This is a genomic window from Glutamicibacter protophormiae, from assembly GCF_016894325.1.
Lineage (GTDB): Bacteria > Actinomycetota > Actinomycetes > Actinomycetales > Micrococcaceae > Glutamicibacter > Glutamicibacter protophormiae.
Map to the genome: position 1 here is coordinate 3,763,235 of NZ_CP069806.1, position 54,312 is coordinate 3,817,546.

General features: G+C 59.0%; 43 protein-coding genes and 5 pseudogenes (1 of these 48 running past the window's edge). 25 read left to right on the forward strand and 23 right to left on the reverse strand.

Annotated elements, in window-relative coordinates; translation table 11 throughout:
• On the reverse strand, positions 1-743 hold the 5' portion of the coding sequence (locus JQN66_RS17550) for a substrate-binding domain-containing protein (protein ID WP_204676132.1). Its footprint begins 517 nt before the window's first position; 743 of the gene's 1,260 nt are visible here — the first part of the coding sequence; the start codon lies at positions 741-743; the stop codon falls past the left edge of the window.
• Positions 744-865: 122 nt separating this feature from the next.
• On the opposite strand from JQN66_RS17550, the gene JQN66_RS17555 reads away from it, so the two are divergent.
• From JQN66_RS17555 to JQN66_RS17570, 4 genes are all read left to right on the forward strand, one after another.
• Entirely contained in the window at positions 866-2,377 is a 1,512-nt protein-coding gene (locus JQN66_RS17555) for a sugar ABC transporter ATP-binding protein (protein ID WP_146956012.1), read from the forward strand.
• Positions 2,374-3,327: an ABC transporter permease gene (locus JQN66_RS17560; protein WP_204676133.1), complete on the forward strand. Its 954-nt coding sequence runs from the start codon at positions 2,374-2,376 to the stop codon at positions 3,325-3,327. The genes JQN66_RS17555 and JQN66_RS17560 overlap by 4 nt, the downstream gene beginning before the upstream one ends.
• 2 nt (positions 3,328-3,329) lie before the next feature.
• Complete coding sequence (locus JQN66_RS17565; protein WP_053799260.1) at positions 3,330-4,349, forward strand: ABC transporter permease; 1,020 nt, start codon at positions 3,330-3,332, stop codon at positions 4,347-4,349.
• Between the two features lie 797 nt (positions 4,350-5,146).
• A complete protein-coding gene (locus tag JQN66_RS17570) occupies positions 5,147-6,475 on the forward strand; it encodes an NADH:flavin oxidoreductase (protein WP_053799261.1) in 1,329 nt (442 codons plus the stop codon).
• 128 nt (positions 6,476-6,603) lie between these two features.
• On the opposite strand, the gene JQN66_RS17575 is transcribed toward JQN66_RS17570, so the two are convergent.
• From JQN66_RS17575 to JQN66_RS18745, 5 genes are all read right to left on the reverse strand, one after another.
• On the reverse strand, positions 6,604-7,029 hold the full coding sequence (locus tag JQN66_RS17575) for a hotdog fold thioesterase (RefSeq protein WP_053799262.1): 426 nt from the start codon (positions 7,027-7,029) through the stop codon (positions 6,604-6,606).
• Positions 7,026-8,264 carry an acetyl-CoA C-acyltransferase gene (locus JQN66_RS17580; protein ID WP_082344923.1) on the reverse strand — a complete coding sequence of 413 codons (1,239 nt, stop codon included), beginning with the start codon at positions 8,262-8,264 and terminating at the stop codon, positions 7,026-7,028. Before JQN66_RS17580 ends, JQN66_RS17575 begins: the two co-directional genes overlap by 4 nt.
• 247 nt (positions 8,265-8,511) lie before the next feature.
• The gene (locus JQN66_RS17585) at positions 8,512-9,045 is read right to left on the reverse strand and encodes a TetR/AcrR family transcriptional regulator (RefSeq protein WP_053799263.1); all 534 of its coding nucleotides are present in this window, start codon (positions 9,043-9,045) and stop codon (positions 8,512-8,514) included.
• 174 nt (positions 9,046-9,219) lie between these two features.
• Positions 9,220-9,570: an oxidoreductase C-terminal domain-containing protein gene (locus tag JQN66_RS17590; protein ID WP_204676134.1), complete on the reverse strand. Its 351-nt coding sequence runs from the start codon at positions 9,568-9,570 to the stop codon at positions 9,220-9,222.
• Positions 9,551-9,802, reverse strand: coding sequence for an FAD-dependent oxidoreductase (locus JQN66_RS18745; protein ID WP_204676135.1), 252 nt, complete (start codon positions 9,800-9,802; stop codon positions 9,551-9,553). Before JQN66_RS18745 ends, JQN66_RS17590 begins: the two co-directional genes overlap by 20 nt.
• A 240-nt stretch (positions 9,803-10,042) precedes the next feature.
• On the opposite strand from JQN66_RS18745, the gene JQN66_RS17600 reads away from it, so the two are divergent.
• Positions 10,043-11,272, forward strand: coding sequence for an IS110 family RNA-guided transposase (locus JQN66_RS17600; protein ID WP_183645216.1), 1,230 nt, complete (start codon positions 10,043-10,045; stop codon positions 11,270-11,272).
• A 13-nt stretch (positions 11,273-11,285) separates the two neighbouring features.
• On the opposite strand, the gene JQN66_RS17605 is transcribed toward JQN66_RS17600, so the two are convergent.
• Positions 11,286-12,017 (reverse strand): NAD(P)/FAD-dependent oxidoreductase, encoded by a 732-nt coding sequence (locus JQN66_RS17605; protein WP_338029225.1) that lies wholly within the window; start codon positions 12,015-12,017, stop codon positions 11,286-11,288.
• On the opposite strand from JQN66_RS17605, the gene JQN66_RS17610 reads away from it, so the two are divergent.
• The 4 genes and pseudogenes from JQN66_RS17610 to JQN66_RS17625 all read left to right on the forward strand — a co-directional run bounded on the left by JQN66_RS17610 (position 11,922) and on the right by JQN66_RS17625 (position 15,476).
• Positions 11,922-12,437, forward strand: a complete 516-nt coding sequence (locus tag JQN66_RS17610; protein ID WP_239464081.1) for a LysR substrate-binding domain-containing protein — start codon at positions 11,922-11,924, stop codon at positions 12,435-12,437. The two genes, JQN66_RS17605 and JQN66_RS17610, sit on opposite strands and share 96 nt — an antisense overlap.
• A gap of 74 nt (positions 12,438-12,511) precedes the next feature.
• Positions 12,512-13,546: a helix-turn-helix domain-containing protein gene (locus JQN66_RS17615; RefSeq protein WP_204676138.1), complete on the forward strand. Its 1,035-nt coding sequence runs from the start codon at positions 12,512-12,514 to the stop codon at positions 13,544-13,546.
• A 161-nt stretch (positions 13,547-13,707) separates the two neighbouring features.
• Positions 13,708-14,237: pseudogene (locus JQN66_RS17620) on the forward strand (transposase family protein); the annotation flags it as partial.
• Between the two features lie 65 nt (positions 14,238-14,302).
• Positions 14,303-15,476: pseudogene (locus JQN66_RS17625) on the forward strand (IS3 family transposase).
• Positions 15,477-15,564: 88 nt separating this feature from the next.
• Here the strand turns inward: JQN66_RS17625 and JQN66_RS17630 are convergent.
• Positions 15,565-17,178: an FAD-binding oxidoreductase gene (locus JQN66_RS17630; protein WP_204676139.1), complete on the reverse strand. Its 1,614-nt coding sequence runs from the start codon at positions 17,176-17,178 to the stop codon at positions 15,565-15,567.
• A 218-nt stretch (positions 17,179-17,396) separates the two neighbouring features.
• On the opposite strand from JQN66_RS17630, the gene JQN66_RS17635 reads away from it, so the two are divergent.
• Entirely contained in the window at positions 17,397-18,173 is a 777-nt protein-coding gene (locus JQN66_RS17635) for an SDR family NAD(P)-dependent oxidoreductase (RefSeq protein ID WP_082344926.1), read from the forward strand.
• Positions 18,174-18,197: 24 nt separating this feature from the next.
• A pseudogene (locus JQN66_RS17640) lies at positions 18,198-18,353 on the forward strand (ATP-binding protein); the annotation flags it as partial.
• 24 nt (positions 18,354-18,377) lie between these two features.
• Here JQN66_RS17640 and JQN66_RS17645 read toward each other — a convergent pair.
• Both JQN66_RS17645 and JQN66_RS17650 read right to left on the reverse strand, forming a co-directional pair.
• Entirely contained in the window at positions 18,378-19,412 is a 1,035-nt protein-coding gene (locus tag JQN66_RS17645) for an IS630 family transposase (RefSeq protein WP_053799268.1), read from the reverse strand.
• Positions 19,406-19,600, reverse strand: a pseudogene (locus JQN66_RS17650) (transposase); the annotation flags it as partial. The pseudogene JQN66_RS17650 and the gene JQN66_RS17645, both read right to left, overlap by 7 nt.
• 604 nt (positions 19,601-20,204) lie before the next feature.
• Here JQN66_RS17650 and JQN66_RS17655 point away from each other — a divergent pair.
• Together JQN66_RS17655 and JQN66_RS17660 are read left to right on the forward strand one after the other, a co-directional pair.
• Positions 20,205-21,488, forward strand: a pseudogene (locus JQN66_RS17655) (ISL3 family transposase).
• The gene (locus JQN66_RS17660) at positions 21,482-21,745 is read left to right on the forward strand and encodes a hypothetical protein (RefSeq protein WP_204676140.1); all 264 of its coding nucleotides are present in this window, start codon (positions 21,482-21,484) and stop codon (positions 21,743-21,745) included. Before JQN66_RS17655 ends, JQN66_RS17660 begins: the two are co-directional and overlap by 7 nt.
• A gap of 288 nt (positions 21,746-22,033) precedes the next feature.
• Here the strand turns inward: JQN66_RS17660 and JQN66_RS17665 are convergent, their stop codons facing one another.
• Both JQN66_RS17665 and JQN66_RS17670 read right to left on the reverse strand, forming a co-directional pair.
• Positions 22,034-23,461 carry a phytoene desaturase family protein gene (locus JQN66_RS17665; RefSeq protein WP_204676141.1) on the reverse strand — a complete coding sequence of 476 codons (1,428 nt, stop codon included), beginning with the start codon at positions 23,459-23,461 and terminating at the stop codon, positions 22,034-22,036.
• Positions 23,458-24,972 (reverse strand): glycosyltransferase family 87 protein, encoded by a 1,515-nt coding sequence (locus JQN66_RS17670; RefSeq protein WP_204676142.1) that lies wholly within the window; start codon positions 24,970-24,972, stop codon positions 23,458-23,460. Before JQN66_RS17670 ends, JQN66_RS17665 begins: the two co-directional genes overlap by 4 nt.
• Before the next feature lie 289 nt (positions 24,973-25,261).
• Here JQN66_RS17670 and JQN66_RS17675 point away from each other — a divergent pair, with 289 nt between their 5' ends.
• The 7 genes from JQN66_RS17675 (at position 25,262) to JQN66_RS17705 (ending at position 33,485) form a co-directional block, all read left to right on the forward strand.
• On the forward strand, positions 25,262-26,458 hold the full coding sequence (locus tag JQN66_RS17675) for an acylneuraminate cytidylyltransferase (RefSeq protein ID WP_204676143.1): 1,197 nt from the start codon (positions 25,262-25,264) through the stop codon (positions 26,456-26,458).
• 11 nt (positions 26,459-26,469) lie between these two features.
• Complete coding sequence (locus JQN66_RS17680; protein ID WP_053799271.1) at positions 26,470-27,363, forward strand: N-acetylneuraminate synthase family protein; 894 nt, start codon at positions 26,470-26,472, stop codon at positions 27,361-27,363.
• A 100-nt stretch (positions 27,364-27,463) separates the two neighbouring features.
• On the forward strand, positions 27,464-28,462 hold the full coding sequence (locus tag JQN66_RS17685) for a glycosyltransferase family 2 protein (protein WP_204676144.1): 999 nt from the start codon (positions 27,464-27,466) through the stop codon (positions 28,460-28,462).
• Positions 28,459-29,811 (forward strand): polysialyltransferase family glycosyltransferase, encoded by a 1,353-nt coding sequence (locus tag JQN66_RS17690; protein WP_204676145.1) that lies wholly within the window; start codon positions 28,459-28,461, stop codon positions 29,809-29,811. The genes JQN66_RS17685 and JQN66_RS17690 overlap by 4 nt, the downstream gene beginning before the upstream one ends.
• Positions 29,812-29,846: 35 nt before the next feature.
• Positions 29,847-30,863, forward strand: a complete 1,017-nt coding sequence (locus JQN66_RS17695; RefSeq protein WP_239464082.1) for a hypothetical protein — start codon at positions 29,847-29,849, stop codon at positions 30,861-30,863.
• A gap of 1 nt (position 30,864) precedes the next feature.
• The gene (locus JQN66_RS17700; RefSeq protein WP_204676146.1) at positions 30,865-32,103 is read left to right on the forward strand and encodes a DUF6716 putative glycosyltransferase; all 1,239 of its coding nucleotides are present in this window, start codon (positions 30,865-30,867) and stop codon (positions 32,101-32,103) included.
• Positions 32,104-32,399: 296 nt separating this feature from the next.
• Complete coding sequence (locus tag JQN66_RS17705; RefSeq protein ID WP_188949310.1) at positions 32,400-33,485, forward strand: inositol-3-phosphate synthase; 1,086 nt, start codon at positions 32,400-32,402, stop codon at positions 33,483-33,485.
• A gap of 241 nt (positions 33,486-33,726) precedes the next feature.
• On the opposite strand, the gene JQN66_RS18645 is transcribed toward JQN66_RS17705, so the two are convergent.
• Together JQN66_RS18645 and JQN66_RS17710 are read right to left on the reverse strand one after the other, a co-directional pair.
• Positions 33,727-33,849, reverse strand: coding sequence for a hypothetical protein (locus tag JQN66_RS18645; protein ID WP_268240079.1), 123 nt, complete (start codon positions 33,847-33,849; stop codon positions 33,727-33,729).
• A 584-nt stretch (positions 33,850-34,433) separates the two neighbouring features.
• Positions 34,434-35,882: a CCA tRNA nucleotidyltransferase gene (locus tag JQN66_RS17710; RefSeq protein WP_188949309.1), complete on the reverse strand. Its 1,449-nt coding sequence runs from the start codon at positions 35,880-35,882 to the stop codon at positions 34,434-34,436.
• Positions 35,883-36,006: 124 nt separating this feature from the next.
• On the opposite strand from JQN66_RS17710, the gene JQN66_RS17715 reads away from it, so the two are divergent.
• The 5 genes from JQN66_RS17715 (at position 36,007) to trxA (ending at position 41,510) form a co-directional block, all read left to right on the forward strand.
• Positions 36,007-36,546 carry an NUDIX domain-containing protein gene (locus JQN66_RS17715; protein WP_188949308.1) on the forward strand — a complete coding sequence of 180 codons (540 nt, stop codon included), beginning with the start codon at positions 36,007-36,009 and terminating at the stop codon, positions 36,544-36,546.
• A gap of 43 nt (positions 36,547-36,589) precedes the next feature.
• Positions 36,590-38,287, forward strand: a complete 1,698-nt coding sequence (gene murJ, locus JQN66_RS17720) for a murein biosynthesis integral membrane protein MurJ (RefSeq protein ID WP_229777428.1) — start codon at positions 36,590-36,592, stop codon at positions 38,285-38,287.
• A gap of 129 nt (positions 38,288-38,416) precedes the next feature.
• A complete protein-coding gene (locus tag JQN66_RS17725; RefSeq protein WP_204676147.1) occupies positions 38,417-40,093 on the forward strand; it encodes a hypothetical protein in 1,677 nt (558 codons plus the stop codon).
• Between the two features lie 100 nt (positions 40,094-40,193).
• Positions 40,194-41,162, forward strand: a complete 969-nt coding sequence (trxB, locus tag JQN66_RS17730; protein WP_204676148.1) for a thioredoxin-disulfide reductase — start codon at positions 40,194-40,196, stop codon at positions 41,160-41,162.
• Between the two features lie 24 nt (positions 41,163-41,186).
• Complete coding sequence (gene trxA, locus JQN66_RS17735) at positions 41,187-41,510, forward strand: thioredoxin (RefSeq protein ID WP_047120561.1); 324 nt, start codon at positions 41,187-41,189, stop codon at positions 41,508-41,510.
• Between the two features lie 6,732 nt (positions 41,511-48,242).
• On the opposite strand, the gene JQN66_RS17740 is transcribed toward trxA, so the two are convergent.
• The 9 genes from JQN66_RS17740 to JQN66_RS17780 all read right to left on the reverse strand — a co-directional run bounded on the left by JQN66_RS17740 (position 48,243) and on the right by JQN66_RS17780 (position 54,254).
• Positions 48,243-49,391 (reverse strand): ParB/RepB/Spo0J family partition protein, encoded by a 1,149-nt coding sequence (locus tag JQN66_RS17740; RefSeq protein ID WP_204676149.1) that lies wholly within the window; start codon positions 49,389-49,391, stop codon positions 48,243-48,245.
• Positions 49,392-49,578: 187 nt separating this feature from the next.
• Positions 49,579-50,508, reverse strand: a complete 930-nt coding sequence (locus JQN66_RS17745) for a ParA family protein (RefSeq protein WP_229777427.1) — start codon at positions 50,506-50,508, stop codon at positions 49,579-49,581.
• 173 nt (positions 50,509-50,681) lie between these two features.
• Complete coding sequence (gene rsmG, locus JQN66_RS17750; protein ID WP_188949304.1) at positions 50,682-51,323, reverse strand: 16S rRNA (guanine(527)-N(7))-methyltransferase RsmG; 642 nt, start codon at positions 51,321-51,323, stop codon at positions 50,682-50,684.
• A gap of 45 nt (positions 51,324-51,368) precedes the next feature.
• Positions 51,369-51,896: a Jag family protein gene (locus JQN66_RS17755; protein ID WP_188949303.1), complete on the reverse strand. Its 528-nt coding sequence runs from the start codon at positions 51,894-51,896 to the stop codon at positions 51,369-51,371.
• A 2-nt stretch (positions 51,897-51,898) separates the two neighbouring features.
• A complete protein-coding gene (gene yidC / locus JQN66_RS17760; RefSeq protein WP_188949302.1) occupies positions 51,899-52,864 on the reverse strand; it encodes a membrane protein insertase YidC in 966 nt (321 codons plus the stop codon).
• The gene (gene yidD, locus JQN66_RS17765; protein WP_188949301.1) at positions 52,864-53,241 is read right to left on the reverse strand and encodes a membrane protein insertion efficiency factor YidD; all 378 of its coding nucleotides are present in this window, start codon (positions 53,239-53,241) and stop codon (positions 52,864-52,866) included. The genes yidC and yidD overlap by 1 nt, the downstream gene beginning before the upstream one ends.
• Entirely contained in the window at positions 53,241-53,591 is a 351-nt protein-coding gene (gene rnpA, locus JQN66_RS17770) for a ribonuclease P protein component (RefSeq protein ID WP_188949300.1), read from the reverse strand. The genes yidD and rnpA overlap by 1 nt, the downstream gene beginning before the upstream one ends.
• A gap of 65 nt (positions 53,592-53,656) precedes the next feature.
• Positions 53,657-53,794 carry a 50S ribosomal protein L34 gene (gene rpmH, locus JQN66_RS17775; RefSeq protein WP_188949299.1) on the reverse strand — a complete coding sequence of 46 codons (138 nt, stop codon included), beginning with the start codon at positions 53,792-53,794 and terminating at the stop codon, positions 53,657-53,659.
• Positions 53,795-54,077: 283 nt separating this feature from the next.
• Positions 54,078-54,254, reverse strand: coding sequence for a hypothetical protein (locus JQN66_RS17780; RefSeq protein ID WP_204676150.1), 177 nt, complete (start codon positions 54,252-54,254; stop codon positions 54,078-54,080).
• Positions 54,255-54,312 lie beyond the last annotated feature (58 nt).

A 54,312-nucleotide genomic window follows, 5' to 3' on the forward strand; every position in this document is an offset into this window, starting at 1 on the left:
CCAATATCGGCCAAGGTGGAGCTTGGAATGCCTGGGATACCGGCAACTCGAAGCACGTCGCCCTTGCCGCCAATGGAACGCATAGTTCCGGCGGTGACTTCGGCAATCGCCAATGGCACATTGCGCGTTACGGTGACGGCATATTCGGAGTCGATAGGCACCTGGGCGGCAACCAACGGGATACCGGCATCAAAGGCCTGTTTTGCCAGTGCAACCGATGGTTCCGGAGCGATTGCCGTATAGATGATGACATCCGGCTTCAGGGCAAGGGCCTCATTGAACTGCTGGAGTTGCAGTGGCACGTTGGATGGATCATCCGGAGCAAATTCGCCCAGAACCTCAACGTCCGCCTTCTTCAAGCTTGCACGAATCGACTCGGACATGGAGGCAATAAAGGGGCTGGCAGGTGGCATCCCCACCACGGCGGCGGTGAAGCCCTCGGTCTTCTTTGACTTATAGTCGGCCCACGCCGACGTGCGTACCTCGTCCGGATGCAGGGAGTACCCATCAGCGATTTCTGGCGAGAAATCTTTCAACAGACCGTTGGGATCATTGGCTGCACCTTTGGGAACCGAACCACATGCGCCGTCTGCGACAGGCCCGGATTGGTTGCTTGCTGCCGCACCGTCGGCGGCAGGATCCGCACTGGTGCCTCCCGCACAACCCGTCAATGCCAGGGCACTAATTCCCAGAATCGCTGCCCCAAGCTTTGAGATTCGTGGAATTTTGGTGTTTTTCTGCATATCGAACTCCTCATCGAGTGAAACGCTTCGTAGCGTATCGCATAAGACTAGACACATGCGGTACGGTTCGTCTAGTTTCGAATGTAGCGGGCATCACAAATTTTCACAAAAGGGGACCACCAGTGACACATCAGCCAGCAGGCCTAGAGCTCAAAGGGGTGAGCAAACGCTTCGGCGCTACACAAGCACTGAGCGACGGCCAGCTCCACCTCCGACCCGGTGAGATTCACACACTCTTGGGCGAAAACGGTTCGGGCAAAAGCACCCTCGTAAAGATCATTGGCGGGGTGCACCGGCCAGATTCGGGAACCCTGACTTTTAATGGCGAACCGGTCTACAGCCGCTCACCCAAACAAGCGGCGGACTTGGGAATCGCTACGGTATTCCAAGAAGTCTTAACCGCCGGGAGCCAAACGGTACTCGACAACGTCTGGCTTGGTTCACACGGCATTTTTCGACACAAATTAAGCCGCACCAAACAGCGCATGCTTGCCCAGGAAGTACTCACCCGCATCGTCCCAAACATTGATTTGGACCAGCCGGCGGGACAACTTTCACTGTCCGAACGTCAAGCGGTGTGCATCGCCCGGGCACTGGTCCGAGGCCCGAAAGTTCTTGTGCTGGACGAATCGACGGCATCCTTGGATGTACAAACCAGGGACCGTCTCTTTGCTGAGATGCGTCGACTCACTACACTCGGCACCGCGATTCTCTTCATTTCCCACCGGATGGACGAGGTGGCAGAAATTTCGGATCGAGTCTCAGTGCTGCGCTCAGGGCACAGCGTCTTCACCGTTGAACGCGACAACCTGTCAATCGACGCCCTTATTTCCGAAATGACCGGGCGCTCCGATCACGAGGTGACGGTACGCCAACCTCATACGCCCGGAGAATTGCTCCTTCGAAGTCTTGACCTGCGGCTGACGCCCACGTCGACAGCCATCAATCTGGAACTGCGCGCCGGTGAAATCGTGGGACTGGCCGGGCTCGAAGGCCACGGCCAAGATCTATTCATCAAACGCCTCGCAGGTGTTGCCTCCGGTCCGGGAACGGTAGTGCGCACCGGGGAGAAAGATACGCAGACACCGCTGACTGCTCGTAATGGCGACCGCCTCGGCGTGGCTTATCTGCCACGTGAACGCCGCGGCGAATCGCTATTCGAGTCGATGTCCATCCAAGAGAATTTCGCTCTGCCCACGTTGCATCAAGATCGCCACCGCGGGCTGCTGAACACTAAGAGCATCTCCCAGAGATTCAACGCATTCGCCCAATCGCTGGCACTTCGCTTCGGCACCGCCAAAGACGCGATTTCCACCCTCTCCGGAGGCAACCAGCAAAAGGTCTTGCTCGCCCGATGGCTCGCCACCGACCCCAAGGTATTGCTTCTGAACGACCCGACTCGCGGAGTAGATATCGGCACCAAGCGGGAGATCTATGCAATCTTGGACCGACTCAGCGCCGAAGGGCTCAGCGTAGTGGTGCTCTCCAGTGAAGTCGACGAACTCGTTGACCTGGCGGACCGAGTTTTGGTCTTCCGCGATCAGCAAGTATTTGCCGAAATCGCCCATCCTGAGCTATCCACCGAATCAATTGTCGCGGCCTACTTCGGCCAGAAATCAGAGGTGCACTCATGAGCCGCGTCCAACAGCTCCTCCAACGCTGGCCTTTCGCCTTTGCACTGCTGCTTGCACTCGTTTTGCTGGGACTGAATCTCCTTATTTCCCCGTCCTTCTTATCCCCGCAACGGCTTCCCGCCACGCTTTCCACACTGGCCCCGTTTGTGCTCGTAGGGTTTGCCTCAACGCCGGCCATCCTCTCTGGAGGCATCGATATTTCGGTGGGCCCGCTGGCAACTTTCATCAATTGCTTCTTTGTCGCCATCCTGATTCCCGCGGGGCTGGGCAACTGGCAGGTGGCTGCGCCCCTCGTGCTATTGCTGGCCGCAGCCATCGGGGCAATCAATGGGGTACTGATCGCAGTTTTGCGCTTGCACCCCGTGGTCGCCACCACCGGAATGCTCTTCCTGCTCATCGGATTGTCGCTGACCATCGCGCAGAACCCGATTGCAGCCCCGGATAACTGGACCGAGGTCTTCGCAGGCAGCGTTGGAATCATTCCTGGCGCACTGATCTCCATCGGTGCCGCCGCTCTGATTTGGTTTGGACTACGCCGTACTGCCTTTGTCAGCAACCTGCTGGCCACGGGCGAAAGTGATATTTCGGCGTTCGGCTCTGGAGTGAATACCACCGCGGTGCGCATTCTCGCCTACTCGGTAGGCGGCTTGTTCGCCGGTATCGCCGGTATCGCGCTAACTGCCATTGTGCAGTCCTCACAGTCTTCCTTGGCCACCACCTACGCGCTGCTGGGATTGGCGGCTGCGGTGCTTGGCGGGACCAGCCTGGCCGGAGGCCGAGGCGGGTTGCTCGGCGCACTGTTCGGGGCCATCTGCATCTACCTGCTCCAACAGCTGCTGACCGCCTCCGGCGTCGCACCTAGCCTGATTCAGTTCGCCTACGGCGCTCTGCTCGTCGTAGGTGTCGTCTTGGGAGCCACGTTACTTACTCCACGGTTAAAGAAGGTTTGATCATGAGCAAGAGCACCACCATCAGAAAGCAAACGGCCTCGGCAGAACGACGCCTCGGCCCGAAGATCAAGCGGATACTTGTTGAGCTGCCAGTATTGCAAGCCTTGGTCTTGCTCGTCTTGGCGGCTTGGCTATTAATCAGCATTCCCTCCATCTTCAACCCACGTTCGGTGACCTCGTTGCTGTTGATCGCATCCTTGCTGGCACTAGCGGCGATGGGCCAAACATTGGTCGTCATTCTTGGTGGATTGGATCTTGCAACGCCTGGCTACATACTCTTTGGCGCCTTCATGGCAGCCAATGCCACGGGCAAACTGGGCCTGTCGCCAATGCTGGCAATACTGCTCACCATCCTCGTGTGTGGCGGCATCGGCGCCCTGATTGGCTGGATCTGCCATCGTTTTGCCGTCCAACCACTGGTAGTCACTCTGGGCACCGGCGCAGCTCTAACCGGCGCCACGCTGTTCTTGGCGGATGGCGATTATTCCTCGGTACCCCATGATTCGCTGCGTTCCCTGGCCAGCCTTCGCGCAACGACCTTCGGGCTTCCGTTCCCACCAATCATTCTGATCGTGTTGCTGCTCGGTGTCGCCCTGTGGGTCTTCTTGAACCGCACCACCGCAGGACGCCGGCTTTATGCGACGGGAGTTAACTTCAGAGCCGCGGGACTGACAAGAATACGAACCTCAATCGTCTGGGTTCTGGTCTTTGCCGCTTCCGGTGCCTTCGCTGGCCTTGCCGGGGTATTCATTGCCGCCTATGGTTCGGGCTGGTCACAGACCATCGGCGATCCCTACCTGTTTTCCGGACTAGCGGCGGTGCTGGTTGGTGGAACGATCTTCGGCTCAATCCACGGCAGTTATACCCGCACGCTGCTGGGCGCACTGATTCTCACCTTGCTTTCGACGATCATTGTGAGCAATGGATTATCCGAGGCGCAAAGCCGCATCGTGTTCGGCGTCATCATCCTCGCCGTGGTTTCGCTCTATGGACGCGAACGGCACGTACGCAACAGGTTCTAAGCAAAGTCTCGTTTTCGCACAATACAAAGCAGGCGGTTGCCCAGGCCATTTGGCCTGGGCAACCGCCTGCTTTGATTCGTCTGCTATAACTCCCGCGGTTTGCGGGATCCCTTAAGAGAGCCCACACCAAAGCTCATGAAGTTCAGCCCCAACGATGAGCAGCCCGAATTCCCCTGCTGAGACTTGCCCCATAGCGAGAACGGAGTATCGACCGGAGCAAGATGGATTAGGACCAGATGCTTGGCCCCGGCAATTTCCGCCACGTCGCGGCCACGGTTGTAACCGAAGCCATCAGCACATTCTGAAGTTCATCATTGAGCAGAGAAGGACGACAGTCACAGCGGTTTGGATGATCGTTGGCATGGCATCCAGTCCTACTTCCTTGAAGAAGCCTTGCACCTTGGCGACATCCACGTGTGCGGCGTCGACTGTGGTGGTGACTCACACGGCGAAAGGCACTGTTTCTGATTCGGTGGTCGAATGAGCCTGCTCCGGCAAAACATCCTTCCATCAAATGCGCCCCGGCGGTTAACGCAAAAGAGTGGGTGGAGGCTAGCGGCTTAGGGCACATTGTCAACGTCGGCCCCTTGCCCCTCCGGCGAATTGAGGCCATTACCCCAAGTCGGCGATTCGTTGGCCCATTTTCTGCCAGCTGAGCGGAAGTCTTCAGCAGGTCATAGTCTGAAAAATTCTCGAAAATGATATGCACCAGGTCACAAACGCGATACGATACGAAACGAGTCGAATTCAATTACTGATGAGCTTTCCGAACGTTTGCAGTCCTTTCAAGGAGAAAAATGTCTACCGAGACCAGCACCGTGTCCGCCTCCAAGGTTCTTTCCAGCTCCTGGAAAATCGACGGGCTGACGATCAAGAACCGCTTTGTGCTCAGCCCGATGGCAGTGCTGCAGCCAACCAAGGACGGAAGTCCCAGCGAACAGACCATCGCTTTCCTCACCACCCGCGCCAAGGGCGGCGCGGGTCTGCTGATCGTTGGCGGCACCGTGGCCACCGAAAGCGGATATGCGGAGGCACCCTTCCAGCCACTCATGCGTTTTGATAATGACCGGTTCATTCCAGGACTCAAGAAGATGGTAGACGCGGTCCACGCGTACGATGTGCCCCTCTTCGCGCAGATCTTTCCGGCCTTCGGCGCCATGGGAGTACCGGGAGAGGGACGCACCACCCGCGCCGCCAGCCCGAAGCCGGTGCGCATGGCGGCACCGCGCTTGCCCCATGGAATGTATATCCCCGGCGGACGGACCAACCCAACTCCTGAAGAAATCACCAGGGAAGAGCTGCTCGAGGTCCAGAACGAGACCGTCGCCGCGGTACTGCGCGCCAAGGCAGCGGGGTTCGACGGCATCGAGATCGGTGCCCATATGCGCTACCTCTACTCATCCTTTTTCTCCCCCCGCACCAACTGGCGCAGCGATGAGTACGGTGGCAGCGCGGAGAACCGCGCCCGCTTCCTAGCGGACACCATTAGAGCGATCCGTGCCGAAGTCGGCCCCGACTACCCGGTGGGCGTACGCATGAGCGTGAACGACCACCTGCCCGACGGCCAGGGTCCGGAAGGTTTTGCCGAAGTCATGACCTATGTCGTCAAGGAAGGTGTCGGGTACATCGCGCTGACCGATGCGAATTACGAGTCGATGGACGACAATCTCCCGTCCTCTTCAGGACAGATGCTGGCGCACAGTGAGCCGCAGATCTTCCGCAAACATTTGCCGAATGTACCGCTCTTGCTCAGCAACACCTACGAACCGCAGCAGGCTGCGCAGGCAATCGAGGACGGCTATGCCGACGGAATTATGCTCGCCCGCCAGCTGCTGGCCGACCCCGAATTCCCCAATAAGGTACTCGAAGGCCAACAGGAAAAGATCAACTGGTGCGACCATGACAATTCATGCCTGCGTCGATTGATTCTCAACGTCCCGGTTCGTTGCCACCTGAACCCTGCCATGGGTCGTGAAGCGGCACTGGCCGGTGCCGACGAATCCTTGGCTACCAAGCTGAAGCGTCCGGTAGATGCCTTTGTCATTGCCGCGGCAGGGTCGCCCTCGCTGATGGGCCTTGCCGACAAGCTGGCCAACGCCAAGATGGCCAAGGACGCCAAGAAGTAGTCCACTAGGAAACTGCGTCCGGATTCCAGACGGAACTCGGGCGCAGTTTTGCTATGTGCTTCTGGTCATTGAAGTACAAAAGGCACCCGAGGAGACTGAGCATTCTTCGGGTGCCTTGTCGTTGGACATTACATGGTCGGTTCGGTCCCCGTGCGCAATGCTCGTCCACTGCCCCGATAAACTGCCACGGTCCGCTTTCCGGCACGCACCAGGACGTCGACAATCATTCGCCGCCCTTCATGGAAAGTCACTTCGGCCTGAGCCACCAGCTCTTCGCCAATATGGGCCGGGCTGAGATAAGAGATATCGGCCTCGGCCGTGGCAATGCCCGCGCCGAAGGTGTTCGCAGCCATGGCAAAGGCGGTATCCGCCACGGCAAAAACGTAGCCACCGTGGGCAATGCCGTGTCCGTTGGCCATATCGGCTTCCACCTGCAACACCGCGGTGGCGCGCCCTTCGCTGGCGCTCAACACGCGGATCCCCAGCCGTTCCAGACTCTTGTCTGCGGCAAGCATCGAGTGTGCCGGTTCGGCAATCTGGGCTTGTTGACTCATGATAAACGCTCCACAACCATCGCCATTCCCTGGCCGCCACCCACGCAAAGCGTCGCCAAACCGAGAGTTCCATCCTTGGCTTGCAATCCATTAACCAGAGTGCCCACAAGCCTGGCACCTGTGGCACCAAATGGGTGACCCAGAGCGATGGCACCGCCAAAGGGATTGACCCTCTCCGGGTCGGCACCCAATTCCCGCACCGTAGGAACTACCTGTGCGGCGAATGCCTCGTTGAGTTCCACAATGTCAATGTCATTGATTCCCAAGCCCAGTCGCTGAAGCAGGCGCCGGGAAGACTCCACAGGTCCTAGACCCATAATTTCAGGGGAAAGTCCGCTGGCCGCGCTACCCAGAATACGTGCCAGCGGGGTCAATCCCAATTCATCTGCGCGTTGTGCGCTCATTACGACTAGCGCGGAGGCTCCGTCGTTCAACGGGCTTGCATTGCCGGCGGTCACCGTGCCGGATTCATGGAATACCGGTTTTAGTCCGGATAGCGTTTCCAAGCTGGTGCTGGGCCGCGGCCCGTCATCATCTTTCATCAGCATGCCGGCAGCGGTGGTGAACGGCGTGATTTCCCGTGCGAAGTACCCCTCCTTAACTGCTTGGGAAGCGCGTAGTTGAGAGTTCAGCGCCCATTGATCTTGGTCCGCTCTTGTCGTACCTGTTTTCCGGGCAACAAATTCTGCGGTCTTGCCCATGGAGATGTAAATATCAGGCAGTTGGCCTGCGGTTCGCGGGTCGCTCCACTGCGCACCGGATTCAAAGAGCTCGTCAGCACGGTGGGCGGATTGCGCGAACCCGGGGTATGGAGAGTCGGTGATCGGTGGGGTGCTGCTCGTTGACTCAACGCCTCCGACCACGAACACCTCTCCATCCCCTGCACGGATCGCTTGGGCTGCCATAGCGGTAGCTTGCAACGAGGATGCGCAAAATCGATTCACCGTCGCCGCGGGTACATTGTCCAGTCCGGCGAGCACCATAATTCGGCGGCCCACATTATCCCCTTGCGCGCCCTGCGGCATGGCGCAGCCGAAGTAGGAGTCGGCGATATGCTCGCCCTGGAGCTGCGGGAGCTTGGCCATAGCACCGCGCACTGCGGCTAACCCAAGATCTTCCGGGCGTTCCCCCGCAAGGGAACCCTTGCGTGCACGACCGATAGGCGTCCTGCTATAGGCGACTATCACCGCATCATTCGCTGCAATGGCTGTACTCACGTTGACGATTCCTTTCATGGCGGCAGCTTGCCGGGTTCAGCTCCGCAGACCGCGTGAAATGTTTTGATTGGCATGAAAATAGCTCAGGCCTGCGCCATAGAGTAGAAAAAGTTCCATCAATGCGCTCAGAAATAAATATATACGAACCGTATCGTACCCCACAAGAATAATGATCGTTTATGGCTAATGTGAACTACTTTTCTCATGAAAAAATCCCTGCACCTTCACGAGCTGAGCTCGTGAAGGTGCAGGGATTTCTTGAGTCTTATCTTCTCACCGCGAGACCCTTCAGGGCGGTTTCCAAAATCTCGTTAACCGCGGCCGCGTCCAGAGGTCCAGACTCAACAAGCAGTCGGAAGTACACCGGAGCATAAAGCATCTCGGTCACCATCATCGGATCAAGGTCCGAGCGCATCGCACCCTCGTCCATAACCCGTTCAATGAGCGCCCGTACCGCTGCCGCACGCGGATTCCAGAAACGTTCCTTGAACTCAGTCAGCGCCGCGTGATCCTGCTGGCACTCACCGACGAGCTGGGCCACCAGGCGACCCTCGCCGCCGGCGTAGACCTCCGTCAGGGATTTGAGGTGCTCACGCAGAGCATCGATAGCCGGGATATCTTCACGAACCGGAGTGCGAGCTACGTGATTATCCAAGAACGTATCAATGACCACCGCAACCTTGCTAGGCCACCAACGGTAAATGGTGGTTTTGCTGACTCCGGCCTCGCGGGCGATACGCTCGATTGATAGTTTCTGAACGGAAACACCGGCGGGCCCTGAATTGTCGAGCAACTTCATGGTTGCTTCGAGAATCGCTCGACGACTACCTTCACTTCTAATTGCCATGGCACAACCATACGCGTTTTCGCATTCAATACGAAACGTACACAATCACTCTGGCGCTTCCAAGATTTTGAGCTTCCGTCTGTTTCCACAAGGAAGAACCCAAACCAAACATCCGCGATAATCCGATCAGACGGCTCCTGCAATAACTCGCGCCCGATTTTTCAGCGCGAATCCTGCTTCTTCGGCCTCGGCGCGGGTGATGCGGGTTCCTGCTCCGATCACCTTCCGGGCTGCCAGATGATCTGCCGGCAAGTTGACCGATTCGACCGCCGCCAAGGCCTCACCTCGGAAACACAGCACCGAAAATTTCGCGGTCTGGGGATCGCCGAGCACCAGGGTATCGTCACCAGCTTGGCTGAGGCCAGCTATTTGCAAGCGGTAAGATCCTTGGGTGGACCAGAACCATGGGAGATCCGCATAAGGGCTCTCGTCGCCGAGAATACTGCCGGCTAAATGCCTAGCTTGGGTTCGTAGCATTTTGCACCGATTCAAGCCGTGTTCGGCCCGGCGAATGCACATTAGGGAAATTGGCGCAGTCGCCCAAGGCAAAGATGCTGGGGTCCGAGGTGCGCAGGCACTGATCCACCACGATTCCGTTCAAGGTCTCGAGCCCGGCATTTTCAGCCAGAGCTACGTTGGGTAAAACGCCAACGCCCACTAACACCAGATCCGCCGGGTATCGCTGCCGGGTGCTCGAGACCGCAGCCATTACTTCTCCCCGTTACCTTTTTAGTAGCCCCATAAATAAGTAGGATTTGGGGTGGTTGGCCTGTCGGTCCCGGCATGATTAAGTCCCCCAGTCATCAATGATCCGGGGGGTGTTGTCACCGGGATTCGATAGGCGCCAGGGGATCGCTAATGGGGACCGGACCAGCACAATGAACCGCCGTGCAGGTCAGCCGTAACGTGGATGCCGAGCCTTGCCGCCGTAGGACAAGCCAACACCGAAATGAATGACACTATTTCTGGGAGGTTTGCGTTGATCAAGAACCACGAGGACGTCGATATCTTCATCGGCGTCGATGTCGGTAAGAGCAATCACCATGCGGTCGCGATCGACCGTACGGGCAAGAAAATCCTCGACCGTGCACTGCCCCAAGACGAGGCCAAACTCCGTGCCATCATCAAGGCCGTGGCCGGCAAAGGCACCGTGTTGTTGGTCGTTGATCAGCCCTCGACCATCGGCGCCCTGCCCGTTGCTGTGGCCCAGGCCGAGGGAATACTGGTCGGCTACATTCCCGGGCTGGCGATGCGCCGCATCGCGGATTTACATCCCGGAGAAGCCAAGACAGATGCTCGAGACGCTGCCATCATTGCTGAAGCCGCCCGAAGCCTGCCACACACCCTGCGTTCCATCGTCGTCGCCGATGAGCAAGCCGCCGAACTATCGATGCTCTGCGGTTTCGATGACGATCTGGCGAAGCAGGCAACGGCAACCTCGAACCGGATTCGGGGGTTGTTGACCCAGATCCACCCGGCACTGGAGCGGGTGGTGGGAAAGCACCTCGATCACCCCGCCATGGCCGAATTGCTGATCAAATATCCGTCTCCGGATAAGCTCCGCAAGGCCGGCCAGAACCGAGTCACGGCCTTGCTTTTGAAGTATGCGCCGCGGGCTGGGAAACGCTGGGCTACCGAGATCTTCACCGCCCTAGATGAGCAGACCGTGGTAGTCGCTGGAACTGGTGCCGCGAGCATCGTATTGCCGCAGCTCGCTGCCATGCTCAAGCAGCTACGCACGGCCCGTGACGAGCTCCTCGTTCAGGTTGAAACCCTCGTGGAGGATCACCCTCTTCATGCCGTCCTGACCTCTATGCCGGCGGTCGGGGTCAGGACGGAAGCCCGCATCATCACCGAAGTTGCGGGTAAGGAATTCCAGACCTCCGGCCACCTCGCCTCCTACGCTGGGCTGGCCCCGGTGACGTGGCGCTCCGGAACCTCGATCCGAGGCGATCACCCCTCCAAGAAAGGGAACAAGTCCCTCAAGCGGGCTTTCTTTCTCTCCGCGTTCGCGGCTCTGAAAGACCCTCTCTCACGGGCCTACTACGACCGGAAACGCGCCGAAGGCAAACGACACAACCAAGCCCTCATCGCCCTCGCGCGCAGGCGTTGCGACGTTCTCTTCGCGATGCTCCGGGACGGCACATTCTACGAAGCCCCAACCCCGAAAACCGCCTGACCGTTCCGAGCTGTCAGCTGGCGGACACGCACCGCCAGCCACCTACCTCTGCCCAAAAACAGTGGCCCAAAAAACTTTGAAGAAAATCCCTCCAAAGCCTTGACGAAAAACATAGGGACACCCCCCCACCCGCCGCTTCGAAACTTTCGATTCCCTCGTTCAGCCGCAACTCGACACCAAGGTCCCGGTGAGCTTGTGCGAACCACTGGCTCATCGGCTCACTGAGCGCACGGGCCATTGGGCGTGCGGCGAATTCCAGTACCGTCACATGGCAGTCGTGGGCTCTGGCACCCGCAGCAAATTCGAGCCCGATAAATCCCGCCCCAACGACCACCACATTTTTGGCCGCGGGCAACGCAGCGTGCAGATCCTGTACATCGTCCAACGTGCGCAGCGAATGCACGCCATCGAGCTTCGAACCCGGACATTCAATGAGCCTGTTACGTACACCGGTAGCGAGTACCAAATGCGTATACCCTAGGGAGTTTCCGTTGGACAATGCCACCTGGCGGTTCGGGCGGTCGATGTCGATGGCGCTAACGCCGTCGAGCAGGTTGATGTTCTTCTGCGAAAAGAAATTTTCACCACGCAGCGGCAATGGCTTGGGTGTGCCTTGCGGAGAGAGGAAGTCCTTGGACAACTGTGGCCGTTGGTATGGAAGCCCGGCCTCATCGGCAACAATTGTGATCTGCTCGGTATATCCGTTGCCGCGCAGCGAATCTGCAACCTGCAGCGTGTTGTTTATGAAACAGAAGTAATGGCGGTGCTTGCGCAGTCCGATTCGCTGGCTAGTGCGCAGTCTATCGATCTGGCCGATTTGGCAGCCAAGCCGTTGGTCATGCTCGATACCGCTCCAAGCTCTGATTACACGCAATTACTGTTCTCTCAGCGCGAGCTGACCCCGATATTCGGCGCCATCGTTCCGCAGATCGACCTCGTGCGTGCATTGGTCGGGCGCGGCCTTAGCTACAGCCTGCTGATGTCACGTCCCAACCATACCCCGGTGTCCAGCGAGGGGCTGGGCCTGGTGACGCGCCACCTAAATCCGCGCAGCGGAGTGACCTCGGTGGTTGCCGTCTGGCCAACGGGATTTACACCCAGCGCTCGCGCCCCAACCGTCATCGATTATGCCATCGAGGCGTTGGAGGTAAGCGAACCAAGCTGAATGTCCCCGTTCAACTCAAAGACAAACTTTCCTCAAAGCGCGCTGAGTCCAGGGCCCACTCATTGCTTTAATGTGTGACCCGAATTACAATCGAAACGATACGAATCGAACTTTTGGGGAAAGGTCATGCCAACCATGCTCATTTTTTCCTTCGGGGCCCAACGATGACCGGCGTACTCGACACCCGTTCGGTGCCCGCCGCCGAGCGCCAGGATTACTGGTCCGCCGGGATTGCCGAACGCTTCTTCCCCATGCGCGTCGAGGAATTTGTGTCCCCGTCTTTCGAAGCACGCTTGGCCAGCGGCCAGCTCGGCTCGGTGGCAGTGCAATCCATCCAAGGACTCGCACACCGAGTGGCACGCACCCAGCAGATGATCGCTGCAGCCGACCCGGAAAGCATCTTGCTCTATTTGCTCACTAAGGGCGAGATTCTCATTGGGCAAGATGAGCGCCAATGCCTGCTGCGACCCGGCGACTTAGCCTGCCAAGACACCTCAACTCCCTCAATCTTTGAAAGCCGCGGGGGATTCGAAGTGCTCGTATTCAGCGTTCCCAAGTGGTTCATTGGGACTCGGGCTGAAACCATCGTCGGCCAGACCGCCATTCGGGTTGGCGGCGGCAGTAGAGGTGGCCTGACTACCTTGACGGCACCGTTCTTGGCGAACCTGGCACGCACCGCGCTCGGCGGCAACTTGGATGAACGGGACGGACCAAGCGCCGCACAAATGCTACTGCCCATGCTGGCCAGCATGTTCAAACGAGAAAACCCTTCGGCATTAGCCACCCGGCCGCAGACCCTCCTGGCGCAGATGCAACGCTTCGCGCTGAACCAACTCCACGATCCGCAGCTCGGGCCCGAACTGATCGCACAGGCCCACTACGTTTCGACCCGCTACGTGCACAAGCTCTTCGCGCAAACCGGGCTAGGCGTCTCGGCATGGATTCGCGAACGCCGACTGGAAGGCGCCGCCGGGGAACTACGACGTTTCCCGGAAAGTTCCGTTGCCTCGATTGCGGCCAAATGGGGATATCTGCACCCGGCAAGCTTCAGCCGGGCGTTCCGCGAAGTACATGGTTACTCACCACGGGATGCCCGTCTAGCTGCTTAGCGTGAAACCTTCTCAGTCACCTATCTGTAGTTCCCCGGGACGTTGTGAACACTAGATGAGTAAGTCCTAAACTACTCCAACACAAAAGACCTCCTGAAACAGATCAAAAATCTGGTCAGGAGGCCTTTTAATGCTTAGCGGAGAGTGTTAAGAATTATGGTGTGAACAAAAACCTAAACACCCTCCTGACAACACTCTACGTGTTCGTCACCGACCATGTCATCCCAACCATGCCCGCAAGGCCACGACGAGGACGACGGCAATTACTCACCGACGCGGAACTGCTCTGCCTGGCTGTGGCCCAGCACCTGCTGCACGGGGACGCTTCCGAGTCCCGGTGGATCCGCTACGCCCGCACCCACCTGGCTGGCATGTTCCCGCATATTCCCCAGCAATCCGGATACAACAAGAGGATCCGCGCCGCCGCGCCCCTGGTGTCCCATACCCTGAGCGTCCTGGCCAAGGACGTCCCCACCTGGAACGACGTGCTGCGGCTGCTGGATTCCACCCCGGTGCCCTGCGGCCAGTCACGCGAAACGGTGAAACGCTCGGACCTGGCCGGGCAGGCCGGCTACGGGTACTGCGCCTCGCATTCACGGTATTTCTGGGGTTCCGGCTTTACCTGGTCGCCACCCCTGAGGGCATGCCGGTGATCTGGGGGTTGGCCAATCCGAAGATCGGGTCTGCTGAAGGTTTGGTTGACACTTCGACCGCATAACCCAGCTATGGTTATGCTCAAACGAAGGAACAAAAACCATGCCAAGAATCTTCACCGAAGAATTCAAGAAGGACGCCGTCGCTCTCGTAGAGTCGGGGATTCCTCAGAAGCAAGTCGCTGCGGATCTGGGAGTATCCAAAACAGCGCTGCAAACTTGGGTCCGCGATGCCAGATTCCAATCCCACGGAATGACCCCAGCCTCTGATGCTGACGAACGCAAAGAAATGTCCCAAGCGCTCAAACGCATCCGCGAATTAGAAATGGAGAACGAGGTGCTGCGCAAGGCCGCAGCCTACCTTTCCCAGTCGCATATTCGTTCCCCAAAATAATGGGCCCGCTCGTCCAAGAATTAGCCGCTCGAACAGGCAGGAAACATATTCGAAGTGGCGGTGACGTGCCGGGTTTTGGGGTTCAGCACCCAGGCGTACTACAAGTGGCTGAAGAACCCTGTCTCTGCCCGGGAAATCGAAGAGCAGGAGCTGATCGGCAAGCTGCATGAGCTTCACGAGGAAGATCCAGAGGGCGGGTACCGTGTGCTGGCCGATGATCTGGAAGACGCCGGATACCAAGTTTCCGAGCGCAGGGTCTGGCGGTCATGTCGCAAGGCAGGGATCCGTTCAGTGATCAGCAAACGCCAGCGTAAGTACTCACCAGCTGGTCCACCGGTGCATGATGACCTGGTGCAGCGGAACTTCACCGCCGAGCAGCCTAACCAGCTGTGGCTGACCGATAACGCCCTCGCACCCTACGAGCGAAGGAAAGCTGTACCTGTGTGCGATCAAAGACGTGTTCAGTAACCGGATCGTTGGCTATTCAATGGATTCGCGGATGAAGGCCCATCTGGCCGTCAATGCCGTGGAAATGGCAGTTGCGCACCGTGGCTACCCACGTGGAGTCAAGGTCCACAGTGACCGCGGCAGCCAGTTCCGGTCCAGGAAATTCACTCAAACGCTGGAACGTCACGGGCTGATCGGTTCGATGGGCCGGGTCGGGGCAGCCGGTGACAATGCGGCCATGGAGTCGTTCTTCAGTCTGTTGCAGAAGAATGTGCTGGACCGGCGCTGGTGGACGACCCGTCAGGAGCTGAGATTGGCGATCATGACCTGGCTGGAGGGGAAGTATCACCGCAAGCGCAAGCAACGACGTTTGGGGAAACTGACCCCGGTTCAGTTTGAGGCTAGAATGATCGAGTCTGTCGCTCTGGCAGCATAAACCTTGGTGTCAACCAAACCTTCAGCAGACCCAAACGTCAGGGTGCTAGTCCCCACTCTGACGGCAGGGGCTAGCACCCTGAGTTCGCTTAGGCCTGCGGGAATCCGGCTTCGCGCAGGCGAGTGCCCCAGATCCCCGACTTGCCCGGAGCAATGATCCCATTCGGGTCAAGGGTGTCCTTGATCTGCTCGTTGAAGCGTCGCAGCGCGTGGTCGTTGAAGCCGAACTGGTCCGCCGCCAGGTCCATGAAGGACAGGTGCGCCCGGTATTCGCCGTATCCGCGCTTGCCCGCCTCGGCCACCATCCGCTTGGCCAGGGCGTAGGCGTTAGCGACTTGTTCTGGGTTCTTCGTGTCGAAGGCGATCACGTTGATGAACGTGGTCGACCGCGCGTTGATGGGGAGCATGCCGCCGAGGAAATCAAGTCCCGCCTCGGCGCACATTTCCCGCATCATCTTCTGCGCGGCAATCGCATTCTTCCCGGTGAGCGGAATGACCGGCGAGAAATCGACGTGGCCGCCTTCTTCGCCGCCGGACCAGCCGGCCATTTTGTACAGGTCTTGGCTCGGCACCCCGATCTGCACCCGTTCGTGCGGATTGGGCAGCGTCTCCCAGGCTTCTTTCCCATGTTTTTGGCCTACCAGGTCAACGCTCGGGATCTGCAGGAAACGCGCCTTAAGCTTGGCGAAGTTATAGTCGACCACAGCCTCGTCGCCATAGAGCGCAAAGCGCATCATCCAACGCCCAAGTCCCATCTCCTTGGCGATCTTGTCGATGACCTCTTCCGGCATCGGGCCCTCGCCGGCGTACCACTCGGCGCGGGTGGTGAGCATTGAAGCCATGCACAGCGTGTTGGACAGCTGCGGACGCATGTCGATGGTGCCGTCGAGCATAAGCTCGCGCAGCGCGTCCACCACTGCTGGCATCTGCTCCTCGTCCCAGACGCGCAGCCACAATGGCATGTACGTTTCAGGCTTGGGCATCAGCCAGTAGCCCATCTTGGTGACGATGCCATAGTTCGACTGCATGAACATCTCGGTAGAGGTCGGGCCTAGGCCGCGCTTGTACAGCGGCCAGGTCGGGTTGTTGTCCATGGCGCCCGAGCCGGTGCGCATGAGGTCCCCGTTGGGCAGCACCACCTCGAAGCCGCAGTGCGAGGCCTGGTCGATCGAGTACGGCATGTAGGTCAGCCCGTGCTCCAGCGTATTGGAGACGACCCCTCCCCAACCGATGTCCACGATGGAGGCCACTAGGTTATGCCCGCCGGCCTCGATGGCGTCGTGCAGGTCGTACCAGCTCACGCCCGGCTCCACGATCGCGTAGCCGAGTTCTTCGTTGATCTCCAGGACTTTGTTCATCTCCCGGAAGGAGAGCATCACCGAGCCGCGCACCTGCGGTGCCGCACCGCCGTAGCCGTTGTTCTTGCCGCGGCCGATGGGCCACAGTGGGATGTTGTATTGGTTGGCAATCTTCACGATCGCCTGCACGTCCTCGGTGCTCCGGGGACTGACAACGCCGGAGGGCACATTGGTGGCAGTGCCCGGGTCTTGGAAGGGATCCTGGAAGTCTTCCAAAGATTCAGCGTCGGTGGCTACATTATCGGCTCCGATGGCTTCAGAAAAAGCTGCCAAGGCGTTGTCCAGGTCGGCTTCGGTGACGCCCGGAGGAAGCGGACGAGTAGTGGTCTCAGAGGTATTGCTCATCTTTTCAGGTCTCCTAAATAGCGCTGAAGGTGAAGCTATTGTGTGAGTTCCATGGTGCGCCAGCTTGCCCCCGTGTGGGGCAGCTCTCACTCGATGGTGCAGTGCGTGCACAGAAGTGTGCACGCACTGCACCATCGGTGCCTTGTGGGTTCCACCGGTGAAAAGAAGGTGATTGCATAAAGTCAGCTACAGGCATCTAAGTAAATGGAGAAATCATCATGACCGATGGTCGTCTAGCTGGAAAAATTGTCCTGCTTACAGGTATCGGCGGTGGCATGGGCCGGGAAACCGCAAGGCTTTTTGCCCGCGAAGGCGCCACAGTGGTCGGCTGTGATCTCAACGAGGAAAGCGCGGCAGAGACGGTTCGGCTCATCGAAGCCGAAGGTGGAACTATCGATTCCAGCGCTCCGGTGGATCTGGGCCAGCGCGAGGCAATCGATGCCTGGATCAACGGCGCCGTCGAACGCTTCGGCAAGGTTGATGTGCTCTACAACAATGCGAGCATGCCTAAATTTGCGCCCTTCACCCAAATGAGCGGTGAGGATTACCGCTTCACCATCCAGAACGAGCTGGATCTGGTCTGGCATGCCTGCCAGAGCGCATGGCCGCATTTGGCCAAATCCGGTGGCGCAATTGTGAATATCGGTTCGGTGGCCGGAGTCCAAGGCGCGCGCGCCTTGCCGCAGGCGGCTCACGCCGCTGCTAAGGGTGCAGTCATTGCGGTGACCAAGCAGCTAGCCGCGGAGGGTATCGCGGTGGGCGTTCGAGTCAATTGCGTCAGCCCCGGCGTCATGGCCACCCCACCGATCCTGGCCATGTATGCCGAGCTGGGCGATAGAGCACCGGTAGCGCCGATCGTTGAACGCACGATCTCCGGCAAGCCGGGCGATCCACTGGCAGTTGCGTACGCCGGACTTTATTTCGCCTCAGATGAAGCCAAATGGGTCACTGGATCCCACCTGGTCGTAGACGGCGGAGCGCACGCGGTGATGTAGAAAGTTTACTCCCGTGCAGAAGATCCCTTTGGCCGGTGGGGCGAGGTCTTTGGCGATGATGTTGTCGCCTCAGCGATGATTGATCGTTTGGTTCATCATGCAGAAGTGTTGTCCTTGTCCGGTGATTCGTACCGGGTGAAGAACCGTGAGGATCTGCTGAGAAACGCTAAGCAGGTATAGAAGATTTTGGGCTAGTGTTCCGTGTTAATTATTTGGTTGGGTTTCATACAGCTCCAACACGTTAGCCTTGGCCTTGCGAATCATCTTGCCCAAGAGGTGATCCGCGGTCTTCGTCCAGGCAAACGGCTTCGCGTCCTCGTTATACCGTTCGATATACCGGTGCACCGCGGCCTCCAACTCGGGAATCGACGCGAAGTTTGACCGCTTCAAGCACTGGCGAGTGATGATCCCGAAGAAGATCTCCACCATGTTCAGCCAGGAGCAACTGGTCGGAGTGAAATGCAATATCACCCGAGGGTTCGCTGCCAGCCAGTCCTTCACGTTCTGGTGCTTGTGCGTGGGGTAGTTATCGCAGATCACGTGCAATTCGATCTCCAGGTTCGCGTCGGCGACCTGCTGCAAGAAGTCCACGAACTGGGCATTCGTGTGCTTCTGGTAGAACTTGCTCGCGCTCAACTTCCCGGTGAGGACATCCAACGCGGCAAACAGCGTGGTGGTGCCGTTGCGCCGGTAATCATGGGTCTGCTGCAACGGATGCTCCGGGGCCAACGGCTGCACCGGCTGCGTGCGCGACATCGCCTGGATCTGAGTCTTCTCATCAATGCTCACCACCACCGCGTTCTCCGGTGGGGACAGGTAGAGGCCGACCACGTCGCGCAGCTTGGCTTCCAGTTGCGGGTCGGTGGAGAACTTGAAGGTTTCAATCCGGTGCGGCTGGATTTTCCAGCGCCGCCAGATCCGGGCTACCGAGGAGAAGGAGACCTGATGGCGTTCGGCCATGATCCTGGCTGACCAGTGGGAGATCCCCAGTTCGGCCGGGGGAACCCCGTCGTTGGCCAGGGTGTCGGCGAGGATGGCCAAATCGTCGATCTTCCGCGGCTTGCCTGGGCGGGGTGCGTCGCCCAGGCCTTGAATGCCGGATTCTTCGTAACGGGTGCGCCAGCGGCGCACCGTCGGTTCCGAGAAGCCGGTGGATTCAACGATGCGGATATTCGGCACCCCGTCGGCGGCCAGCAGGACGGTGCGGGTGCGCAGGGCCAGTGACGCGCTGGAGCCCATTCCACCGGTCCGCGTTGCTCGGTTTTCGCGTCGGGATGCTCGGCGCGGTAAGCGCGGACCCAGTTACCCAGGGTTCCTTCGTTGATGCCCAGCGATGCTGCGACCTCGATCAGGCTTTTCTGGGATGAGATCACCAGTTCGACCGCTTCGGCACGGAACTCCGGGGTGAATTTCTGACGTTTGGACATGCATTCATTCTCCTGCGAACGCGTGTCTCACAAGATCATGACAGCTCACCCGCTGCTACTTGGTGTGCGACTCCTCTAGCAGCAGTTCTCTTCGGCATCGGTGCTACTGCGTTGGCTGCGGCGACAGTTGCAACTGGTGGCGGAAGTGTTGTTATCGCAGGCATTACACTAAGTGGCGCTCAGCTTGGAGGTCTGGCAGCAGTAGTTGCATCGTTCTCAGCTCTAGGAGCTTATATCGATAGCAAGATCTGCTAATTAGGAGGCGGCATGAAGAAGCCTTACGGAAAATGCACCGTTGCGGGGCTAACGCTCGATTCCCTCTCTACCTTTATTCCTTGGCTTGTTCTAGGAGTTCCGGCCACGTTAACTTGCCAAGTAATCGGGATGCTCACGGTTTTGGCCTTTGGGCTATTTTTTGTTTACGCAGCCCACCTGTCTTCTTCCCCCGACCAAAAGGCGAGAAATAGGAAAACATCTTTTGTGAAAGCGGTTTAAACCGGCTTTTCGATTTTTAGCGTGGTGACCCCAAAATAAGTAAGGCTCGCAGTCCTCTGCGAAGATGGATGTCGACTAAAACAAATTCATCTGCAAGGAACTACGAGCCGTGTTCAAGGATACCGGGCAAATCGACGCTGCGTCGATTCTGCTGAACCTCACCGACTACCACGTCATCACCGCCACCCACGAACCTGCCGGACGGCAGGTCCTCATCGAACCGGTCGCCACCGAAGCAGCCTGCCCCTCCTGCGGGGTGCTGACCACCAGGATCCAGGCCAGACCGGTGCACCGGGTCAAGGACCTTCTCGCCGGCGGTGACGGCCTGCAGATCTAGGTGCGCAAGCGCCGCATGGCCTGCCAGGAACCTGCCTACGAACGCCGCTCGTTCGTGCAAACCACCGCGCAGATTCCCTTCCGGGCCAGGATCACCACCAGGCTTTCCCAGCGCCTGGTGGACGAGATGAGCTGCGAGCTGCGAGCTGCGCGCCGTTTCCCGGGTCGCCGCGGCGCACGGGTGTCCTGGCCTGCGGTGATGGCCCGGCTGAACGCTGTCGGGGAGTTGGTCGGGGACGTGGACCGGATGTTCGTCCGGCGCCTGGGCATCGACGAGCACAGGTTCCGCAAGGTCCGCTACGCCCGCGGCCGGAACGGGAAAGTCGTGCGGATCGAGCCGTGGTCCATCGTGTTCACCGACCTGGATACCGGCAAGATCCTGGATATCGTCGACGGGCGCCGTGGTGCGACGGTGCGCAAATGGTTGAAGTCCCGGCCGCGGTACTGGCGTCAAAGGGTCCAGTTCGTGGCCATTGATATGTCTTCAGAGTTCCGCAAAGCGGTGCGGGAAACCCTGCCCAAGGCGAAGATCAGCGTGGACCATTTCCATGTGATTGCCCGCGCGAATTTGATGATCACCCAGGTACGCCGGCGCCGTTCCCACGAGGTGCATGAACGCCGAGGAAGAGCGGCGGATCCGGCCTACAAGTACCGGAAATTATTGACCTGTAATCTGGAGAACCTGTCGATCACGCAGGTTGAACGCCTGAAGCTGATCCTCGAATCAGATCCCGAACTGGGGGTGATCTACGGGATCAAGGAGCACGTGCGGCAGCTGTTGAAGACCAGGGATATCCATGAGTTCCAGTCGAGGTGGGCGGTGCTGGAGAAATCCGTGAGAGCAACGAAAATGGTTGAGGCGAAGTCGCTGTTCCGCACGCTCACGGCCTGGCGCAGCCAGCTGCTGGTCTTCATCCGAACGAGGCTGACGAACGCGCGGAGTGAGGCGGCGAATCTGACGGCGAAGAACCTGAAACGGATCGGTCGAGGCTACCGGAATCATGGTCATTATCGGCGTCGGATATTGTTGTATACGGCGGGGCTACGGCCGTGCTGAACATCCTGCACCACGCTGAACTTTTAAGAGCCTTTAAACCCATGTCATCGAATGTTTCATATGGGATCATCTGCATGGTTGCAGGCGCGGCGTTATTGCTCACTTTGAGCATTCTCGGACAGTCTCGTTCAAGCTCCGATTCGAGTTCTAGCGAACGTGTTCGCGGAGCCGTGATGTTGCCCAGGTGGCTCGGGATTCCAGCATTATTTCTGATCGCCGCTGGCACGAGTTTCTTCACCGTGAACATGCTCAGCTAAGAGATCGCGCCAATAGGAGCGAAACATCCGCAGTAAGTATTAACGCCAGCGTAATTAACCACGCCAGGCACGTCATCAGGCAACGAAGCAGCCACGGACAGCGTTAAGCAGGGTTTGCCGGGAACCGTTTACACGAGAAGGTCACGCGCCTGCCCTCCCGAGATTGTCAGGTTGTTTGCGTAAGCCCCTAGTCACGTCCATGCTGCAGGGCTTCGTCATCCTCATCGGTGGGAGGCAAGGCCCAATCGAAAGCCTTCAGAACCAGCTGTTTCCTGTTGGCACCGTCTCTTAGATGGAATCCTCCCAAGTGATGCCGAATTCTCGTTTCAGCATCGACTTGGCGCCGATGAACCCTCCCATGCCGTGGACCGATGGTCCGGGCGGGACTGCCGAGGAGACCAGGTACAGCCCCTTGCTGCCCAGGTACCAGGGATCGGTTGAAATCACTGGACGGCGGATGCTGCCCAACAGGTCCATGGTGCCGCCGGACAGATCGCCGCCCACCAGCGCGGCGTTCTGCGCTTCCAGCCCCTGCGCGGTGACTACATGGGATTCGATGATCAGCTCGCTGAATCCCGGGGCGGCGGCCTCGATCATCGAGCGGATCTGTCCGCTCATGTCCGCAGGGGAGCCCAGCGGCACATGGCAGTAGGCCCAGAGAACCTGCCGGCCGTGCGGCGCGCGCGAGCCGTCGAAGACCGAAGGCTGGGAAACGATCATGAACGGCTTGCCCGGCGCGCGGTGCTTGGCTTCGCGCTCCGCGCGGCCCACCTGCGCGGCTGTCCCGCCCAGGTGTACGGTCCCGGCCTGCGCCAGCACCGGGTCTTTCCAGGGCACCGGCTCCGAGAGCACGTAATGGACCAGGCAGCTGCCCGGAGACCGACGTGTGGCCGCCAGCGCCTTGGACAGCTTGGACGGCAGCCGGTTTCCGGCGATCTGCCCGGCCATCTCCGCGGACGTGTCGAACAGGACGATGTCTTCGGGCAGCTGGCCGAGGCTGGTGACCCGCTGGCCGGTGCGCAGGCGCCCACCGCGGGCCTTGACCTGTTCGGCGAGCGCATCGGAAATCGCCTGGGATCCGCCGCGCGGAATGGGCCAGCCCTTGGCATGGGCCGCCGCCGCAAGGAACAATCCCGCACCCGCGTTGGCCGGGCCGCGCGATCCCCCGGCCACGTGGGCGGAACAACCGGCGTACAGCGCCGCGGCCCGTTCGTGCTTCGAGGAGAACAGGTCCTTCAGCCCCATGCCGCCCAGGGTGCTGGCGCCGAAGGCGGCCAGCGTCACCGGGTGCGAGGGGACCTTCAGCAGCGGGTTGAGCAGGGTGTCGCCCAGCTCGTCCATCCGCTGCACCAGCGGAGACAGCAGCCGGGAGTACAGCGCCCCGCCGGCGCCCAGATCCTGCGCGGTGCGCTCGAGGTCCCGCCAGGCGTAGGCGGTGCGGTCGTCGAGCACATGGGCGAAGGACAGCTCCGGGATGATGAAGTCCACCGCGTCCAGCACCCCCAGCTCGCGCATCGCCGGGGACTGCAGGGCCATGGGATGCACCGCGCTGCCCAAATCGAAGCGGACCGCCGACCCGCCCAGCGGCTGGGTGCGTGCCGCCCCGCCCAGGGTGTCGTTGGCCTCGTACACGGTGACGTCCAGCCCGGCACGGGCGGCGACCGCGGCGGCGGCCAGCCCGTTCGGGCCGGAGCCGATGACCGCTACGGCGCTCATGCGGTGGGTCCCGTGGTGGTCGATGCGGGTTCGGGATGGCCTGTGGATTCCACTGGTTCCTTTTCTTTCTGCGGGTTCCGGGCCCCGCAGGCCCTCGAGCCGCGCAGGGTGAAGGCGTCGGGCATGCCGGCGAACGGGCCGGCCAGCGGGTCGTCCTGTCCCACTGCGCGGATGGGATCGCGGCGCGGATCGAGCACCGAACGCGCCACCAGGTACATCAGGTACGCCAGCATCAGCATGTGGGCGAGGACCAGGAAGATGTAGCCGTTTTCCGGGAACACCTTGTGGATGTCGTCGGCGTCCAGCGAGTCCAGGTAGAACCAGAGCCCGTAGAAGTGGGCGACTTCCACCAGCATCCAGATCGCGAATTCACGCCAGCGCGGCAGGGCCAGGGCGAACAGCGGGATCAGCCAGACGACGAACTGCGGCGAATACACCTTGTTGACCATGACGAAGGAGGCCACGATCAAAAATGCCAGCGAGCCCAGCCGCGGGGTCCGCTGCGCGGCCAGGCCGAGCACCGCGATGCCCGCGCAGCACAGGAAGAAGATGGCCAGCCCCCAGAAGGACATCTGCTCGGCGTTGACAGGCTCGAGCACCTCGGACTTGCCGGCCAGCAGGTTCCAGACGTGCCAGAAGCTGGAGAAGCCGGCGCCGCGTTCGGAGGAGAAGGCGAAGAAGTGCTTGAACGAGTCCGGGTAGGCCAGCGCATAGGGCAGGTTGACCAGGGCCCAAGTCAGCGTCGCGGTGCCGGCCGTGACCCAGAAGGGTTTGAGTTTTCCGGTGCGCACCGCGATCACCAGCACCGCGCCGAGCACGAAGAACGGGTAGATCTTCATGGCGGCGCCCAGGCCGATGAGGATGCCTGCCAGCACGGTGTGCCGGCGCGCGAAGCTGAGCATGCCCAGGGCCAGCAGGGCCACGGCCCACATGTCCCAGTTGATGCTCCCGGCCAGGATGATGCCCGGGGCAATGGCCACCATCGCGGCGTCCCACGGGCGGCGGCCTCCCATGCGCAGCGTGCAGACAACCGTGACGATCCACAGGATGGCCACGAGGAGCAGGTTCATATCGAAGTAGACCAGCGAGCGGTTGGCGGCCCCCTCGGGCACCAGCCAGGCCACCACGGAGGCGACCGCGCTCATCAGCACCGGATACTCGAACTGCGCCTGCGCGGAGAAGGGCACCCACGGGTTCTCGGCGAAGCCGCGGGCGCCGAAGAGCGGCACCCAGTCGCTGTAGCAGGCGTAGACATAGGGGTTGCTGCCGCCCCAGCCGTTGAGACGGCAGGGGTTCTTGGCCAGCAGCATCAGCAGCGATGCGGCGACGGTCATCAGGATCAGCACGCGTTCCACCGTGAAGAATCCGGGATTCACCCGTCCGGGGTCGCTGTGCCTGCCCAGCGGGCCGCCGATCACTGCGGTGAATTGGCGCAGGAAACCGTCGGCCCTCGAGGGCACGGTGATCCGCAACGGGCCCCGGGCGGACTGTGGCTGCTTTGACTCGCGCATACCCTCCAGCCTAGTAGCTCGGCCTATTTGAACGGTGCTGCCAGCGACTGTTTCATCACTTGGGTTCACAAAATTACGGAGGGCGCGGCGTGCAGGACACCGCAGGGCCCGACCGGTCCTGCGCGGGCGGGCAGGAGCCGCCCGAACCCCGCCCCTGCCCCCGGAACATGGCATCGAAATGGTTGCTGACAAGGCTTTCAGCAAACCAGCAGGTAATTAAACCCGCACTTCACCCTGCGTTTACCCGAGTGCCCCCGGATGGTTAACTCCGGTGATTAACGTCGAACCCGTGAGCAACACCAACCAGCCGCAGGTCCTGGCGATCATCCCCGCACGGGGAGGGTCCAAGGGCATCGAGCTTAAGAACCTACGCCGGATCCATGGCAAGTCCCTGCTGGGACGCGCCATCGAATCCGCCCAGGCCGCAGCGTCAGTCAGCGATGTTGTGGTGAGCACCGACCATCCCGGGATCAAGGCCGAAGCCTTGTCCTACGGGGCCCGCGTGGTGGACCGCCCGGCAGAAATCGCCGGCGATACCGCCACCAGCGAATCCGTCCTGGTTCACGTGCTTGAACGCGAACCGGCCTTGCCGCAGGCGACCGTCTTCATCCAGTGCACCAGCCCGTTCATCGATCCGACGGATCTCGACGCGGCAGTCAACCGGGTGCTGCGCGGCGAGCTGGACGTCAGCTTCGCCGCCGTCGCGGACCATGGATTCCACTGGTCGCTGGATTCCGCCGGGCTCGCCCAGGCGGTAGGCCACGACAAGTCGGTCCGTCCGCGCCGCCAGGACCGCGAGCCGCGTTTCCGCGAAACCGGCGCGTTCTACGCCATGGATTCTACGGGATTCTTGGCAGCAAACCACCGATTCTTCGGCCGGGTCGCGATCCAAGAGGTACCCGCCGAGCACGGAATCGACATCGACACCGAAGCGGACCTGCTGCTGGCCTCCCTGCAGGAGGAACAGCATCCGGACCCGGTGCTGGTGGACGCGGTCGTCACCGATTTCGACGGGGTGCACACCCCGGACACCGCCTACGTCGACCAGTTCGGCACCGAAACCGTACGGGTTTCCCGTTCGGACGGCATGGGCGTCTCCCGGCTGCGCGCCGCCGGGGTGAAGTTCCTGATCCTGTCCAAGGAGACGAACCCCGTGGTCGCCGCCCGCGCCGCCAAGCTGAAGGTCGAAGTGGCGCACGGCATCGAGAACAAGGCCGAATACCTGGCCCGCTGGCTGGCCGACGAGTCGATCAACCCGGCCCGCGTGGCCTACGTCGGCAACGACGTGAACGACCTGGGCGCCATGGCCTTGGTCGGTTGGCCGGTCGCCGTCGCCGACGCCCAGCCTCGTGTCGCCCAGGCGGCCCGACTGAACCTGTCCCGCAACGGCGGGCACGGGGCGGTGCGCGAGGTGGCCGAGCTGGTGCTCGCAGCCCGCAGCGACGCCGAAGCCGCAGCCAAAAGTTTCCCAAGTTTCACCCACTGAAAGGCAATACCATGACCTCTATTACCACTGACATCAAGCCGGTAGCCATCGGCGAAAACCTGCTCGGCGCAGGACAGCAGGTCTACGTGATCGGCGAGATCGGCATCAACCACAACGGCGACATTGAAATCGCCAAGCAGCTGATCGACATCTCCGCCGAGGCCGGCGCCAACGCGGTGAAGTTCCAGAAGCGCACCCCGGAGATCTCCACCCCGATGGACATGCGCGACAAGATCCGCTCCACTCCGTGGGGTGACATGACCTACATGGACTACCGCTACCGCGTGGAGTTCGACGCCGCGCAGTACAAGGAACTGATCTCCTACGCCGCCTCCAAGGGCCTGCACGCCTTCGCCTCCCCATGGGACGTCCCATCGGTCGAGTTCATGGAGGAGCAGGGCGCGGTGACCCACAAGGTCGCCTCCGCCTCGGTCACCGACATTGAGCTGCTCACCGCCCTGCGCGAAACCGGCAAGCCGATCATCCTGTCCACCGGCATGTCCACCATCGAGCAGATCGACAAGGCCGTGGAGACCCTGGGCACCAACAACCTGGTGCTGATGCACGCCACCAGCACCTACCCGCTGCCTCCGGAAGAGGCCAACCTGCGCATGATCGAGACCCTGCGCGACCGCTACCAGGTTCCGGTGGGCTACTCGGGCCACGAGCGCGGCCTGCAGATCTCGCTGGCCGCCGTCGCCCTGGGCGCGGTGACCGTGGAGCGCCACATCACCCTGGACCGCACCATGTGGGGCTCAGACCAGGCGTCCAGCCTCGAGCCGAAGGGCTTCGCCGCGCTGATCCGCGACATCCGCATCCTGGAAGAAGCCATGGGCGACGGCGTCAAGAAGGTCTTCCCGGGCGAGCTGGCACCGCTGTCCCGCTTGCGCCGCGTCGACGGCTAAGCAGCACACGCACCGCATATCCGGCGGCCGGACCATCCCGGTCCGGCCGCCGGATGCTACCCACCGACGTCAGCACCGAATACAAGGAAGCCGAGCAGCAATGACGAGCTTGACCCCCGGCCGCATCTCCGTGGTCATCCCGGCCTACAACCAGGAGGCGTATATTTGCGATGCGCTGGCCTCGCTGGCCCGGCAGAAGCTGGGCCGCTGGGACCTCGAGGTGCTGGTGGTGGACGACGCCTCCACCGACGCGACCGCCGCGCTGGCGGACAGCTTCCGCGACTCGCTGCCCGGGATCCAGCTGATCCGGCTGGAGCAGAACGCGGGTGTCTCCGCGGCCCGCAATGCCGGGCTGCAGCGGGCGACCGGCGAGTACTTCACCTTCCTGGACCCGGACGACTGGTACAGCCCCGAGCACCTGTCCGTGCTGGCCGACGCCCTGACCGGGCTGCATGTGGACTTCGTGCGCAGCGACCACGTGCGCGTCACCGGCACCAACCGCGTCATCCACCGCGCCCCGCAGGCGTTGCGCGGCATGCCGCTGAACCCGGCGGACGACATCGAGCCGATCGATTCGCCTTCCATGGTCGACTACGCGTTCGTCTGGGCGGGCATGTACCGCACCGAGTTGATGCGCCAGCGCGGCCTGTTCTACTTCGACGAGGACCTGAGCAGCGCCGAGGACCGGCTGTGGCTGTGGAAGGTGCATCTGGACACCGCCCGCTACGCCGTGGTCTCCTCCCCCAGCGTGTTCTACCGCCGCGGGCTGCCCGGTTCACTGACCCAGGTGTTCGACGAACGCCAGCTCGGGTTCATCCGCGCCTACGAGCGGATCCTGTCCGCCGTGCGCAGCCACCCTGACGCCGAGCGCCACCTGCCCAAGGCGCTGCGCCAATTCTTCGCGATCGTCTGCCACCACGAGAAGCGCGCCAAGCACTACCCGCCGGCGGTGCGGCTGGCCATGAAACAGCGGCTGCGCCAGGTCTTCACCTCGATCGACCCGCAGTCCGCCCTGCAGGTGGCGCTGGAGATGGATGTGGCCCGACGCCGGCACATCCTCTCCTTCCTGCAGCCCGGAACGATCGGAGCCGCAAAGTGATCGCATTAGTCGAGGCCAGCAGCTACTTCCAGCTCGCCTCCCTGGCCGCCATGGCCGACGCCGGCCTGCTCCCGGCCGCCGACGAGCGCATCCTGGTGCTGGCCAACGGTTCCCAGGTGCCGGAGCTGACCACCCCATTGCAGGACGCCCCCGGTTTCGAGCAGCTGGCCTCCCGCTTCGACCGCGTGGTGGACTACGCCCAGCTGATGGCCCCGCGCCGCCCCGCGCAGTTCAACCCGCGCGAGGACGAGCTGCTGGTCTTCGAGCGCCTGCTGCGCGACGCCTGGGACCTGGACGACGAGCCGCTGGTACTGGTGCTTGAATCCATACAAGTCAATCCATCGCAGGCACTGGCCAGGATCTTCTTCGACGCGGAGATCTGGGTGCACTCGGACGGGCTGATGTCCTACGGGCCAACCCGCAACCGACTGGCCATGCCGTTGCGCCAGCGCATCACCCGCACCCTCCACGTTGACCTGGTGCCGGGGCTTGAACCGGCGCTGCTGGCCGAGCTGAATCCGCTGCGCGAGGTGCTGCCGGCTTCCGCGTTGGCCGCCGTGTTCGAGCAGCTGGCCGCGCAGGCGGCCCTCGAGCTGCCGCAGGGAGCGGCGCTGGTGCTCGGGCAGTACCTGGGCTCCCTGGGCTTGCTGGATGCCGAGGAGGAATTCGAGCTGCACCTGCAGATGCTGCGCGAGGTCGGCCACGCCGGGCTCGGCACCGTGCTGTTCAAGGCCCATCCGTCCGCCAGCCCCACCGCCGCCGTCCGGCTGGCCCAAGCCGCCGCGGACCTTGGCCTGGAATTCCGACTGCTGCGCACCGACCACCTGGCCGAAACCGTGATCGCGCTGGCCCGGCCGCAACTGGTGGTCTCCTGTTTCTCCACGGGATTGGCGACCGCCCGCTACATCCTGGGCACCGAGGTGCGCGCAGTGGGCACCGGCATGATGCTGCAGGCGCTGGCGCCGTACGAGAATTCGAACCGGATCCCGCTGTCAATCATCCATGCACTGTTCGTCCAGGACCTGCCGCTCCCCCGCGACAGCGGAATTCCTGCCGGAGAAGACATGCTGTCGCGCCTGCTGGCGGCCGTTTCCTTCTGCATGCAGTCGGCCCGGGTCCCGCACCTGCGCGAGCAAGCGTCCGCTTTCCTGGACGAGCACTACGCCGAGTATTCCGTGCATTTCAAGCGGCGCCGCATCACCAAGCTGGAGCTGCCGCCGCGCTGGGTCCACCTGCCCACCCGCCGCAGCCTGCCCTCGAAAGTTCGCGGGGCATCGCGCCAAGTGCTGCGCCGCGGCTCCAAGGGGTTAGACTCCTTGTCCAAGTCGCTGAGCCGCCTGGCCCAATGACTTCCGCCGTCCGCAGCGAAGGAATCGCCTGTTCCATGTCCATGAACCTGTCCCGCCGCGATACCTCCGAGGTGCCGCGACCGCGCTTCGGTGCGGCCGCGGTCTGGGTGGAGTCCCCGTTGCAGCTGCTCTCCGCGGTGGAAACCCACGCGGCCGGGCTGCTGGGCCACGAGGTACGCATCGTGCCGAGGCAGGGCATGCCGCTGGAAGCCACGACCCAGGCGCTGCTGTCGAAGGCCCCGGCCGGCGTGGAATTCATGCGTGCTTCCCGCAGGCCGCCTGCACCGAAATACTCCACTGACCGCTTCGTCGCGGGGGATGCCTACTCTGGCAAGGTCCAGCGGGCACTGCTGGCCGGGGTGAAGGCCAAAGAAGTCATCATCATCGATGACGGCCTGGCCACGCTGGCACTGATCAACCAGCTGGTGGCCGGGGAACCGACCCCGCTGGTCCGCGCTCGAGCGAGGAATTCCGCGGCGCGCAGCGCCATGGGCCTGGCCATGTGGCATCGGCTGCGCCAGCTGGCCCGCGAAGGGCGGCTGCTGATCGTCTCCGCGCTGCTGGTTTCCCCTGCGACCCAGCGCCGCATGGCCGAGCTGGGCATCAAGTTCGCGCAGCACAAGTTTGAATGGCTTTCGACCCAGCCGGTGGCCGAACGATTCACCGAGCCGACGCTCCTGATCGGCTCCGCCATGGTCGCCGACGGGCTGATCCACGAGGAGCCCTACCGCGAATGGATCAGTTCCATCGCCGCCGACGGGCCGGTCGCCTATTTTCCGCACCGACGCGAAAGCACGGAATTTCTGGAGAAAATCAGCCAGATCAAGAACGTTGTTCCCAAGCAGCACACGGTTCCGATCGAAATGCGGCTGCGTGAGCTGCGGCCCGGCCAGGAGATCCGCGCACTGCCTTCGACCGTCATCCCGTCCTTGCGCCTTCTGCTGGGCAAAGACGCGCGTCAGCTCTACCCCCAAGCAGTCCCGGAATCATGGTGGACTGAGTCGACCCCGGTGACGTTGCGCGAACACCTTTCCAGCTCCTTGAAGGTTTGACATGTCAGCGAATCACTCCATTCTCGCCATCGCCGATTCAGATTCCTACCTGAAGCTGGCCGTGACCTTTCTCGACCGGCTCGGCCCGGCATGGGACAGGCGGGTTGCCTTGGTGCGAACGCCGGTAATGCCTACCGAGGAACAAATTGCCGCAGCGTTTGACGGCACGAGCCTTGATCCGCAGGATTTGCAGTTCATGACCCTGCATCAGCTGAATGCGGAGTCGATCCCCGAAGACATCGTCTTCGCTGCGGCCACCGGTCCGGTGGTTGCCGATGCCTATGCTCGGATCCTGCGCACGGAGCCGGCGCAGGCCCGCCGTACCGCCCTGATCTCCGCACTACCGGGTGTCGCCTACCCTGCGACGGCCAAGGGGTGGAACTACCGCCGTGCCGGAGATGCGTTCATCTGCCATTCCCACGCAGAAGCCCGGGATTTCTCCTTCATGACCGAGGAACAACCAGGACACCAGCCAACGATCATGGTCAGCAAGCTGCCCTTCCTGCATTCGTCGGGTTTCCCACCGGAACCGCATGGGGAGATCCAGAGGGTCGTTTTTGCTCCGCAGGCGAAGGTGCCTTTCACCCGCGAGGATCGCGAAGCGATCCTGTTGACCCTCGAGCGGACCGCTCGGTTGAACCCCGGCCTCGAGGTGATCGTGAAGTTGAGGGCCCGCGCGGGAGAACCGCAAACCCACCTTGAAGCTTTTCCCTATGATCAGCTCTGCAACGAGTTGCAGGCTACCGGCAGGCTGGGACCGAATTCCCACCTACGGTTCGAAACCGGCACCATGTCCAATGTACTGACACCCCGCAGCGCTCTGGTCACCGTGTCATCGACCGCCGCACTCGAATCACTCGACCGGGGCCTTCCGACGATGATCCTCTCCGATTTCGGAGTGAACGAGCAAATGATCAATGAAGTCTTCCGCGGCTCGAATATTCTTGGATCCATGCAGGATCTTGAAGCGCTCTCTTTCGCGGTTCCCACCAAGGCCTGGTTGCGGGAGAACTATTTTCACCGCATGGACGGCAGTTTCAACGAGTCGATGGCGATTTTGGCCTCACAAGCCCGCAAAGGACGACTGACGACCAACCCAGAAGTTCTTGCACTTATCAGAAACCCACCGATGCGTCAGCGGCTGCGAACGGTGCTTCCCACGCCCGTAGTGCGCATGTTGCAGAAAATAAGAAGATTCCTGAACAGCCAGGGCCGAAAGAATCTCAGATCCACGTCATGAACAAAAATAATTTTGATACTGACATTGATTTGACCTTGAATTCCTCGGCAGTGTCATTATTAAACTTATTTATAGCCCTGTACAAAGTACCTTTGAAACGCCGTCATGGGCAACTACAACATTGATCTGATCTGACCCGTGTTCAGGGCACGATTCGTTGACCTACTGTGATTACCGGCAATTCCGGGAATGTTTCAGGGCCCTAAGGACTTAAGATCAATAGGGGCATATCTCTGTGCCGCGTCTTCTGCGCGCCCAGTTGCCCGGAGGTTTATACATTTCAATAAGGAGTTCATGTGTCGGCGAACCCGATTCGCGTTGCCATCGTTGGCGTAGGCAACTGCGCCACTTCACTTATCCAAGGTGTCGAGTACTACCGGAATGCCGATGCAAATTCCACCGTTCCCGGTTTAATGCATGTGCAGTTCGGCGAGTACCACGTCGGCGACGTGCAGTTCGTCAGCGCCTTCGACGTTGACGCCAAGAAGGTTGGCCTCGATCTGTCCGAGGCAATCCTCGCCAGCGAGAACAACACCATCAAGATTGCTGACGTCCCGACCACGGGCGTGACCGTTCAGCGTGGCCACACAATGGATGGCCTGGGCAAGTACTACCGCGAGACCATCGAAGAGTCGGCGGCCGAGCCGGTCGACATCGTCCAGTCGCTGAAGGACGACAAGGTCGACGTACTGGTTTGCTATCTGCCGGTTGGTTCCGAAAAGGCCGCAAAGTTCTATGCCCAGTGCGCCATTGACGCCGGCGTCGCCTTCGTCAATGCCCTGCCCGTCTTCATCGCAGGCACCCCTGAGTGGGCCCAGAAGTTCACTGATGCAGGCGTCCCGATTGTTGGCGATGACATCAAGTCCCAGATTGGCGCCACCATCACCCACCGCGTGATGGCGAAGCTCTTTGAAGACCGCGGCGTGGTGCTCGATCGCACTTACCAGCTGAACGTCGGCGGCAACATGGACTTCAAGAACATGCTCGAGCGCGACCGCTTGGAATCCAAGAAGATTTCCAAGACCCAGGCCGTCACCTCCAACACCTCGGCCGAACTGGGCGAGGACGACGTGCACATCGGCCCGTCGGACTACGTTGCTTGGCTTGACGACCGCAAGTGGGCGTTCGTGCGCCTTGAGGGCCGCAACTTCGGCGACGCCCCGGTCAACCTGGAATACAAGCTCGAGGTCTGGGATTCCCCGAACTCCGCCGGCGTGATCATCGACGCTGTGCGCGCCGCCAAGATCGCACTGGACCGTGGTATCGGTGGACCAATCCTGTCGGCATCCAGCTACTTCATGAAGTCGCCACCAGAGCAGTACGACGATGAAAGCGCCCGCCAGAAGGTCGAAGCCTTCATCCGGGGCGACATCGAGCGCTAAGCCTCATTGAATCAGCAGCCGGTGCCGGGATCATTGATTCCAGCACCGGCTGCTTTTTTGTTGCCCGCAACCCCCGAATCAAAACCATGGCTGGTCTATTTCCGATTGGCGGCCGTATTTGGCACTTAATGCGGGAAGCCCGCCGGCTTGCAGGCCGGCGGGCCTCTGAGAATTGATCGGCGAGTTCATGATGTACTCCTAGGTTCAATGGTGCTGATAACGGTAATGGCGTTATCAGCATCTATCGAATGCGGAAGTACATTTCTGGCGGCACGTGGTTCTTCAACTCACGCTGGCGCATGTTGCGGCTGAATTCGGCGCTGTCAAGGTAGTTGATCTTGCGCTTGTCCTGGCGTTTGGTCATTTGCTTTCCCTCCCTTCGCGCAGCATCAAAGGGGCAGGAAGATCTTGACGGGTAGTAGAGATTGCACGAGCCTTCAGGCTTTCCGGTCCAGCGAAGATTAGTTCCGAGGTCCGAACTGCACGTTGGGCTGCCGTGGCGAAAAGTGGAGCAGACATGAAAAAGTTCCTAAGGTGGGAGTCGATTACTGACTTTCAACCTCAGGAACTTTGTCTGGATACCTAGATGATCTTAGGAGTCCGCTGTTCCGGAGGTTGGGGAGACGAAGCGATGGCCGTTGGGCGCAGAAATGCCTTTGCCGAATCGCACCGGGCGATCGATCACATAAGTCTGATTCATATTCATCGTGTCCCACCTCCTAAAATCTGCTCTGAGTCAATCGCGTGCAACGCGAGACTGTGTTCGGATAACTTTTCGATTCGAAATTCTCATTGAGACTTCCCAATCACAATATTCAGCATACATGCACGACGAGACGCACGCTAGCTATTTCAACATTTTATTTAAGAAAATTTCAGCCGCGCATGCGAAGAGCCGGATTCCCTGTGGGGAATCCGGCTCTTCGCTGCTGAACTAGTCAGACGCTACTATTCAGTAACTCCCGCTTGCGCCTCCGGTTGCAGTGCCCACCATTGACGGAGCCGCTCACCGGCAGTTTCCTCACCAAGCACGCCTTCATCAAGACGCAAATTAAGCATGAATTTATAGGCCCGCCCCACGACGGGGCCCGGGCGAATTCCGAGGATGGCCATGATCTGTTCGCCGTCCAAGTCCGGGCGGATCGAATCAAGCTCCTCCTGCTCCGCAATGGCTGCAATGCGTGCCTCGAGATCGTCATAGGCGAAAGCGAGCCGCTCTGCCTTCCTACGATTGCGCGTAGTGACATCCGAACGAGTCAGGCGATGCAGCCGCTCCAGCAAGCTGCCGGCATCCGTGACATAGCGGCGCACCGCCGAGTCGGTCCACCCGGCATCGCCGTAGCCGTAGAAGCGCATGTGCAGTTCGACCAAGCGGGCCACGGCCTTTGTGGTGTCCTTGTCGAAGCGCAGGGCGCGCATGCGCGCCTTGACCAGTTTGGAACCAACCATGTCGTGATGGCGGAAGGACACCGCGCCGCTAGGCTCGAACTTCCGGGTTGCCGGCTTCCCCGCATCGTGCATGAGCGCAGCGAAACGCAGAACAAAATCCGGGCCCGGAACGGCTCCCTCCGCGTCCGTTTCCAGTTCCATGGCCTGTTCTAGCACCGTCAGAGAATGCTGGTACACGTCCTTGTGGCGGTGGTGTTCGTCGATTTCCAGACGCAGGGCGGACACCTCGGGCAGGACGCGATCGGCAAGACCGGTATCCACCAGCAGGTCGATGCCAGCACGGGGATCCGCTCCGTTGATCAGCTTGACCAATTCATCACGCACGCGCTCTGCGGAGATGATCTCGATGCGGTCGGTCATTTCACTCATGGCCTGGCGCACTTCCGGGCTCACTTCGATCTTCAGTTGCGAAGCGAAACGTGCCGCTCGCATCATGCGCAGCGGATCGTCCGAGAAGGAGATATCCGGCGAACCGGGAGTCCTGATCTGTTGGTCGGTCAGCGACGAGACACCGTCGAACGGGTCGACCAGCTCTAGCTCGGGCAGACGCAAGGCCATGGCATTCATGGTGAAGTCGCGGCGGAAAAGATCATCATGCAAGTTGTCGCCGAAGGCCACTACCGGCTTGCGTGAATCCTTGTCATAGGCATCAGCTCGGTAGGTCGTGACTTCGAGCGTGTATGTGCCCTTTTTGAAGGCAATGGTGCCGAACTCCCGACCCACATCCCACGTATTGTCTGCCCAGCCGGCAATAATTTTCAGGGTATCCTCGGGCCGTGCACTGGTGGTGAAGTCGAGATCGGGTGAAACCCGGCCGAGGTACAGGTCGCGGACCGGACCGCCCACCAGGGATAGCTCATGACCTGCCCGGACGAATCGGTCGGCGAGCTCAAAAATGACCGAGGGCAGGATTTGACGCAGTGCGTCATGAGTGGGGAGTACATGCATAGTTCCTTAAGCGTGCCAGAAATCCCGCAAGTTTGCTTCAAAAATCAGTGACATTGCCAGCGAGATCACTTACTTGCCCACGTCGATAAGGCGAAGGAGGGCACTTTCTAGATAGAGTGGATCCATGAACCGACCGATCCCGTCTGCCCCAAAGCGCACGCCGTTGACTGCGTCAATGGCCCGCGCGCAGGCAACTGGCGGTCATACGAGTCTGCCGACCGTCGAGGAAGTCTCCTCCGGAGGCATCGTCATCGACTTCGAAAAACCGGATTTTCCGGTGGCGATCATCGCTCGGTATAACCGCGGCGGGCGCCTGGAATGGTGCCTTCCCAAGGGGCACCCGGAGGGCGAAGAAACCAACGAGGAAGCGGCCATCCGCGAAATCGAGGAGGAAACCGGCATCGCCGGCAAGATCCTCGCACCCTTGGGTTCGGTTGACTACTGGTTCACCGTGACTAACTACCGGGTGCACAAGACCGTACACCATTTCCTATTGGAAGCCACCGGCGGGCATCTGACCATCGAAAACGATCCAGATCACGAAGCCGTGGATGTTGCCTGGGTGCCGCTCGATGCCCTGGGCAAACGCCTGTCCTTCCCTAATGAGCGCCGGATCGCAGAACTGGCACGCGAGGTTCTAACGAAGTATGTCTCAGGTTCCTAATTCGTTTCAGGGCTCCGACCAACCGGTAACAGGAGCGTTGGAAATGGTTCCCGAACCAGTGGCCAAAACCCCGGCTGCCTCCGGCGGCTCCAGGTCAAAGGTCTATGCCCTGATGGCCTCCGGCACCTTGGTGTCCAGAATCCTGGGCTTCGTGCGCACTGCCCTGCTGGCCTTGGCCATCGGATCGGTGACATCGGTGGCGGACATCTTCGAGAAGGCGAACGTCATCCCGACGATCATCTTCATGCTGCTGGCCGGCGGCATCTTCAACGTGGTGCTGATCCCGCAGCTGATCAAGGCATCCAAGGCCGCGGACCGGGGCGCCGCCTACACCTCCAAACTGATCACCCTCACCATGGTCGTCATGGGCGCGATGGCACTGGTCCTCACGCTGTTCGCCAGGCCCCTGATCGTGGCGCTGACCCACAACTGGACCGAACCGATGATTGTGCTGGGCACGGCCTTCGCGTACTGGTCGCTGCCCCAAGTCTTCTTCTACGGCCTGTATGCCGTGCTCGGCCAGGTGCTCAACGCCAACGGCAGGTTCGCCGCATTTATGTGGGCCCCGGCGGTCAACAACATCATCCAGCTGCTGGTCATCGGCGCATTCATCATCACTTTCGGCGCCTATTCCTCCGGGGACCCGATGGATACCTGGACCACCGGCAAAACCATCTGGCTGGCCGGCGGCGCAACACTGGGAATCATGATGCAATCGGTAGTGCTGCTGTGGCCGTTGAAGAAGACCGGCCTACAGCTCAAACTCGATTTTTCCTGGCGTGGCATGGGCCTGCGCCACGTGGGCAAGCTGGCCATCTGGACTCTGGCAGCCATGGTCATCGGCAACGTCTCCTCGCTGCTGTACTCGAAGATCGTCTCCGCTGCGACGGCCGCCCGAACCGAGCTGCCTGCGGAGCAGGCGGCCTCCGTGGCCGGCGAATACGCGCTGAACACCTCTCAGTTGATCACCGTGCTGCCGCATTCGCTGTTCGCGCTGACCGTCGCCACCGTGCTGTTCAACGACTTCACTCGGGCCTTCCACGAGAACCGCCGGCATGACGTGGGTGGGCTGCTCAGCCAGGGAATGCGCTCGACAGCCATACCCATCATCTTCTGCACGCTGGTTTTCATCGTGCTCGCTGGTCCGCTGGGGCGTCTCTTCGCCGGCAACTCCGAATACGCCGCCCAGGCCGCCGGAGCGCTGGGCCAGTTGCTGGTGCTCACTGCGCTGGGCCTTCCGTTCAAGTCCCTGCAGTTCTTCATGCTGCGCGTGTTCTTCGCCGATGAGGACACCCGCACCCCCATGTTGATCCAGACTGCCACCGCCGCCCTGGGTCTGGTGCTCGCCTTCACCGCGGCCGCCGTGGTCGACCCGCTGCACATCGCCGCGGCCATCGCCTTCATCTACGGCCTGACCAACGTGCTCGGCGCCATCGGCACACACTATTTGGTCAAGCACAGGTACGGGGACTACGGCATCACCCGGGTGATCGACACCTACGTGCGCATCGGCTGGATGGCAACCATTTCCGCATTGGTGGGCTGCTTGGTGCTGTGGTTCATGGGCGGTTTCAACTTCGGATTCGCCTACGATTCGCTGATCACCGCCATCATCACCGTGATCGTCGTGGGTGGCGTGATGGCCGTGGTCTTCATCGGTTTGCTCTACAAGACCAAGGTTCCGGAACTGGACGGGTTCCTGGGCCCCCTGCTGCGCCGAATCCCGGGACTTAAGCGCTAGCAGCGGCGCCGCGAAGAACCAAGGTGATTCTGCCCAAATAGCCACCAATCCGCCGACATCGGCAGGTAACATGGCAGATGGCGGTGCCTCACTGCCATCGAACCGCAAACCAACCCCTTGGAGATGCACGTGTCGCAGCCAATCGATGTCGGCTCCGTTCTCAGCGGCCGTTACCAGGTCACCGAGACCGTTTTGTCATCCGCAGAAGGCGATCTGGTCCTAAGCGGCATCGATCAGGTGCTCAACCGCGCGGTGAGCATCATGGTGGCTTCGGTTCACAATTCATCCCAGCTGGCCACTAGCGCCCGTGAAATCGCCATGGGCGAGCGTACGTCCAATGTCCAGGTTCTTGACTTGGGCATCACCGATTCAAATCAGACCTATCTGGTCGCCAACGTGGCCCGTTCGTCGGACATGCTTGATCTGGTGCTGGAAACCGACGAGGCGCCGTACGTGGAGCCGTTCTTCACCGACACCCTGGGCACCGAGATCTTCGGCGAATCGCGCCAGTCCGTCCCGGAGACCTACGCGGACGATGACGAGTACTACGAGAACCTTCGCTACGAGGACGCGTCCGAACAGCAGGGCAAGGTCGGCACCGCGCTGTCCAACGGCTTCGCCGGCTTCAAAAACCGCTTCGGCAAGAAGAACCAGCAGCAGTCTGCCGAGGACGTCTACGACGATTCCGGCTACCAGGAAGACGACGGCCAGCAGTATGCGGCTCCGGCCGATATCGACGACCAGACCGCTCCGAATGTCCAGGTGACTCCGACCGCCGCTACCCCGGTGGCTCCTGCGCAGCCCGAGGCTCCCAAGCCGAAGGTCACGCGGCTGGACGACAAGGTCGAGCCCAACGTCACCGCAACCGCTGCCCTGGCCGCCGCGGCACAGTCCAAGGGCCAGGCTCCCAAGGCCAAACCGGAAGAATCCAGGCCCCAGCAGCAGAAGCAGCAGCCCCAGGCCCAGCAGCCCAAGCCTGCCGCTACCTCGAGCGACGCCAAGAAGAAGGCTGCAGCGGCGGCTGCCGGCGTTGCAGCGGGTGCGGCCAGCGCAGCTGCACCCAAGGCCTCGACTTTCCCGGCAGCGGCCAAGAACGCTCCGGTGCAGAACCAGGCCGTCGAACAGGTTGACGAGGAGGAGAGCACCTCGCGCGGCACCCGCCTGCTGGTCGGTGCCGTACTAGTGATCGTTCTGGTCATCGGCGTGGTCTTTGCCTTCAACTTCCTGGGCGGCGACAAGGACAACCAGGCGGATGACAACGGGGCCCCGACCGTCAACGAAGCTCCAACCACCCCGGGTGAGTCCAATACCCCGGAGGAATCCGAGACCCCGTCACTGCCGGCTCCTGCTGTCGCCGACGTCTCCCGACTGGTTCCGGGCAATCAGGAATTGAATTCGGCAACCGACGATACTTTGTCGAAGATGACTGACGGGAATGCCTCGAGCAGCTACAAGTCCTTCTCCTACACGACAGGCAACTTCGGCGGATTCGCCTCGAACATGGTTTTCATCCTCGAGCTTGAAGAAAAGTCGGCTGTTTCCGAGATCTCGCTGGATGGCCTGAACGCCACCGGTGGCGCCTACGAAATTCTCGTGGGCAGCTCGGATGATCTGGGCAGCGCCACGTCTGTGGCCAAGGGTTCCTTCTCCGGCCCATCGGTCACCGTCCCGGTCAAGGATGGGGACAAGGACTTCATGGAAGGCCAGTACATCTTCCTGAATGTCACCGATCTGCCTCGCCGGGCCTCGGGTGCCAATCCTGATCGTCCATACGGTCTGCAGATCGGCGAATTCTCCGCCAAGTAACACGCGCGGAATTTTTTACCAAAGCAATGCGTTGAGGTGGATAGTGAGGTTAGCCCTCGCTATCCACCTCGCATTATAAGAACGAAAGGGTTCTACCCCCGTGACTTCAGTACAGAACGATGAAATCCGCGACGTAATCATCGTGGGTTCCGGCCCTGCCGGTTACACCGCTGCGATCTACACCGCGCGAGCAAACTTGAATCCCTTGGTGATTGCAGGTTCCGTAACCGCCGGTGGCGAGCTGATGAATACCACGGACGTGGAGAACTTCCCGGGCTTCCCGCAGGGCATCATGGGCCCGGACCTGATGGACAACATGCAGCAGCAGGCAGAGCGCTTCGGTGCTGAGATCCTCTTCGACGATGTCACCGAAATGAATCTAGAAGGCGAGATCAAGACCCTCTCGCTGGCCGACGGCACTGTGTACCGTGCCCGTTCCATCATTGTTTCCACCGGCTCCGCATACCGCGAGCTGGGATTGGCCGATGAGAAGCGCTTGTCCGGACACGGCGTTTCCTGGTGCGCTACCTGCGACGGCTTCTTCTTCCGCGAACAGACCATCGCCGTGATCGGCGGTGGCGACTCGGCCATGGAAGAAGCACTGTTCCTGACCAAGTTCGCTTCCAAGGTCATCGTCGTGCACCGCCGCAGCGAGCTGCGTGCTTCCAAGATCATGGCTGACCGTGCCCTGGCGCACGAGAAGATCGAGTTCGTCTGGGACTCCGAGGTTGTCGGCATCAACGGTGAGGACAAGGTCAACGGACTAGTCGTCAAAAACCGTAACACCGGAGAAGAGTCCACTTTGGACGTCACCGGTGTCTTCGTGGCCATCGGTAACGACCCTCGCGTGGATTTGGTCAAGGATCAGCTTGAGCTGACTGCAGAAGGCACCATCGCCGTCGACGGACGCAGCTCCAAGACTTCGCTGCCAGGCGTGTTCGCCGCGGGCGACGTCATCGATTCCACCTACCGTCAGGCCATCACTGCTGCCGGCTCAGGCTGCGCAGCGGCGCAGGATGTCGAGCACTTCCTGGCCAACGTCAAGACCCCGGCAGAAGCCGCAAACTAATTCCTCAGAAAGGGGTTGCATCTCATGAGCAACGCTAAAGCAGTTACCGAAGCAACGTTCCAGGCAGAGGTTCTGGAATCCGACAAGCCGGTCATCGTAGACTTCTGGGCAGAATGGTGCGGTCCATGCCGCCAGCTCGGCCCTATCCTGGACCAGATCGCTGAAGAGCACGCTGAAAAGGTCACCGTCGTGAAGCTGAACATCGACGAGAACCAGGCCCTGTCCGCCAAGTACGGGATTACCTCCATCCCAGCCATGTTCGTGTTCCAGAACGGCGAGCACGTAGCTTCTTCCCTGGGTGCCAAGCCCAAGGCTGTCATCGAGAAAGAATTTGCAGCCTACCTGTAGCCAGTAGCCGGCATTTTGAGTGGTGCGGCGGGAATTGTTCCCGCCGCACCACTTTTTTGTCTAAAAGGGATCTCAACTGCCCTTACCATTGTTCGAGTGAGCGAGGCGTTCTATCTTAGACACGTTACGCGCATCATTCCGGTTAAACATATTCATACGCTTGTTTTTCATTGAACTACAAGAGGTGATCCTTTATCTCTCGTTGTCGTCCGTGCCAGCTGTGCATAACTGTAAGCAGTTGATGCAGGCTTTCACCAAAGTCGACAGAACCTCGTCCGCCAGTCGTATAGGAGATTCTGATCCGCGGCTCCAATCCGCAGGCAGCCGAATCTTGGTGAATCGCATTGTTCTGATCTCGAACTGGCAGGATGCTGATTGTATTGGTTCGGAATGCCCTGGCCCCTACGAGCTACCAACTCCCGCCACCGTCGAGCGAACACTCCGTCCGGATATCTGAACAGTCGATATCGGGACCTCCCTGCCGCCATTCCAAGCGGAAAAGACCCGTACCTGCAAAGTTAGCCATGACACCAGTAAACGATTTCACTCAATCCCATAGAGCCTTTGCGTCCTAGGGCTTGCCCGCACCACCCCACATAACTGGAACACAATTGAAAGAGAGCGGAATTTCTTAGGCCATCAAAACGAAATCATTCTGGGTCCGGAACTTGTATGCCTTGAGCAAAGGCTACCGAAACTTGGTCACTCAAGACGCGACCAAGCCTGCAATCCTCAGCGTCATTGTATCGGTGCCCGATGGCTCAACACCGAGTTCATATAATTGGCAGCAATTAAGATCGTCGGCCCAAAGATTCCCCGATGCGTGAATATTCGAATCGTCGAGAGCCATCAATATTGCCGTTCATGGCCAGTAGCGGAGAACAACATTATTGTCGGTGAGGGGCACCAGATGTTCTCTTTAAGAGCCACCACGCGCCGCTGTTTAGACTCCTGACCACTGTTCCCCCAAGCACTGACTGCGCAGGAGATTCCGACTGCCACTGCTTCCGTGTGATTTACAGCGAAAGCGATGAGAGTCCTTGCATCTGCTGCCGCAGGAATCTTCCTAGACCTTAGGAGTGGTCTTCGCGCGCCGGCACAAATCTATCGACCATCAGTGATGGGTATTTTCATGCCCGTCGTTGGGCAGAAACCAATCTCCAATAAAAATGGCCAGGTCGGCAGCTGCGAGTCAATGTGCACACATGGGGATCGGTGCGGCTCAATAAGCGTTTGGGCTTCCGGAGCGCGGATATCGTTGAGTCGAGTCGGTGCAATGTCCGCCGAGTCTTTTGCGAGTGCATAAAGTGGGCAGGTGGCTCTGAACGGCAGTATTGGTGGTTCGCAAACATCCTAATATTCAATACACTCGTCGAGTTTAGCGAATACTCACTTTTGACCCGGTGACGCGTGCAGAATGCCTACGCCTTCTGCGTACGGTCTATGCAAGCATGAAAACTGCCACCGAAGAACTCGTTGTCACCCTGGTATTGAAATCTGCTAGTCATTTGCCGCCTTCCACAACAAGACGTATGCACTCCCGTTCTTGGTCTGTATCCTTTTGAGGTTTCTGGGAAACTGTCGCTGGCAACGCTGCAGCTCTAGGCTCAACATGGCCCGCACAGCCTTCTGGACCGAAACTCTCCTCAAGCAATCTATCCAAATATGAGTTCCCATCTCCTGTGCAGGACAAGGTCGTCGCCGCGAACCATCGAAATCCTCATTGAGTTCGCCTCATGCACGTTGGCACGCTCGCGGCTTCGACAACGCTGTCGGGATAGGTGAATCTGTTCGTTGCCGCAATTCGATGTTTGCTGTTGAATGGCACTTCCAACCGTTGGCATCGCATTCATACTTACGGCAACCATTCATTCCATCATGATGCCCAGTGTGTGTGGCGATAAGCTTCTATGGATTAGTTCCAGGCTGTCCTGCGTTCGGTGATTCGCAAATTTGACGACATGTACACCTGTGTCCTTATGGCGACTGCTACCTTGATTGGCACTCATATTTCGCATCATTCGCGCATTTCAAGTGTTCATAGGAGTGGACCTATGTATCTGCCTATGTTGACCGGACCCTTAGCTTCTCTTGCTAATGGGCCATTCCCCTGCATTGTTTCACGTGAAACACGATTGACGTCGATACCTTATTGGCGCATGCTGTGCACGCTCAGTCACGATTGCTTCAACGGATCTGTTTCACGTGAAACATGTTTCGGGCCAGACCGGGGCTGCGGGAATGATGATGTTTCACGTGAAACTCCTCGCGGAAGACTAGCCGGCCGCCGGCACCTCGCCGTGTTGTTTCACGTGAAACATGCTCTGATTCAAATGGCAGCATAGAGTCTCCGTCCTGAACCAGTAGGCCAGTGCCGCGCACCGCGGATCGGCACCTCGGAGCCTCGGAGCCTCGGAGCGCCATGGTGAAGGTCAACCACTCCCCCAAGCCCTGGCGGAAGGCTGTCGAGGCGGACTGCATGTACAACCACACCTTGGGAAGCTCGCGGGCTTCACGTGCTGCGCTGGGAATATCGTGGATCGCGGCGCAGTCGCAAAATGAGTCACGGGTGCCGGATCCTCCCGCCACCATTCCAAGATATCGCTTCATGGGCCGCCCATCGTTCCGCCCAGAAAGCTACCCAGCAGCCGGCAAGGTACTAGCCTTCTTGGCCTGATTTCCCGCGGGATGCGGCTGCCGGCACCACCGCAACTGTGAGGAAGTCTCGGAGTCAGCCGTATGTTGGCCGCCAGATTCCCCGCATTGCAGGCGTCAGCCTACTTCCGGTCGTTGGTGTCCGCGCAGAAAAGCCAATCCTACGACCAGCCGCAAGCAAGTCGGTTCGCTGTCGAAACCTTCTTTCCACGGAGATTCTCTCCTGCGCGCAACCTAAGCCAGCCGTGTCGATCATAGTTAGCGTCATCTCCTTGAACCAGAATTCTTCCCATCTCCGGCTGTTCCAAAACGTGATTCCCGATCGAATTGCTTCCTGAAATTACCCGCTGGTCATACCAGCGGAGAGCCCGATGCAGGTCGAATACCAAAGCAGCCCTCTCAGCCCGCCTGAGTGCTCCTCTGCGATGTTTCAGGCTCCACTGCTAGGGGAAGGCGCTACGAAGCGCTCAGACGCCGCAGATCACTCTCCACGAGCTTCTGAGCGCGACAATGAATATTAAGAGGCAAACTAATGAGCACGGACAGGCTACGTTGAAGTTCAAATATCCACCTCGGGTAGATCTGATGTAGTTTGTCCTGGCTACGACTCCATCTGCTTCTAGTCCAACTCAGCACAGCACTCGCGTGGCCACAGTAGCTCATTTCTAAATCAGCTCCCCTTTGCCCATCATAAAGATTCCTTGGGATCTCTCTCCCATCAGAAGTTGCCAAACTGAAAAAGGAAACGCGCGTAGGCAACGGGATCTACACAACGGAGCAGTCTTCATAATTTTGTCCCTGAACCGGTATGCGCATGTAAGTTATCCAGGCCTGCGAATTTAGCAGGAAATGTCGGTCCAACAATAGCGATGGTAGAGACGGCCGCACCCGGAATAACTTATCAGCGATCTTTCTCTTCGCATTTTGGAAGCTAGGCGGGCAGCAGTGAGAGAGGCGAACTTCTAGTGGCCCGATAGCAGCAATCGCTGTGTCCGATTCACAGACACAACTCAACCAAGGCACCAGCACTTCTTCTGTGACTCAGTTAGCTGAACACGGCAGAAAACTCCCTGGCCAGTATCTCGTAAAATTCGTACCTCTTTTTGCGTGGCCAGTCTTGAACGAGATGAAAGACTGCCCGAAGAAGACCGACCATCTCATTTCCATAGTTCGCTTCGGTTACCAACAGCATTCAAAGAATCGATTTCCTAAGGTGAGGGGGCATCACTCATCGGGCTGGCAACCGATATGCGTTCATCCCTTCAGATCAATGGAAGTTGAAACTCATGTTCGATTCTTAAGAACGACTGCCGAAAACATCAACTCCATCTTCGGGGCGGAGGCAATCTTCTAACGGAAGATTCGCGAAGCCGTAGAGTTGCCAGCGGGAATGCGGCATATGGTGTGCCGAGCCCCACCTGATAGGCCAAACTCATCAGACCGCCAAAAGGAACTCATTGAATTTCACAAGACTATCTACCAGAGCTCTTGGTTCTGTGTATTCGAACATCTCTGGAATCTTCGGGTCGTAATCCACCCCTAGTAGCCCAGATGAGCATTGTTGAGATACCTTCCTTCAGCAATACCTGCAGATGTTCACTGCAAAAGTCGACTGCTCAAAAAATTGCTTCATTATGCAAGGATGCTACTTCCACCGTGCGCAGGAAAGAATCTCGCTGGCGTGGCCGAGCGATGTCCTGCGCTGAACAGTTGGAGATACTTGATACGGGCAGAAGCTACCCCGTCGGGTAAATGTGAGAGGTTCAGAATGCGTTGGATTGATGGTGCCAAGGCTACTCCCCTGCTGTCAGCATCTCCCCTCCAAATCTTTTCCAATGTGAAGGAGACTGAATATTCGAAGCTTTGAGAGCCACCATTATTCCCGATCAGAGCCACCCGTTATTACGGTTCGGAGCCACCCATATATTGTTGTTCAGATCCACCTGCTTGATTGGCACGTTGGCTAGCGAATTGGCAGACATTGCACCGGACGAATGAAACGGTACTCGTGCTACGGAAGCGCGTAGGCCACTTGTCTCGCGCCGCACGCTGCAATGACACGTTTGCTCACTGTGGCCTACCTGTCCTTGTTCAGGGGAATGGTTTCGTCCTAACAACGGGCAGGAAGAATGCTCGCTGAAGGCCACTAAAACTGCCGAGTCGAGCGTAGACCGGCGCTCAGGCCTTGGGAGACCGCTAGTGCTGCAGATGTAAGGCCCTTATCACCTTGACTGCAAATCACACGGACGAAGTGGTACCCCGCGTCTCCTACGCAGGCCGTGTTAGGGACACTGACACCTACGGAGAGAAAACAGCGACAGAAAGCGGATCGGAAAGTCAATGCTGGGTGGCACTCACGGGCAATAATACTGTTCTCCGCTAGTGGCTCTGAACGACAAAATTAGTGGCTCTCAATGAGTCAAATATTCAGCAGTGTCTAGCCAGCGAAATATTTGAAGAGGTACTCATTGCCGAGAGGATGAGTCCATCTTTACTGCTTTGATCTTGGCTTCATAGTCCACTGTGGAAGTGCATCATCTTGGGAAGAATCCAGAGAACTCTACTCAACTAGTAATTGCCCCTGCTATTTTGCCGCTGTTATTTCGACCTGGGTTGACACCAGTTCGGTCTTCATCCGTGGCGGGCTTACGCCAAATTGCGCATGAAACTGAGCAGCCCAAAGCAAGGCCCGAAGATGCTCCGAAGTCAGTTCTCGATCATTTTGGTGGTGAGCGGGAAAAGCGTCAGCGTTACCCAAAAGTTGATGGAATCAGAGGATGCCGTATCGCCTTCCAGCTAAGCAGCAACTCCCTGGGCGACGCATAAGGACGGCAACACCTTGCTGTGCGGCTCAGGAGGCCGCTGAGGGCCCCTGGACGCCCTCAGACATGGGGTTGGAGGCTTTGGGGATCGTAGTGGCGCTGTGTGCAGTTCCAGTGGCCCTCGGGGCAGATTATGGTACAAACTCATCCGAGCTTCACTTAAAGGTAGTAGCGCCATGCATGGAAGATTCGACAGAGCAACTACATGCATGGCCGGCGGTACTTTAATTGTCCGGTGTATCGCGCAGGTCAGTCGACTCGCCAACCGTAGCTACTCTCCCCTGCCTTATCCGATGTCTACATCTTTCGTGCGGGCCGGTGTTCCACTTACGGTTAACTCTTCATCCGAGAAATTTACTGTCGATCAGCAGAGTTTGTTGCCAGCTACAGCGCGCTCCTCTGTTTCGGTGCCGCAGACTAATGTTCGAGGGTGCGTCCTGCTCGACCGACAGCATCTGCTTCTGACCAGATGGCAGCTTTCCAGCCTGGTTCATGCGTCAAAGTGCCCAAGGAATAAGACCCGCACTAGCGACGATGAACGTTTCCGTTTCCCCCTTCGGTAGTCCGAGCTGATTCGGTCAGGTTTAGTCAACCAGGTTCGGCTCGATAGACACGTCCATCCCCAAGGTCGTGCTGTTTGCAGCTGGCAGCTTCTAAAAGTTTTCGCAGCCGTGATGGCAGTTTTCTCCAATGCAGTAAGCCGATCTCAAGATCATGAACGTCGGATCATCCGAGTCGTGGAGTGCGGGCCGATTAGCCGGATTGCTCTCCAGCAATACAGCAAGTAATGCAATCACGCTCGCACTAACCAACGACCGCGGAAACAGTTAGTAGCGGATTGCGCACGTTACGTCAGCCGTTGAATCTGCACTTTTGTCCCGGCAGACTGGTGACCATTTAGAGAATTGTGACTGCAATGTTCGGAGCCCTGCTTGTACCAGTTGCCTTGGTCGCTGCAGCAAATGCCATGCTCGCTTTCCATCCTTCGTGGTCGCTCCCCCGAAGGTAGGAAGTGGAGATCTCAGATGACTTGGAAAGGCGTACCCACTAGTCTGTGTTGCGTCTTTAAGTTTTTTTTCGATCAGGGTGTCAAAGTAGAATTTTCAAACCAATGATCCATGGCCTCGCCGCGTCGAAGCAGTTCCTTCGACAGCGTGATAGTTGTTTCACGTGAAACACGGTTCATTCAAAACGCTATTAAGGCAATCAGGGTGTATGTTTCACGTGAAACATACACCCTGATTAGACTGGCCTACTAAGCTTTCATATTCGGATCGAGAACTTCCATGATTCGATTCAGATCTTCGACAGAGGCGAATTCGATGCTGACTTTGCCCTTGCGGCTGCCGAGCTGGATCTTGACGTTGGTATCGAGTCTGTCGGCAAGCGAAGTTGCGATAAAGTCGAGCCGCTCGTTCCGTTGCGTCTCGCGTACCTTTCGACCCTTCGGTTTCGGCTTGTCATCGCTCAAAGCGACTGCTTCTTCCGTGGCGCGCACGGACAGGCCTTCGTTGATAATGCGCTGGGCGAGCTGCTCAATCGCCTCATTATTGGAAAGCCCAAGAAGCGCGCGGGCATGACCTGCAGAAAGCACTCCGGCGGCAACACGACGCTGCACCAGTGCCGGCAACTTCATGAGGCGGATCGTATTCGAGATTTGCGATCGAGAGCGCCCGATACGTTCAGAGAGTACTTCCTGAGTGCAATTGAACTCTTCCAACAACTGCGAGTATGCCGCAGCTTCTTCCAAAGGGTTAAGCTGCGAACGATGCAGGTTCTCCAAAAGAGCGTCACGCAAGAGATCAGTGTCTTGTGTGTCCCGAATGATCGCTGGAATTGTCGAGAGGCCTGCTTCCTGGGTTGCCCGCCAACGGCGTTCACCCATGACCAGCTCATATGGTGCCTCGTTGTTTTCTCGTGACGGACGCACCACGATTGGCTGCAGGAGACCAATTTCGCGGATCGAGTGGATGAGTTCATCCATGTGTTCCTGATCGAAATTGCTACGCGGCTGTTTGCGATTCGGATGGATCTGCTTGACGTCGATTTCGGCAAACTGTGCGCCAGGAACATCGACGAGCCCATCGGTTTCAGGCTGGATACTGGGTTCAGCAGGCTTCGGCTTAGTTGAAGCTACCGTGGAGCTGAGCCCCGGCATCGTTGCTCGAGGCTTCTTAGTGGAACGCGACGATGTACTCCCAGTTCCCGATGAAGAAGATTTCCTTCCCGGTTCGAAGAACATATCTACGGGTCGTGCAGGCTTAGTTTTAGACGGTGGAGCAGTCGTTTCTGTCGCGGTCGTTTCACGTGAAACATCTACATGTTCTTCTGGAACAGTCGCTGCCGGCGAGCTGGAGATCAGCGCACCCAGCCCCCTACCCAAGCCACGTTTCTTCTCAGCCATTTAATGCACGCCCTTTCATCCCGAATCTCAGCCCACGACTAGTCTACTGTTACCTGCGTTAAGAGTTGGGACGCGTAGTACTGAAAGGTGAGTGTTTCCGTCACGTCCGGAAAATTGACCCAATACTTCCGTCTTAAACAACTAAAAGCAGGAGTTTTCCTGCTTTTAGTTTCTGAAATGCTTCGTGTTACTTTTTGGCCCCTCGATCAGCGATTTCCTGTGCAGCCTCCGAGTATGAAAGCGCACCAGTAGAATTCGGATCGTATGTAATAACGGTCTGTTGATAACTTGGTGCCTCAGAAATACGGACAGAACGAGGAATCACTGCTTTGAGAACCTGTTCGGGGAAATGCTCACGAACTTCGTTGGCCACTTGGGCTGCCAAGTTCGTTCGCCCGTCGTACATGGTCAGCAAGATAGTGGAGACTGTGAGGCGAGAGTTCAGATGCTTCTGAATCATCTCGATGTTCTTCAGTAGCTGACTCAGGCCTTCCAAAGCGTAGTACTCGCACTGAATCGGGATCAATACCTCGCGTGCTGCAACGAACGCGTTAACTGTCAGCAGCCCGAGGCTCGGTGGACAGTCGATGAACACGTAATCCAAACGTGGCTGCCCCAAGCGCTGCCGGGTACGGGCATAATCGTCCAGTGCGCGCTGAAGACGCTGCTCTCGGGCTACAAGGGACACTAATTCAATTTCGGCGCCAGCCAGGTGGATAGTCGCAGGCGCTACCTGAAGCGAAGGTAAATCAGGGCAGGTGGCTACAACGTCGGCCAGCGGTACGTCGTTGATGAGGACGTCGTAGATGCTTTCGACCTCGGCGTGATGCTCAATTCCTAAAGCGGTCGAAGCGTTGCCCTGCGGATCAATATCGATCACCAGGACATTCAAGCCACCCTTCGCTAAAGCAGCAGCCAGGTTGACGGTCGTAGTTGTCTTACCTACGCCACCTTTTTGGTTTGAGATAGTGAAATAACGGGTCTTGTCAGGCTTGGGCACCTTACGGGCCTCCAAAGCTTCGCGTCGACGATGTTCACTCGCCAGCTGGCTGGCTAGCGGCGAGGAAGAGTCATTAAAGTCAAAAACACTGCTCGACGAATCCTTGGTCTTAGACAAGGTGAAACTCCTCCTCATGAAAAGATGCAGTCGCAGTTTCCGACTGTCATCGACAATGTTTCACGTGAAACATTCAAAACAAGTCCTTAAGATTGCAATCCGCTTTTCAGTGAAATTTATTCAACAAAACGCGTCTGGCGCACCTAAAGCTGTTTTAAGCCTAACTTGTTGGACTAGCCAACCTTGATACGAACCACCGTAGTGGGTTCGCTGAGCAGACCTTCCCCGATCACGAGTACCTCGGTCTCCTTGCCACCCAGCTTACGGATAGCCTTCGATGCCTTGTCGATTTCCTCAGCAGCGGAACGACCCTTAATGGCGATGAGCTCCCCTGAACCGTGGAGCAGCGGAATCGTCAGCCCAGCAAGATTAGTCAGCGCTGATACAGCGCGTGCGGTCACGTAACGGGCGTTGACGACATCGACCATCTGTTCAGCGCGCCCCCGCATTACGGTGGCGTTGGTCAGTCCGAGGTCATCGATGACCTCGGAGAGCCAGATGCAGCGGCGCTCCAGAGGCTCGATGAGCGTCAGATTCAGGTCCGGGCGGGCGATGGCCAGGCAAAGCCCTGGCAGGCCAGCACCGGAGCCCACATCGGCCACCTCGGCGTCCTTCTCCATAACTGACTCGATGACCGCACAGTTCAACACGTGACGGGACCACAGACGGGGTACTTCCCGCGGGCCAAGCAGGCCGCGCTCGATGCCGGAGGTGGCCAGGTGCTCTACATATCGCTTGGCAAGATCGAGGCGGTCGCCGAAGATCTTTTCGGCGGCGAGTGCCTCTTCTGCGGTAAGGCTGAGATCCTCAGTCATTGCATGGTCCTTTGCTTGTTCACGTACGCTTGTGGCCAGCGCGGCTTAATTGTCCAGCGTTGACACAACGATGTGCCGGCGGCCCGACTCACCCTCGGATTCGGAATGCAGTCCAGCGTCGGCGATCACGTCGTGCACCAACTTGCGCTCATACGCGCTCATTGGTTCAAGATGGACTTCTTCGCCGGTCTCCCGGGCTTTTTGGATAGCTTCATCCGCGATTGTGCGCAGCTGATCAGCACGATCCGAACGGTAACCTGCAATGTCCAGAACCAGTCGCGATCGCTCTCCGGTGGCATTCAGAACTGCTAGGCGGGTGAGCTCTTGGAGCGCATCCAAGACCTCGCCGTCCTTACCTACAAGGCCGCTCAGGTCCGTCCCCGCTTCATCGGTCACGATGGAGATGTAGGTGCGACCGCCGCGGATTTCGATGTCGATGTCGCCATCGAGATCCGCGATATCCAGAAGTTCTTCAAGATAGTCGGCGGCTACGTCGCCCTCGTCCAGAACTTCCTGCTCGGAATCGACCTGGTTTTCCAGATCGGGCACTTCAAAATTTTCGGCTGCAGTCATGGCTATTTCTTCTTCCGGCGGTTCTTACGCTGTGGCTGCTCTCGCTGGCCCTTGGCCTGCTCAATGACAGGCTGCTCTGCTTCTGCGGTCTTTTTCTGGCCAACTGGCGGCAGGCCCTTGGCAGCACGGCGGGCGTTGAGCTCACGCTCTGCTTCAGAACCCGGGGTTGGGTTGTTGTGGATAACCCAGTACTGCTGGCCGAGGGTCCACAGGTTGGTGGCGGTCCAGTAAATCAGCACACCGATTGGGAAGTTGATGCCACCGATGCCGAAGACCAGAGGCAGGATATACAGCATCATCTTCTGCTGCTGCATGAACGGGCCCTGCAGGGCTTCCGCACTCATGTTCTTGGTCATCAGCTGCCGCTGGGTGAAGAACTGCGAAGCGATCATGGCAAGGATCATGATCACGGCGACAACAACAACAGCCCAGTTGGTGTTGCCGGAGTTGAAGGTGCCCAGGAAAGTCTCGGACAATGGGGCACCGAAGATAGATGCCGAGTCGAAGCTGCGGATGTTCTCGACCGACAGCGCACCGACGGACTGATTGGTCTCGCTTGCATGCGAAGCGTTATTCAGTACGCGGAACAGCGCGAAGAAGAACGGCATCTGGATCAACAGCGGGAGGCAAGAAGACAGCGGGTTCGTCTTGTGCTTCTTGAATAGCGCTTGCTGTTCTTGCACCATGGCCTGACGCGACATCTGGTCAGTCTTGCCCTTGTACTTCGCCTGCAGCTTCTTAAGATCCGGCTGCAGTGCCTGCATGGCACGCTGAGACTTGATCTGCTTGACGAAGACCGGGATCAGCAGGGTTCGGATCAGCAGCACGAGGAAGATGATGGACAGGGTCCAGGTGACGCCCGAGTCCGGATTCATGCCAATGATCGTGAACAGTTCGTGGAAAGCCCACAGAACCCAAGACACCGCATACGTAAACGGAGTCAATATCGTGTCTAGGAAGTTGTTCATCAGAGGTCGCGCTCCTTGCGGCCGCTATCCGCGGCGTCTTCATCGTCGGGAATCACAGGATGATTCAGAACTATGATCCTCGGCAGTTTACCTTCTGGCCAAATCCTCGGTCCCTCGGGAACGTGGTCGACACCACCGTGGGACCACGGATTGCATCGAAGGATTCGCCATGCAGTTAGCCCGGCCCCTTTAACGACGCCATGCTGGGTAACTGCTTCGAGCCCATAGGCAGAACAGCTGGGGAAATATCTGCATACATCGCCGTACAACGGCGAAATGATTTTTCGGTAAATCTTGAGCAGGCCGATGAGGATATTGCGTGGCAGGTCAATAACGAACCACACAACACCTGTACGGGGTGCTGAATCCTTGCGCATCAGCGTGCCTCGGCTTTTCTAACCGCAGAGGCGAAGGCCGAGGAAACCTGCGAATGAATTTCATCCCAGGAAATTTCTGCAGCTCCTGGAAGCGCACGTACGACGATGTCCAGATTTCCATCTGCACGCCGAAGCTCATGGGCGATTTCGCGCATTCTCCGCTTGGCAAGGTTCCTTTTAACGGCAATACCTACAGCCTTGGACACAATGAATCCAAATCTATCCCCCGATTCTTCATCAGTCCGGGGTCGTGCATATAGCACGACGTTCCGGCGTCCGCTTCGGACGCCGGAACGTACAGTGGCTGTAAGGTCCTGCGCTAGGCGCAGTCGCTGATTCTTTGGCAACATGGGATTTCCTCGTGACTCTTAGTCGAGTCCAGGAAAACTATGCTGCCAAGAGCTGTGTCGCAAATTTATGCGGACAGCTCGCTGCGGCCCTTGCCACGGCGTGCCGACAGAATGGCACGACCCGCACGGGTACGCATACGAAGGCGGAAACCATGCTTCTTGGCACGGCGACGGTTGTTTGGCTGAAAAGTCCGCTTGCTCACGGTGATACTCCAAGACGATTAGTGATACGCCCTACCCGTTGCTAGCTAGCTGGATAACAACATTGGTGACGCACATTTATTTTTGAAAAACGCGAGGCTCCGCGGGCTCTTCTAAAACTGAGCAGGTCGCAAAACGCACGCATGGGACTTAGTAACAATAGAAAAAACTGCGCGCCAGGTCAAATTGGCACAGCTGTACCTCCCCGTTTGAACCAGCGGGGCAGTGCCTGTGAATAATCTACCCCAAACTTGTGGATTATCGGTGGACTTAACGAAAGAAAGTTCACATCCAGACCCGTGCTTCCATGTCATCGCGTGCTTGAAAACGCTTGATCTCAAGGGAAAAGTAGTTTTCCACAACCAAAACCTCGAGTTTTCCCACCGAGCTGTGCATAACCATGTGGATGACGGATAGAATCAGGGGAGACGATGCCGCTTTGGCACCATCGGCGGCACCCATTTACGGAGTGTTAAGTGATCAAGATTGCATTAATTCGACGGAAAGCGGGGCGCCCTTA

Bases quoted from the DNA above. Each gene is read 5' to 3' on its own strand.
- JQN66_RS17695 (WP_239464082.1), top strand. From the start codon at position 29,847: ATGTCCATGAACCTGTCCCGCCGCGATACCTCCGAGGTGCCGCGACCG.
- yidC (WP_188949302.1), bottom strand. From the start codon at position 52,864: ATGAACAACTTCCTAGACACGATATTGACTCCGTTTACGTATGCGGTG.
- trxA (WP_047120561.1), top strand. From the start codon at position 41,187: ATGAGCAACGCTAAAGCAGTTACCGAAGCAACGTTCCAGGCAGAGGTT.
- JQN66_RS17740 (WP_204676149.1), bottom strand. From the start codon at position 49,391: ATGGCTGAGAAGAAACGTGGCTTGGGTAGGGGGCTGGGTGCGCTGATC.
- murJ (WP_229777428.1), top strand. From the start codon at position 36,590: ATGGTTCCCGAACCAGTGGCCAAAACCCCGGCTGCCTCCGGCGGCTCC.
- JQN66_RS17780 (WP_204676150.1), bottom strand. From the start codon at position 54,254: ATGGGTGCCGCCGATGGTGCCAAAGCGGCATCGTCTCCCCTGATTCTA.
- rsmG (WP_188949304.1), bottom strand. From the start codon at position 51,323: ATGACTGAGGATCTCAGCCTTACCGCAGAAGAGGCACTCGCCGCCGAA.
- JQN66_RS17685 (WP_204676144.1), top strand. From the start codon at position 27,464: ATGACGAGCTTGACCCCCGGCCGCATCTCCGTGGTCATCCCGGCCTAC.
- JQN66_RS17565 (WP_053799260.1), top strand. From the start codon at position 3,330: ATGAGCAAGAGCACCACCATCAGAAAGCAAACGGCCTCGGCAGAACGA.
- JQN66_RS17570 (WP_053799261.1), top strand. From the start codon at position 5,147: ATGTCTACCGAGACCAGCACCGTGTCCGCCTCCAAGGTTCTTTCCAGC.
- JQN66_RS17580 (WP_082344923.1), bottom strand. From the start codon at position 8,264: ATGAAAGGAATCGTCAACGTGAGTACAGCCATTGCAGCGAATGATGCG.
- rnpA (WP_188949300.1), bottom strand. From the start codon at position 53,591: ATGTTGCCAAAGAATCAGCGACTGCGCCTAGCGCAGGACCTTACAGCC.
- JQN66_RS17680 (WP_053799271.1), top strand. From the start codon at position 26,470: ATGACCTCTATTACCACTGACATCAAGCCGGTAGCCATCGGCGAAAAC.
- JQN66_RS17700 (WP_204676146.1), top strand. From the start codon at position 30,865: ATGTCAGCGAATCACTCCATTCTCGCCATCGCCGATTCAGATTCCTAC.
- JQN66_RS18745 (WP_204676135.1), bottom strand. From the start codon at position 9,802: ATGGCTGCGGTCTCGAGCACCCGGCAGCGATACCCGGCGGATCTGGTG.
- yidD (WP_188949301.1), bottom strand. From the start codon at position 53,241: ATGCGCAAGGATTCAGCACCCCGTACAGGTGTTGTGTGGTTCGTTATT.
- JQN66_RS17585 (WP_053799263.1), bottom strand. From the start codon at position 9,045: ATGAAGTTGCTCGACAATTCAGGGCCCGCCGGTGTTTCCGTTCAGAAA.
- JQN66_RS17600 (WP_183645216.1), top strand. From the start codon at position 10,043: ATGAATGACACTATTTCTGGGAGGTTTGCGTTGATCAAGAACCACGAG.
- JQN66_RS17645 (WP_053799268.1), bottom strand. From the start codon at position 19,412: ATGGGCTCCAGCGCGTCACTGGCCCTGCGCACCCGCACCGTCCTGCTG.
- JQN66_RS17590 (WP_204676134.1), bottom strand. From the start codon at position 9,570: ATGCTACGAACCCAAGCTAGGCATTTAGCCGGCAGTATTCTCGGCGAC.
- JQN66_RS17575 (WP_053799262.1), bottom strand. From the start codon at position 7,029: ATGAGTCAACAAGCCCAGATTGCCGAACCGGCACACTCGATGCTTGCC.
- JQN66_RS17560 (WP_204676133.1), top strand. From the start codon at position 2,374: ATGAGCCGCGTCCAACAGCTCCTCCAACGCTGGCCTTTCGCCTTTGCA.
- JQN66_RS17635 (WP_082344926.1), top strand. From the start codon at position 17,397: ATGACCGATGGTCGTCTAGCTGGAAAAATTGTCCTGCTTACAGGTATC.
- JQN66_RS17630 (WP_204676139.1), bottom strand. From the start codon at position 17,178: ATGAGCAATACCTCTGAGACCACTACTCGTCCGCTTCCTCCGGGCGTC.
- JQN66_RS17670 (WP_204676142.1), bottom strand. From the start codon at position 24,972: ATGCGCGAGTCAAAGCAGCCACAGTCCGCCCGGGGCCCGTTGCGGATC.
- JQN66_RS17710 (WP_188949309.1), bottom strand. From the start codon at position 35,882: ATGCATGTACTCCCCACTCATGACGCACTGCGTCAAATCCTGCCCTCG.
- JQN66_RS17755 (WP_188949303.1), bottom strand. From the start codon at position 51,896: ATGACTGCAGCCGAAAATTTTGAAGTGCCCGATCTGGAAAACCAGGTC.
- JQN66_RS17665 (WP_204676141.1), bottom strand. From the start codon at position 23,461: ATGAGCGCCGTAGCGGTCATCGGCTCCGGCCCGAACGGGCTGGCCGCC.
- JQN66_RS17715 (WP_188949308.1), top strand. From the start codon at position 36,007: ATGAACCGACCGATCCCGTCTGCCCCAAAGCGCACGCCGTTGACTGCG.
- JQN66_RS18645 (WP_268240079.1), bottom strand. From the start codon at position 33,849: ATGACCAAACGCCAGGACAAGCGCAAGATCAACTACCTTGACAGCGCC.